Genomic DNA, 55580 nt, shown 5'->3' with positions numbered 1-55580 from the left:
GAGAACCACCTGGAGCGGCGCGCGGTGTCCCGGGACGTGGCGCCGCACCTGGCCAATCCGCTGACCTTCTACCTGCCGGTCTACAAGGGCGGCCCGCACGGCGCCGCCAAGCTCGGCGCGGGGGTGTTCGCGTACTCGGCGCTGTCCGCCTTCAGGGACGGCGTCGGCCATGTGATCAGCCCCTCGAAGGCCGCCCGCGACGTACCCGAGCTGCGCACGGAGGACCTGCGGGCGGTCGCGGTCTACGAGGACGGGCAGATGAACGACGCCCGGATGGCCCTGATGACGGTCAGGGCAGCGGTGGAGGCGGGCGCGACCGTGCTCAACCACGCCGAGGTCACCGGGCTGCGCTTCACCCGCGGCCGGGTCACCGGGGCCGAGGTGCGGGACCGGACCGACGGCACGGAATTCGGGGTCGACGCCCGGCTGGTGCTCAACGCCACCGGGCCCTGGGTGGACCGGCTGCGGCGGATGGAGGACCAGGCGGCCGACCCGTCGATCCGGCTGTCCAAGGGCGCCCACCTGGTGCTGCGCCGCACCGCGCCCTGGCGGGCGGCGCTGGCCACCCCGATCGACAAGTACCGCATCACCTTCGCCCTGCCGTGGGAGGACATGCTGCTGCTGGGCACCACCGACGAGGTGTACGAGGGCGACCCGGCCGACGTGCGGGTCACCGAGGCGGACACCGCGCAGATCCTGGACGAGGCCGCCTTCTCGGTCCGCGACCAGCAGCTGTCCAGGGACCTGATCACGTACGCCTTCGCCGGGCTGCGGGTGCTGCCCGGCGGCCCCGGCGACACCGCGAAGGCCAAGCGCGAGACGGTGGTCACCGAGGGCCGCGGCGGGATGCTGTCGGTCGCGGGCGGCAAGTGGACGACCTTCCGGCACATCGGCCGCACGGTGATGAACAAGCTGGCGGAGCTGCCGGGACGGCCGCTGGCCGACGACATGGAGCCGATGTCGTCGCTGCCGCGCCGGGCACCGCTGCCCGGTTTCGCCAGCCGGGGCGCGGTCGCCCACCGCCTGCAGGCCGACGCCGGCGTGCCGGGCCCGCGGATGGCGCCCGACACCGCCAGGCACCTGGCGGGGCACTACGGCTCGCTGGCCTTCGACATCGCCCGGCTGGCCGCCGAGGACCCGGAGCTGGCCGGCCGTATCCACCCGGACGCGCCGGAGATCTGGGCGCAGGTCGTCTACGCGCGCGACCACGAGTGGGCGCAGGACGTGGACGACGTCCTGCGGCGCCGTACGACGCTCACGATCCGCGGCCTGGACACCCCGGAGATACGGGCGCGGGTCGAGCGGCTGCTGGCCGTACGCGACTGACGGCCCGCGGGCTACGCCGTCAGCCGGTCCAGCTCGGCGAAGAGCGCGGCCGGCGGTTCGCCGCCGGTCGCGGCCAGCAGGGCCAGCCAGCGCTCGCGGCCCTCGCGCCACAGCGCCGCCGGGGAGGACTCGGCCACGGCCGCGACCGTACGGGCCGGCAGTTCGGCCTCGGCGCCGCGGGACGGAGTCAGCCAGTGGGCGGTGCTCCGCTCGGCGAGCCTGGCCATCCACAACAGGTGGCGGGCGGCGTGCCCCAGGGCGTCCTGCGCCCGCAGGCGCTCGCCGCGGGCCGTCACGTGCAGGGCGAGCACCAGCCAGTTGGCGAACCTGCCGCACAGGTCGGCGATCTCCTCCGGGTCGCCGGGGACCGCCGCGTGCTCGGGCAGCGCGGCGAGCACCGGGGTGAGGCGGCCGTCCCTGTCGACCACCACCATCGCCTCGACGGCGGCGCCGCGGGCCGGCCAGCCGGCGACCGAGCCGATGTCGTCGGTGGTGGCGAAGTGGAACTCGCCGCGCACCGGGCCGGGGAAGAAGGCGACATGGGTCCCGAACTCGTTGCGCACCACCAGGTTCACCGGGGCGACCTTCGCGCACCAGGCGGCCGGGGCGAGCGCGGCACGGGCCGCCGGGTCGAAGAACAGCCAGAACTCGACGTCGCTGTGCTCGTCGCCCTGCCCGGCCGCGAACGAGCCGTACATCAGGGCCGCGCGGACCCCGGGGTCCGCGCGGCACACCTCCCGCACCCGGGAGATGAGACGGTGTTGGATCATCCGGCCCAGTATGGGTCGCGGCCCGACAGGGCGACAGCGGTTTCCAGGTCGCCCGCGCCCGCTGGCACCTCCACCGGCTCGCCGAAGCCCTTGTAGTCGCGGTACATCTGCGCGTTCTCGCGCACCGCGGCCAGCAGCCGCCGCGCGGTGGCGTCGGCGACGCGGTAGTCCTGCCCGGTGGCCTTGGCCAGGTCCCAGCCGTGCAGGCACAGTTCGAGGAACAGCATGGCGGCCATGCCCTCGGCCGGCACGGAGTTGATCTCGCCCTCCCAGACGGCCGGGTCCGCCCAGGCGGCCACCGACCGGTCCAGCTGTTCGGCATAGTGCGCCGCCCACTGCGGATCCGCGGTGAAGTCCCGGGTGGCGAGGTCGTCGGGGTGCGGCTCGCGCCTGGCCCGCAGCTCCATGCCGATACCGGTGTAGGCGACCAGGTGGTTGACCAGGGCGCGGACGTCGTAGTCGGGGCACGGGGTGGGCCCGGTGAGCCGGTCCGGGCCGACCCCGGCGGTGATACGGGCCGCCTCCCGCGCGCTGTCGGCGATCTCTGCGTGGAAGTTCATGCCCGCGACGTTACGCAGCGCCTCGCGGGCCCGTCTTGAACAAACGCGACACCGCATAGGCTGGGCCCATGAGCAGGCACGGCTTGGGCCGCGGGGTGCTGCGGCCGGACCGGGCGGCGGGATTCCTCGACGTACGGCAGCACGCCCCGGCGCCAGGCCTCGCCGCCCTGGTCGACTACTACTGGAACCCCCGCTGGGACCTGCGCGGCCGCGACCCGTACGAGCAGAAGGTGCTCGCGCACCCGAACGTGCACCTGGTCTTCGAGCCACCGGAACCGCTGGTCTACGGGGTGCAGCGCGAGGTGTTCGTGCGGCGCCTGGAAGGTGCCGGGCAGGTCCTCGGGGTGAAATTCCGGCCCGGGGCCTTCCGGCCCTTCGCGCACGGCCCGGTCGCCGCCCTGGCCGACCGCGCGGTGCCCGCCGCTGACGTCTTCGGGCCCGCGGTCGCCGAGGCGGGCCGGCGGATCCTGGCGCTGGACGACCTGCCGGAGATGGCCGCGCACGCCGACCGCTTCCTGCTCGCTCTGCTGCCCGGCCTGCCCCCCGACCCGCAGGTCGCCGAGGTCGCCGAACTGGTCGAGACGATCACCGCCCGCCCGCAGCTCTTCAGGGTCGACGAGCTGGCCCGCGAGCTGGGCATGCCGGTACGCCGGCTCCAGCGGCTCTTCGCCGAATACGTCGGCGCCTCGCCCAAGTGGGTGCTGCGGCGGGCGCGGCTGCACGAGGCCGCCGCCCGGGCCGACGAGGGGGCCGGCGTCGACTGGGCCGTCCTCGCCGCGGACCTCGGCTACGCCGATCAGGCGCATCTGACACGGGACTTCACCGCCGCGGTCGGGTCGCCACCCGGCAGGTACGCCGGCCGCTGAATTCCCGTTTCGTTAGGTGATCGGGCTCCCCGGGCACATAATGAGGCTATACATCGGAGGTCTGGCGGCGCTGCGGGACCGGAGCAAGGGGAGGGCGCGATGGCGGTCACCGACGAGGCCATTGAGAAGATCAAGGAGATGATCGTCTCCGGAGCCCTGCGGCCGGGCGACCGGCTCCCCAAGGAGAGCGAGCTGGCGGCCGAACTCGGCCTGTCCCGCAACTCGCTGCGCGAGGCCGTGCGCGCCCTGTCGCTGATCCGGATCCTCGACGTCCGCCAGGGCGACGGCACGTACGTCACCAGCCTCGACCCGCAGCTGCTGCTCGAAGCGCTCAGCTTCGTGGTGGACTTCCACCGCGACGACACGGTGCTGGAATTCCTGGCGGTGCGGCGCATCCTGGAACCTGCCGCCACCGCGATGGCGGCGCTGCGCATCCCCGCGGAGGAGCTCGACGTCCTGCAGGGCAAGCTCGACGCGCTGGGGCCGGAGCCGTCCGTGGAGGAGCTGGTCGCCTCCGACCTGGAATTCCACCGCGGCATCGTCCAGGGCTCGGGCAACTCCGTCCTGTGCTCCCTCCTCGACGGCCTCTCCGGCCCCACCACCCGCGCCCGCGTCTGGCGCGGCCTCACCCAGGAGGACGCGGTGTCGCGGACGCTCCATGAGCATCGGGCGATTCTGGGCGCGCTCCGGGACCGCGACGCCGAGGCGGCCCGCTCCTGGGCCACGGTCCACGTCGCGAGCGTGGAGCAGTGGCTCCGCTCGACCCTGTAGCCCCCGCCCCCTGGGCTGCGCGCCCAGCGCCCCTGAGGGGTCGCCCTTGCGGTGGGCGGCCCCCTTTCCGACCGTCCTGGCTTGTCGCGCAGTTCCCCGCGCCCCCGAGAACCTGCCCCTTCCGGCAGGCGATGGCCTTTCCCACCGCCGTGGTTGCGGGAAGCAGCGCACCGCAAGGGGCCGGGCCTCGGGTGTGAGGGGTCAGGTCAAGGCGTAGATGCGGGCGGCGGTGTCGCCGAAGACGGCGGCGGACTCGGCCGGGGAGAGGCCGGCGGCGGCTTCCTCCGCGAGAGCGACCACGGCGTCGTAGGACGCGGCCAACGTGCAGACGGGCCAGTCGGAGCCGAACAGCGTCCGGGCCGGCCCGAAGGCATCGAGCACGTGTCGCGCGTAAGGCAGAAGGTCGGCCGGCTCCCAGCCGGCCCACACGGCCTCGGTCACCAGCCCGGACAGCTTGCAGCTGACATTGGGCAGGGCCGCCAGCCGCGAGAGCTGCGCGGCCCACGGCTCCCACTCGCCGGAGGCGATCCGCGGCTTGGCCGCGTGGTCGAGCACGAAGCGCAGTTCGGGCAGCGCCGCCGCCGTCTCCAGCGCCGCGGGCAGCTCGCGCGGGGTGACCAGCAGGTCGTAGGCGAGGCCGGCGGCGGCGACCGTGGCCAGGCCGCGGCGGACAGCGGCGCGGGCCAGCCACCACGGGTCGGGCTCGTCCTGGACCTGGTGGCGTATGCCGACCAGCGGGCCGCTCAGCGAGGCCAGCACGTCGGCCAGGGCGGGGTCGGTGAGGTCGGCCCAGCCGACGACGCCGGCGACGCGGCCGCCGGACCCGGCCGCGATGGCGAGCAGCTCTCGGGTCTCGTCCAGCGACGAGCTGGACTGCACGAGCACGGTCGCGTCGATGCCGTGCGCGTCGAGCAGCGGTTCCAGCTCGGCGAGTGCGAAGGTGCGGGCGATGGCGTCGAGCGCGGCGCCGGTCAGCCAGGGCTGCGGGCGCCGCGCGAGGTCCCACAGGTGGTGGTGCGCGTCGATCCGCATGGGCTACTCGCCCGCCGGGAGGGTCGCCGCGAGCGGCAGCGGTACGTCCTTGTCGAGCAGTCCGCGCTCGACCAGCGCGTGCCACATCGCGTCCGGGATGTCGTGGTGGAACATCGCGGTGTTGTCGCGCACCTCGTCCGGGTTCGCGGCGCCGACGACCGCGGAGACCACGCTGGGGTGGGCGAAGGGGTAGCGCAGGGCGGCGGCCCGCAGCGGGACGCCGAACTCGCCGCACACCGCGGCCATCCGCAGCGCCCGGTCGAGCAGTTCCTGCGGCGCGGCGGCGTAGTCGTAGTGAGCCCCGGGTTTGGGGTCGGCCAGCAGCCCGGAGTTGTAGACGCCGCCGACGACGACCTTGGTGCCGCGGCGCTCGCACACCGGCAGCAGGTCGTCGTAGGCGGTGCGTTCCAGCAGCGTCCAGCGGCCCGCGCACAGCACCACGTCGACGTCGAGGTCGGCGACGAGCCGGGCCAGGACGTCGCTGTGGTTCATGCCGAAGCCGATGGCCTTGACCATTCCCTGGTCGCGCAGGTCGGCGAGCGCGGGGAAGCCGGTGGCGTAGACGTCCGGCAGATGGTTCTCGACGTCGTGCAGGTAGACGATGTCGACGGCGTCCACGCCGAGCCGCTCCAGGGAGCCCTCCAGGGTGGCCCGTATGCCGTCGGCGGTGAAGTCCCAGACCCTGGCGCGGTCGGGGACGTCGGCGAAGCCCTGGCCGTCCGGCAGTTCCCCGGGGCCGAGGTCGCGCAGCCGGCGTCCGACCTTGGTGGACAGCACGTAGGACGCGCGGTCCCGGCCGGCCAGCGCCCGGCCGAGCCGCTCCTCGGAGCGGCCCAGGCCGTAGTGCGGGGCGGTGTCGAGGTACGTGAGGGGCCGCCCCGCCTCGAAGGCGGCGGCCACTGTGGCCTCCGCCTCCTCGTCGGTGATGGCGCGGTAGAGATTGGCCAGCGGCGCGCAGCCGAGGCCGAGCCGGGGCAGTGCCGGTACGGGCATACGGGATGTCTTTCTGCTGGGCTGGGCCGGCTGCGCTGCGGTCGGACCGGGTGAAGTCGGTACGGGTCAGGTCGGGTCGGGTCGGGTACGGATCGGGGCTCGGGTCAGTCCTGCTTCTCGCCGCTGGCGAAGCGGGAGATGATCAGGGCGACGATGATGATGGCACCGTAGAGGAACTTGTCCCACAGCGGCGGCACCCCGCCAAGGGTCGTGACGTTCACGACCAGTTGCAGGCTGACCACACCGGTGAGGGCGCCGAAGAGCGTGCCGCGGCCGCCGTTGAGGCTGACCCCGCCGATGACGGTGGCGGCGAAGACCTGGAAGATCCAGCCGTCGCCCTGGGTGGCGGAGATGGCGCCGTAGTGGCCCGCGTAGAGCACGCCGGCGAAGGCGGCGATCAGGCCGCCGAGCGCCAGCACGATCCAGGTGATCCGGTCGACCCGGATGCCGGCCGCCCTGGCCGCCTCGGTGTTGCCGCCGATCGCGTAGAGGGCCCGGCCGTGCCGCAGGTAGCCGAGCGCCAGGCCGCCGATGACGAAGAGCAGCAGGCAGATCCACACCGCGGCGGGCGCGCCCATCCACTCGGTCTTGCCGAGGTAGGAGAAGGACGCCGGCACCGCGACGATGGACTTGCCCTGCGCGACGCCGTCCTGCAGGCCGCGCAGCATGGTCAGCATGCCCAGCGTGGCGATGAAGCCGTTGACCCGCAGCTTGAGGATCAGGAAGCCGTTGACCGCGCCGATGACCAGGCCGACGGCCAGGCAGACCGGGATCGAGGACCAGGTCGGGAAGAGCCCGATGCCGTGGAAGGTGGCGGGGCCGCTGCTGGGCAGCACCAGCCACATCGCGATGACCGGCGCGACACCGATGGTGGACTCCAGGGAGAGGTCCATCCGGCCGCATATCAGGATCATCGCCTCGGCGAGCACCAGCAGGCTCAGCTCGCTGCTCTGCTGGAGCACGCCGATCAGGTTGTCGGAGGTCAGGAACACCGGCGACACGATGAAGCCGATGACGCCCAGCACGAAGATCACCGGGATCAGCGACAGGTCGCGGTAGCGGCTGAGCTGGAAGCGCGGTGCCGCGGCACGGGCCTTGCCCGGCACGGCCAGGTCGGGGGTCAACTCGGTGGTCTCACTCATTCCTCGGCTCCCTTGTCGCCGCCCGCGCCCGCGGGCAGCCCTTCCATCGCCGAGACCAGGTCCCGGTCGTTCCATCCGCTGCCGAACTCGGCGATCACCCGTCCGTGGAAAAGCGCGATCACCCGGTCGCAGACCCGCAGGTCGTCCAGCTCGTCGGAGACGATGACGGCCGCGTCCCCCCGGTCGGCGACCCCGCGGACCACGCCGAGCAGCGCGTCCTTGGACTTCACGTCGACACCCGCGGTGGGCCTGATGGCCACCAGCACCCGCGGGTCGCGGGCCAGCGCCCGCGCGATGACGACCTTCTGCTGGTTGCCGCCCGACAGGTCGGAGACCGGCTGGGCGGGTCCTGAGGTCTTGATGTCCAGCGAGTCGATCATCCGCTGGGCGAACGCGCGGGTCCGCGACGGCAGCACGGTGCCGTAGGGCCCGAGCTGGTCGGTCACGGTGAGCGTGGCGTTCTCCGCCACGCTGCGGCCGAGCACCAGGCCCTGCCGGTGCCGGTCCTCGGGGACGTAGCCGATGCCGGCGTTCAGGGCGTGCGGCACGCTGCCGGGCCGTACGTCCTTGCCGTCGACCGACGCCCGGCCGCCGGTGGCCCTGCGCAGGCCGACCAGCGTCTCGCCCAGCGCGGTGTTGCCGCTGGCGGTGGCGCCGGCCAGTCCGAGGACCTCGCCGGCGCGTACCGCGAAGTCGATCGGCTGGAAGGCGCCCTCCAGGGCGAGCGCCTCGGCCCGCAGCACGGCGGCGTCCGAAGGCTCGGCGGACGCCTCCGCCGCATTCCCGGCCACCGCGGCCCTGGCGTGCCAGGTCGTGGCGGACTGCGCCGTCTCGCCGGTCATGGCCGCCACGAGGTCCGCCTTGCCCAGATCCGCGACGGGCGCGGTGAGGATGTGGCGGGCGTCGCGGTAGACCGTGACGGTGCTGCAGAGGTCGTAGACCTCCTGGAGGTGGTGCGAGATGAACAGGAACGCGACGCCCTGCTGCTGCAGTTCGCGCAGCTTGGTGAACAGCCGCTCGATGCCTGCCGCGTCGAGCTGCGCGGTGGGCTCGTCCAGGATGATGAACCGGGCGCCGAAGGAGAGCGCTCGCGCGATCTCCACGAACTGGCCCTGCTCCACGGTGAGGTCGGCGGCCCGGGTGGCGGGGTCGACGTCGACGCCGTATTCGGCGAGCAGGCGGGCCGCGTCGGCCCGCAGTCTTGACCAGCGGATCCGGCCGCGCTCGAATCTGTTGAGGAACAGGTTCTCGGCGACCGTCAGGTCCGGCACGACCATGGACTTCTGGTAGACGCAGGCGACCCTGGCCTGCCAGGCGGCGGTGTCACCCGGGGCGGGCGCGGGTTCGCCGAGGAAGGCGACCCGGCCCGCGTCGGGTGCGTGCAGCCCGGTCAGCACCGACACCAGGGTGGACTTGCCCGCACCGTTGCGGCCGACCAGCGCGTGCGAGTCGCCGACCGCCACGGTGATGCCCACCCGGTCCAGCGCGACGGTGGGACCGAAGCGCTTGACGACGCCCTCGGCGTGCACCGCCGCGGGAGGAGGGGTTGAGGCCTGACCGTTGCTCATGTGCGCTCAGCTCTTTCCGAGCTGGTTGGCCCACAGGCTCGGGTCGTCCACGTTGTCCTTGGTCACCAGCGGCGCCGGCAGCTGGTCCTCCAGGCCGTTGGGGATGCTCACGATGGTGGAGTGGTGGTCGGTCGGACCGGGCTTGAAGGTCTGCCCGGCGAGCGCGGCCTTGGCGTAGTAGAGCGCGTACTTGGCGTAGAGGTCGGCCGGCTGGGAGATCGTCGCGTCGATCTGGCCCGCCTTGATCGCCTTGAACTCGTCCGGGATGCCGTCGTTGGAGATGATGGTGATGTGGCCGGGGGCGCCGGGCGGCTTGAGCAGGTGCTTCTGCTCCAGCAGGGCCAGCGTCGGCTGCAGGAAGACGCCGCCGGCCTGCATGTAGATGCCGTTGACGTCCGGGTCGGAGGCGAGCGTGGTCTGCAGCTTCGCCGACGCGACGTCGCCCTTCCAGTCGGTGGCCAGCGCGATCACCTTGATGGCCGGGAACTTGGTCTTCATGCAGGACGCGAAGGCCTCGGAGCGGTCCCGGCCGTTGATCGAGTCCAGGGCGCCCTCGAACTCCACGACCTTGCCCTTGCCGCCGAGCTGCTTGCCCAGGTAGTCGCAGGCGTTGGTGCCGTACGCCTTGTTGTCGGCGCGCACCACCATGTAGACCTTGCCCTTGTCGGGGCGGGTGTCGACGCTGATCACCGGGATGTTCTTGCCGGCCAGCTTGTCCAGGGTGGAGGCGATGGCGCCGGTGTCCTGCGGTGCCATCACGATCGCCTTGGCACCCTGGTCGGTGAAGGTCTGCACGTTGGCGACCAGCTTGCCGATGTCGTTCTGCGAGTTGGTGCGGGGCAGCGCGGAGACCTCGCCGGCCTTGACGCCCTTCTCGATGTAGCTGTTGTAGGAGTTCCAGAAGTCGCTGTCGGAACGCGGCAGGTCGATGCCCACCTTGCCGGACGTGCCGGCCTTGTCGTCGCTGCCTCTGTTGCAGCCCGCGAGCGCGGTGACCGCGAGGAGGGCCGCGATGGCGGCGACGGTCGTCTTGCGCAGTCTCATCGTCGAGTTCTGCCCTTCGGAAGTGTGTCGGCTCTTGGCGGTGCGGCTGGATGTGGTTGTTGCGGTGGGTGCGGTGCTCGTGCGGTGGTGCGGGTCGTTCAGCCGGCGGGGCGCAGGCGCAGGCCCTGCATTCCGCCGTCCACGGCGAGCGCGGTGCCGGTGACGCTCGCCGCGGCCGGGGAGGCCAGGTAGGCGATCGCCGCGGCGACCTCGTCGGCGGACACCAGCCGGCCCAGCGGCTGGCGGGCGTCGAGTGCCGCGCGCTCGGCGGCCGGGTCCTCGGCCTGGTCGAGCAGCCGGCCGATCCACGGGGTGTCGGCGGTCCCGGGATTGACGCAGTTGACCCGTACGCCCTCGCGTACGTGGTCGGCGGCCATCGCCAGGGTCAGCGAGAGAACCGCGCCCTTGCTCGCGCTGTACAGGGCGCGCTGCGGCAGCCCCGCGGTGGCGGCGATGGAGCAGGTGTGGGTGATCGAGGCGCAGCCGGGCCGGTCGGCGGCCGCCTCCCGCAGGTGCGGCAGCGCGGCGCGGGCGGCACGGACCATGCCGAGGACGTTGACGTCGAGCACCCTGGCCCACTCCTCGTCGGCGTTGTCCTCGACGGTGCCGATGGAACCGATGCCGGCGTTGCTCACCAGGATGTGCAGGCCGCCCAGTTCGCGTACGACCGCGCCGACGGCGTCACGGACCTGGCTGTCCGAGGTGACGTCCGCGGCGACCGGGAAGGTGCCCTCGGGAGCGCCGGAGGGGTCGCGGTCCAGCACGGCGACGCGGGCGCCGCGGGCGGTGAGCAGGGCCGCGGTGGCGGCGCCGATCCCGGAGGCGCCGCCGGTGACCAGGGCGGTCAGGCCGGCGAAGTCCCGCGGGGACTGCGGTGCTTCGGTAGGGGTGGTCGTGCCGGTCATCGGGTCAGCTCCTGTCGCTCCTGCCACACCGGGCCGTCGGGGTAGCGGTAGTCGGCCAGCGTTTCCGGCACCATACGGGCGGAGAAGCCGGGCGCCGAAGGGGCCCGGTAACGCCCGTTCTCCACCACGACGGGGTCGGTGAAGTGCTCGTGCAGGTGCGGCACGTACTCGATGACCCGGTCGTCGAGGCTGCCGGAGACCGCGACGTAGTCGAACATCGCCAGGTGCTGGACCAGTTCGCACAGCCCCACCCCGCCGGCGTGCGGGCAGACCGGGACGCCGAACTTGGCGGCCAGCAGCAGGATCGCGATGTTCTCGTTGACCCCGGCGACCCGGGCGGCGTCGATCTGGACGAAGTCCACGGCGCCGGCCTGGAGCAGCTGCTTGAAGACCACCCGGTTGGCGACGTGCTCGCCGGTGGCGACCCTGACCGGCTGCCCGGCGCGGACGGCGGCGTGCGCGAGCACGTCGTCGGGGCTGGTGGGCTCCTCGATCCAGTACGGCTCGTGCGGTGCGAGGGCCCGCATCCACTCCAGGGCCTCCGAGACGTCCCAGCGCTGGTTGGCGTCCACCGCGATGCGGATGTCAGGGCCGACGGCGGCGCGGGCCAGCCGCATCCGGCGCAGGTCGTCCTGGAGGTCGGCGCCGACCTTGAGCTTGATCTGGGAGAAGCCGGCGGCGACCGCCTCCTTGGCCAGCCGGGTCAGCTTCTCGTCGGAGTAGCCGAGCCAGCCGGGCTCCGTGGTGTAGGCGGGGTAGCCCTCCTTGCGCAGCTTCTCGGCGCGGGCGGCCCGGCCGGGTTCCGCGCGGCGCAGGATGTCCAGCGCCTCGTCGCGGGTCAGCGCGTCGCTGAGGTAGCGGAAGTCGACCAGGTCGACGATCTGGTCCGGGCTCAGGGACGCCAGCAGGTCCCAGACGGGGCGGCCCGCCTGCCGGGCGGCCAGGTCCCAGGCGGCGTTGATCACCGCCCCGGCCGCCATGTGCATCACGCCCTTCTCCGGGCCCAGCCAGCGGAGTTGGGAGTCATGGGTGAGCAGCCGGTAGAAGGCGCCGAGGTCGCCGGTGACACTGTCCACCGAGCGGCCGACGACATAAGGTCGCAGTGAGCTGATCGCCGCCGCGACGACGTCGTTGCCGCGGCCGATCGTGAAGCACAGGCCGTAGCCCGCGAGACCGCCGGGGGAATCCGTACGGAGCACGACATAGGCGGCGGAGTAGTCGGGGTCGGGGTTCATGGCGTCCGAGCCGTCGAGCTGCTCCGAGGTCGGAAAGCGGATGTCGTACACGTCGACCTCGGTAATGGTCGGACTCATGCACACTCCCGTCGCGAGACATCGGATCTTTTCTTGATGATCCGATGTATAGCGGCGCGCACGGGTGCCCGTCCAGGGGGAGGCCGGAATTTCTGATAACAGATCGGATGTCTCGACGTCTCACGTCGCTGTGCAGCCTGAGGTGCCCGGCACGGCTGTGACGTGCGGTGATGGCTGTGGCGCCGGTGGCGGCGCCCGCCGCGCCAGCCGGGACGGTGGCCGCGGCGTCATCGGTCCCGCTCCCCCGGCCCGTCCGCGGCCGGCGGGCCCGCGGACTGGCGCTCTGCGTGGACTTCTCCGCCACCGAGAGCGACTGCGCCGCCTTCCGCGACGGTCGGGGCACGTAGGCTTGGTGGCGCACGCAGGTAGAGCAGCACAGCAGCAGCCGGTCAGGGGACGGCACGCCCCCGCCGGCCGGAAGGAGGCGCCGGGTGATCGAGCTTGAGGGGGTACCCGAGCTGATCGATCCGGTCATGGTCGCCGCGTTCGAGGGCTGGAACGACGCCGGGGACGCAGCCTCCACCGCGGTCGGGCACATGGACCGGGAGTTCAAGGGCGAGGTCTTCGCTGCCCTGGACGCGGAGGACTACTACGACTTCCAGGTCAACCGGCCCACGGTGTGGATGGAGGACGGCGTCCGCAAGGTCACCTGGCCCACCACGAGGCTGTCGGTGGTCAGGATCCAGACGCCCAAGCCCCGCGACCTGGTGCTGGTCCGCGGCATCGAGCCCAGCATGCGCTGGCGCTCGTTCTGCAACGAGATCCTGGGCTTCGCGCACGAGCTGGGCGTCGAGATGGTGGTGGTGCTCGGCGCGCTGCTCGGCGACACCCCGCACACCCGCCCGGTCCCGGTCACCGGCGTCACCTCGGACGCGGACCTGGCGACCGCGCTGAATCTGGAGGAGTCCCGCTACGAAGGACCCACCGGCATCGTCGGCATCCTCCAGGAGGCCTGCACCCACGCCGGCATCCCGGCGGTCAGCCTGTGGGCCGCGGTGCCGCACTACGTGTCGCAGCCGCCCAACCCCAAGGCGACCCTGGCACTGCTCAACCGGCTGGAGGACCTGCTCGACCTGCGCATCCCGCAGGGCGAGCTGCCCGAGGACGCGCGCGCCTGGCAGGTCGGCGTCGACCAGCTGGCGGCCGAGGACAGCGAGGTCGCCGAATACGTCCAGACGCTCGAGGAGGCGCGGGACACCGCGGAATTGCCCGAGGCGTCGGGCGAGGCGATCGCCAAGGAATTCGAGCGTTATCTGCGGCGCCGCGATCCGCAGCCGGGCGGTTATGCCAGCGAGGGCGGCGACGGCGTACCCCAATTCCGCGATCTCGGCAGGCAGCCGCGGCCGGACGACAAGGATGCGGCGGACGGCGCGGAAAGCGGCGAGGACGGCACCGAGCACGGGGGCGCCGACGACGGGACGTCCTGACCGGGCGCGAGCGGGCGGGCCCCCTCCGGCCCGCCCACCGGCTCGCACCCGGGCGCCGGCGCTCCCGGGCCGGCGGCCCCGGCACCCGGAGACGGATCGTCAAGGTCTCGTGCACGCAGTGCCAAAGCCATCCCGCGCAGGCCTGCCACTCTCTAGGGGTCGGCCGGTAGCGGATATTCCGGCCGCGCAGACCGGGCAGGAGGGAACAGATGTGACGATTACGCCTCGCGCGTCGGGACCGCCGTGCCCCTTCCGTCACATCGACCGCCCGTTCTCGCTGTCGCAACGCCACTGCTGCGCGTTACCATAAGACGGTTCATTCCTTTGGAACGTTTTCCCCGGGGGGGGATTATGGCAATCGACGAACATTGGGACGACGTGGATTTCCGCATTCTTGCTCTCATGCGCGACGGTCTTTCCGACGCCACGATAGGAAGAAAACTGTCACGCGGACATCGGACGATCCAGCGGCGTATCTGCCACATGATGGCCAGCCTCGGCGTCTCAGGACGCTTCGCGCTCGGGCTCAAGGTGGCGGAACTCAATTTACTGGCCGGCCAGGACGCGACCGGGCATGCCAGGGAACTGACCGGCCTGCGGCAGTGAGCGGGTAGCAGGCCGAGGTATTCCTCGGGAGCGGGGGAATTCCGGCGGACCGGGGGGGAATATACCCGGGGCCTTCCGGGATCGATCCCGAGGAGGGGGAACGGAAGGGCGGCCACCGCTTGCTCAGCGGTGGCCGCCCTTCCGACGTGCCCGGCGCCTTTAGAGCGCCACGCCCAGCAGCGCGTCCACCGCGCGCGAGACCAGCCCAGGCGCCCCGGTGTCCGTACCGCCGTCCGCCTGCTGCGCCGCCGCCCAGGCGTCCACCGCCGCCAGGGCACGGGGCGCGTCCAGGTCGTCGGCCAGCGCCTCGCGGATCTCCTCGATCAGCGCCTCGGCCGGCGGTCCGTCCGGCCGGGACACCGCTGCCTGCCAGCGGCCGAGCCGGGCCAGCGCCTCGTCCAGTACGGCGTCGGTCCACTCCCAGTTCGCCCGGTAGTGGTGGGCGAGCAGCGCCAGCCGGATGGCGGCCGGCGCGACGCCCTCGCGGCGCAGGGTGGAGACGAAGACCAGGTTGCCCCGGGACTTCGACATCTTCTCGCCGTGCAGCGCCACCATCCCGGCGTGCACGTACGCCTTGGCGTACGGGTGCTCGCCGGTGAGCACCTGGGCGTGCGAGGCGCCCATCTCGTGGTGCGGGAAGGCCAGGTCGGAGCCGCCGCCCTGGACGTCGAAGCCCATGCCGAGGTGGTCCAGCGCGATGGCGACGCACTCGATGTGCCAGCCGGGGCGCCCGGCGCCCAGCGAGGCGCCGTCCCAGCTGGGCTCGCCGGGGCGGGCGGCCATCCACAGCATCGGGTCGAGCGGGTTCTTCTTGCCCGGGCGGTCCGGGTCGCCGCCGCGCTCGGCGGACAGCAGGCGCATCGCGGCGGCGTCGAGACGGGAGACGCCGCCGAAGTGCGGGTCGGACTCGACGGAGAAGTAGGTGTCGCCGTCCAGCTCGTAGGCGGCGCCGGCCTCCCTGAGCCGTTCGACCAGCGGCACGATGCCGGGGACGGCCTCGACGGCGCCGATGTAGTGGGTGGGCGGCAGCATTCGCAGCGCGGTCATGTCCTCGCGGAACAGCGCGGTCTCGCGCTCGGCGAGCGCGGTCCAGTCCTCGCCGGTGGCGTTGGCGCGCTCGATCAGCGGATCGTCGACGTCCGTCACGTTCTGCACGTAGTGGACCTGGTGCTTCGTGTCGAGCCACACGCGCTGTACGAGGTCGAACGCGTTGTAGGTGGCCGCGTGCCCCAGGTGGGTGGCGTCGTAGGGAGTGATCCCGCAGACGTAGAGGCGGGCGACCGGTCCGGGGTCGACGGCCACCAGGCCGTCGGTCGCCGAGTCGTGGAGACGGAGTGCGCGTCCAGTGCCGGGAAGGGCAGGGACGTCGGAAGCGGGCCAGGCATGCATGTCATGAGATTAACCGGGCGGCTCCGGGTCAAACGACAGGGAGCAGCACGTTTGCGCCGACCCCGCGGTCGACGCTGCCCGCGAAGCGCCGCCCGCAGGTCAGACGGGCGGCCATGGTATGGGCGGCCAGAGCCCGCTCGGCTCCGGGTGCAGCCCGGTCTCCAGCAGCCGGCCGACCCTGGCCCTGACCGCGTCGGTCTCGGCCAGGGTGATCAGCGAGGTCAGCCGCTCGCCCAACCCGCCGTCCAGGGCGGCGCCGAGGGCGGTCAGCACGGTGACGGCCTCGGCGGGCAGCGGTTCGCCGGCCCAGCCCCACAGCAGGGTGCGCAGCTTGTCCTCGGTGTGGAAGGTCACCCCGTGGTCGATGCCGTAGAGCCGGCCGTCGGCGGCGGGCAGCAGATGGCCGCCCTTGCGGTCGGCGTTGTTGATGACCGCGTCGAGCACCGCGAGCCGGCGCAGCCGCTGGTCGTCGGCGTGCACCAGCAGGGCGGTACGGCCCTGCGCCACCTGCGCCTCGCCCACCGCCTTCCAGCCGGCCGCCGGCTCGTCGTCGTCGGTGAGGGCCAGCAACTCCGCGTCGGCGTCGGCGGACTCGATCCACAGCTGGACCATGCCCTCGCCGTACGGCCCGTCGCGCAGCACGGTCGGCGGCACCAGGCCCCAGCCGGTGGCCTCGGATACCAGGTAGGCGGCGACCTCCCGCTGCGCCAGGGTGCCGTCGGGGAAGTCCCACAGCGGTCGCTCCCCCGCGACGGGCTTGTAGACGCACGGCACGGTGCGGCCCTCGTGCGCGATCTCGCAGTAGAGCACGGCGTTCGACGCGCCCTGCACCCGGCCCCGTACGGTCAGCTCGCCGTCGGCCAGTGCCGCGGTGGCGGCGCTCAGGCCGACCTCCGGTACCCGTTCTGACGCGGGCATACGTGTCCTTCCGGATCCAGGGGGAGGCTGCACAGCGGGCACGGCGGCCGGCCGGCCGACACCACGTCGAGGGCGCGCTTGGCGAAGGAGCGGGCCTGGGCGCCGGTCAGCAGCACCCGCAGCAGCGGCGGGCCGTTCTCGTCGTCCTGGAGCATCTCCTCCTCGGCCGCCTCCACGTCGTCGTCGTCCTCACCTGCCAGCTCGACCAGCGCCTGCGCCTCGATGACCATCCGGTCGTGGGCGCCGTCCCAGGCCAGAGCCATCGTGCCGACCCGGAACTCCTCCTCGACGGGCACTTCGAGCGGGCCGGTGTCGTGCATCTCGGTGGGGGCGACGGCGGGCACCGGGGCATTGCCGCCGCTGCGCCGCACGACCTCGTCGAGCAGCTCGTCGATACGCTCGGCCAGCGCGGCCACCTGCGTCTTCTCCAGGGCCACGCTGGTGGTCCTGCCGGACGCGGTGGCCTGCAGGAAGAACGAGCGCTGGCCCGGCTGTCCGACCGTCCCGGCCACGAAGCGGTCCGGGTGCTCGTAGAAGAAGACCTGGCGGGGCACGTCCTGCTCCGTTTGCTCGGCTGCGTGTCTGTGGTGCGCGATCCGCGGTGCGCTGCGGACGGCTGTGGTGCGGGCGGTGCGGTGTCGCCTGTGCGGTGTCGCCGTCACCGTCGAAGCGGTGTGGCCACCACCCTACTGCGGAAGCTGATCACGGGGCGCCGGTGGAACCGCCGACCACCGCGTCTTCCGCGGCGCCCTCGGCCGGCGCCGGCGGCGGCACGAGGCCGCCCAGATCGCCGGTGTCGCCGAGACGCAGCAGGAACGGGCGGTGCGGGGTGTAGCGGATGACGGTCACCGAGCACGGTTCGGTGCTGATCCGCTGGAAGAGGTCCAGGTGCATGCCGAGCGCGTCGGCGGCCAGCGACTTGATGATGTCGCCGTGGGAGCACAGCACGTACAGCGCCTCGGGGCCGTGCTCGGCCTCGATCCGCGCGTTCCAGTCGCGGACCGCGTCGACCGCGCGGGCCTGCATGGCGCGCAGCGACTCGCCGCCCTCGCCGGGGAAGACCGCCGCGGAGGGGTGCCGCTGCACGGTGGCCCACAGCGGCTCGTCGGACAGTTCGGCCAGCTTGCGGCCGGTCCAGTCGCCGTAGTGGCACTCGCCGATCCGGTCGTCGGTGTGCAGCGGCAGCCCGGTGCGGGTGTCGAGCAGCGGAGCCACGGTCTCCTGGCAGCGTTGCAGCGGGCTGCTGACGACGGCGGCGAGCGGCACGGCGGCCAGCCGGGCGGCCAGCGCCGTGGCCTGCGCGCGGCCGGCTTCGTCCAGGGCGACGCCCGGACTCCAGCCGGCCAGCACTCCCTCGGCGTTGGCGGTGGACCGGCCGTGCCGGACAAGGATCGCGGTGGGCATGTCCGCCACCGTAACCCTTCCGCGCGCGGTCCGTTGTGCTGGGTGACGGCCGTGGCGGGGATGATCCCCCCGAGCCCCCACCACGGCCGCTGATTTCCCGCGGCGCCGCCGCGATATTCCTGCGATCCGCTGTCCCCGGCATAGGTCCCGCCGTACCGCCCCCTGGGTAAGGTGCAGCAGGGGTCGAGCGGGCCTCGGAAGTCGGCATCGCGAAGCGGGTGGAGATGTTCAGCAAGGCGACGAGGAGCCGCCCGGCTGCGAGCGGGGCGCGCCCCGCCGGCACCGACTGGGCTCCGTACGGTCGGCTGGAGGACGCCGCGGAGGTGTACTTCCTGCACGCGGACGTCGCGCTGGACGCCATCGGCGGGGTGCTGGGCCGGCGCCGGGTGCGCGGTTTCACCCTGGAGCGGGTGGTGGACCTGACCGAGGCGGGGGCCTCGGTGTGGCAGGAGGCCGCGGTGTGCGACGGCCGGCGGCTGATCCTGTGGCACAGCGAGGAGCTGGCCGACGCCAAGGCGCCCGGCGGTACGGTCCTGGACTCGTCGGTTCAGGTGCTGCCGCTGGACTCGATCGGCCACGTCGGGATGCGCACCCTGGTCGGGCACGACGAGCTGGGCCGGCGCATCGACCGGGGCGTCTACGTGGTGCTGGCCACCGCGATGCCGCACGAGCTGAGCGCGGTGCAGGCCGACCCGGACTCGCCGCTGCCGGTGGCCTCGGCGAAATTCCGGCCGGAGGCCTTCCGGTTCAGCAAGTCGCTGGACGACGGGGGCGCCGGGCAGATAGCCCGGCTGATCGACTTCGGCCGGCTGCTCGGCCGCCTCGTCCCCAGCTGAGCCGCCCCCGCCACCTCGCCCCATGCCGGTGCGAACCCCGTCCTACGCCAGTCCGGCCAGCTCCAGCGCCTCGACGCCGGCCCGCAGCCCCGCGACGCGCTCCTGGAGCGTGAAGCCCGCAGGGGCCAGGGTGAGCGTGGTGACCCCGGCCTCCGCGTAGGCGCGCATCCCGTCGGCGATGCGGGCGACCGGGCCGAGCAGGCAGGTGGAGTCGATGAGTTCCTGCGGTACGGCGGCGGCGGCGCCGTCCTTGTCGCCCGCCAGGTACTTGTCCTGGATCTCGGCGGCCTGCTTCTCGTATCCCATGCGCTGCGCGAGCTGGTTGTAGAAGTTCTGCTTGCGGCTGCCCATGCCGCCGACGTAGAGCGCGGTGTACGGGCGGAAGACGTCGGCGAGTGCCGCGACGTCGTCGCCGACCGCGAGCGGCAGGGTGGGGCAGACGTCGAAGCCGTCCAGCGTCAGTCCGGCCTTCTCGCGGCCCGCGCGCAGGTGCCGCAGCGCGGTGTCCTCCAGGTGCGCGGCGGACGGGAAGATCAGCAGGGCGCCGTCGGCGATCTCGCCGGTCTGCTCCAGGTTCTTCGGGCCGATCGCGGCGATGTAGAGCGGAATGTGCTCGCGCTCGGGGTGCACGGTCAGCTTGATCGGCTTGCCGGGGCCGCCGGGCAGCGGCAGCGTCCAGTGCTCGCCCTGGTAGCTCAGCCGCTCGCGGGCCATCGCCTTGCGGACGATCTCCACGTACTCGCGGGTGCGCGACAGCGGCTTGTCGAACTTCACGCCGTACCAGCCCTCGGAGACCTGCGGTCCCGACACGCCGAGGCCGAGGCGGAAGCGGCCGCCCGACAGGGAGTCCAGGGTCGCGGCGGTCATCGCGGTCATGGCCGGGGTGCGGGCCGGGATCTGGAAGATGGCGGAGCCGACGTCGATGCGCTCGGTCTGCGCGGCCACCCAGGACAGCACGGTGGGGCCGTCGGAACCGTAGGCCTCGGCGGCCCAGCAGACGCTGTAGCCGAGGCGGTCCGCCTCCTGCGCGACGGCGAGGTTGTCCGAATCCATACCGGCGCCCCAGTAGCCGAGGTTGATCCCGAGCTTCATCGCACTCCCCTTGTACTGGTCAGTAACGTCGTTGTCCCCCCGGACTGTAGCGCGCGGCGGCGCCACCGGGGCCTGTCGGGTACGTCACTGCCGCCCATCAGGGCGGTGCGGGCAGTAATCTCAGCGCCCATGGAGCATAGGCACCTCGGCCGTACCGGGTTGCGCGTGTCCCGGCTCGGGCTCGGCACGCTCACCTGGGGGCGCAACACCGGCGAACGCGACGCCGCCGACCAGCTCAAGACCTTCTGGAACGCCGGGGGTTCGCTGGTCGACACCGCGGACGTCTACGCGGACGGCGGCGCCGAGTACCTGCTCGGGCGCCTCATCGAGGACCTGGTGCCGCGCTCCGACCTGGTCATCGCCACGAAGGCGGGCAGCGTGCCCGACCCGGACCGGCGCTTCGACACCTCCCGCGGCCACCTGCTGTCCGCACTGGACGCGTCCTTGCAGCGGCTCGGCACGGACTACGTCGACCTGTGGCAGGTGCACGCCTTCGACCCGGGCACACCGCTGGACGAGACGCTGCAGGCGCTCGACATCGCCGTCAGCTCCGGCCGGGCCCGCTACGTCGGGGTGTCCAACTTCTGCGGCTGGCAGCTCGCCAAGGCCGCGACCTGGCAGCTCGCCGGGTCCGGGCGGACCGCGCTGGCCAGCACGCAGATGGAGTACTCGCTGCTCCAGCGCGGTGTCGAACGGGAGGTGCTGCCGGCCGCCCTCGACCTCGGGATCGGGCTGCTGCCCTCCTCGCCGCTGGGGCGCGGCGTCCTCACCGGCAAATACCGCGGCGGCACCCCGCAGGACTCCCGCGGCGGCTCGGAGGACATGGCGCCCTTCGTCGCGCCCTATCTCGACGACACCGCCGCGCTGATCGTGGACGCGCTGGCCATAGCGGCGGACGGCCTGGCCGTCGCCCCTCTGCACGTGGCCCTCGCCTGGGTACGCGACCGCCCCGGCGTGGCCGCCCCGCTGCTCGGCGCGCGCAACGCCCAGCAGCTCGCCGCCGCGCTGTCAGTGGAGGCCCTTACGCTTCCCGATGAGATCCGCCAGGCGCTGGACGACGTGTCGGCGCCGCTGCACCGCTACCCGGACCACGACTGGAGCACGCTCTGAACCCGCGCCCCGCTCCCCCGACGGAGGCCGCAATGCCCCCCACCACCCCGCCACCGCCTTCGGCCCCGGCCGCCCCCTCCGGGCGCCCCCCGGTGAACCTCGCCGACCTCGCGGCGGCCATGCGCTCCATCGAACGCGGCGAGAGCCCGGCGGCCCCGGCCCCCCGCGGCGACGCGGCGGAAGCCCGCCGCAAGCGCCGCGAGGCGATGGCGGCGGAAGCGGCCGCCCTGCAGGCGGCCGAGGCGGCCGCGGACGGGCCCACCGGCAGCCCCGCGGCCGGGTCCTCGGCGGCCGAGGCCCGGGAGGATGAGACGGGCGCCGACGCCCCGGCGGCCGAGCCGGCCCGAGCCGGAGACGCGGCCGACGAAGCGAGCGACTCCCCCGGAAGCCCGGCCACCGGAGCGCCGGACGCCGACGCGGACGGCTCGCAGCCGCAGGGCGGCACCGGAGCAGCAGACGGGGGCGCGGGCGACGCCCGGCCCCAGAGCGGCCCGGCAGACGACTTCCCCGGACAGCCCGGCACCGGAGCAGCACCCTCAGGTCGCCCGCAGGGCACCGCACCCGGGCGACCCGGCACGGGGGCGACGGCACCGGAGGCGGGCGACTCGCGGCCGCAGGGCGCACCGGCGGCAGCCGCCGCGGGCGGCTCGCAGTCGCAGAGCGGCCCGGCAGACGACTTCCCCGGGCACCTTGGTACCGGGGCGGCAGCCGCCGCGGGCGGCTCGCAGCCGCAGGGCGCACCGGCTGAGGGCGCCGCAGGTGGCTCGCAGCCGCTGGGCGGCCAGGCAGACGACTCCCCCGGGCACCCCGGCAGGGAAACGGCACCCTCAGGTCGCCCGCAGGGCACCGCACCCGGGCGACCCGGCACGGGGGCGACGGCACCGGACGCGGACGACTCCCAGCCGCTGGGCGGCCAGGCAGATGACTCCCCCAGGCACCTCGGTACAGGGGCGGCACCGGACGCGGGCGGCTCGCAGCCGCAGGGCGCACCGGCTGAGGGCGCCGCAGGTGGCTCGCAGCCGCTGGGCGGCCCGGCAGACGACTCCCCCGGGCACCCCGGCAGGGGAACGGCACCCTCAGGTCGCCCGCAGGGCACCGCACCCGGCACCGGGGCGGCGGCGCCCGCCGCAGGCGGCTCGGCGCTGGGGGGTGGGGGGCGGCGTGTTGGGCTGGATGGCGGGGCCGTTGCCGCGGCTGCTGCCGTGTTGGTGGAAGGTGGGGCGCCCGGGGAGTTGGCCGGGGAAGTGGTGCGGGTGCTCGGGGAGGGGGCCGCTGGGGAGCTGCGGGAAGACCCCTGGCTGGTGCTCGGGATCGGCGGGGTGCGGGTGGAGCAGGGGGACGCGTTCGCCCGGGGGCTGCTCGGCGGGGCCGTCGGGCCCGGGGACGAGCGGCGGGGGCGGGCGCTGGTCGCCCGGGTGCTGGAGGACGCCGCCCTGCGCGGCCACACCGCGCTGGCGCCCGCCGACCTGCACGCCGCGCTGAGCGGATACGCCGTGCCCGACCCGGAGGCCGCGGTCGCCGCGGCCGTCGCGGACGGCCAGGTGCTGGTCTTCCAGGAGGGCGAGGACGACGCGGCGGACGCCGCGGACGTCTCGCTGCTGCTCGGCCTCGACCGCTACGCGATGGCCGAGGAGAGCCTCGCCGAGGGCTTCTTCCGCCTGCTGCGGTCCCTGGATGACGACGGCGCGGGCTGGGCGCAGGCCGCCGCCCCGACGCCGTCCGCCGCCGAGCTGATCAGGGCCGCGGCGGGCAGCGGCCTGGTCGTGCACTCCGGCGGCGAAGCGGCCCGCGCGGAGCCCGCCGCCCTGGTGGCCGCCGCACGGACCGCCGGCCTGCGGGCGTACGCCGCCGCGTACACGGAGAACGGCCGCCGCAGGCTCGCCGCCGCGGTGGGCGAGGACGCGGCCGTGACCGTGGACGGCCTGCTCTCGGGCACCGAGGGCCCTGGCCGGGCCGCGGACGGCAGCCTGGACCTGGACCTGCTGGCCGTGGTGGACGCACCGCAGCTGTCCGTCGAGGAGGCCACGACCCTGGTGGAGTCGGTTCCCGACGGCGCCCGGCTGGTGCTCAGCGGCGACCCGCACGCCCTGTGGTCGGCCGGCGCCGGCCGGGTCTTCGCGGACCTGCTGGCGGCCCGCGTCTGCCCGCGGGTGGTGTCCCGCACGCCGGACCCGGGGCCGATCGGCGAGCTGGTGTCCTGCGTCGGCGAGGGCGAGCTGACCGCGGTGGAGGCGCCCGGCAAGGAGGTCGTGGTGGTGCCGGTGCGCGACCCGCGCGAGGCCGTGCACCGTACGGTCCAGCTGGTCGCCGACTCCGTCCCGCGGGCCTTCGGCGTCGAGGGGGCGCAGGTCCAGGTGGTCACCACCGGCCACGGCGGCCCGGTCGGCACCCGGGCGCTCAACTCCGCGCTGAAGGAGCGCCTCAACCCCGGCCCGGGCCGTTTCGGCGGCTTCGACCCGGGCGACCGGGTCGTGTACGTGCCCGTGCCCGGTCGTACGCTGCCCGGCACGGTGACCGGGGCGGAGCAGGACGGCCTGCGGCTGGAGTGCGAGCGGGGACCGGTCGTCGTCCCCCGCGATGACGTGGCGGCCACCGTGCGCCACGGCTGGGCGGTGACCGGCCACCAGGCCGCCGGTATGCGCTGGGCCGCCGCGGTGGTGGTCGTACCGGGCGACGCGGGGCCGCTGCTGACCCGCTCCTGGGTCTATACGGCGTTCGGCCGCGGCGAGCGCCACCTCTCGGTGGTGCAGGGCGCGGAGCAGCAGCTGGCGCAGGCGGTGGCGGGCCCGCCGGCCACCGAGCGCACCACCCGGCTGGTCTCCGTCCTGCGCGAGCTGACCGCGCAGGGCTGAGCGCGCGGCCCCGGGGGCGCGACCCCCGGGGCCCGGCGCCGGTCAGTCGCGGCCGAGCACGCCCAGCTCGTCGTCGAAGACCGCGCTGACGTCGAAGCGGCACACCACCACGTGCGGGTCGGCCTGGTCGAAGGGGGCCTCGAGCCACTCCCCCGGCTCGGCCGGCTCCACGGCGGAGACCCACACCGTGGAGTCGCCCTCCTCGAAGCCGAAGTCCTTGTGCCGCTGGGCGATCTCGTCGGGTTCGTACTCCCCGAAGATCACTCCGAGCGCCGCGTTGACGGTCGCCGTGGCCGATCCGTCGGTGTCCTCGCTCGCATGTCTGGCCTGCGAGAAGAGCCGGTCGGGCGCCACGATCGTGTAGTCGCGGCGGATCAGCACGCTGATCGCCTCGGGCTCCAGGGGACCCTCGTACTCCGGCATCGAGCCGCCGGCGGGCACTTCGAGCGGGGTCACCTCGTCGTAGGCCTCGTACAGCAACTCGTCGTACGACTCGGCGGCCGAGGCCAGCGCCTCGAACGCCTCGTGAACGGCGGGGTCGTCCTCGCCGCTGCGCTTCTCGATCGCGTCGAGATGCCGGTCGAGCGCGGCCTTGACCGCCTCGACTGCGGCACGGACCTCGGCCGCCGTGGGCTGCACGTCATCAGACATGAGGGAGACGCTATCCGCACCGGGGCGTTGCTTGCACAATAGATGCGATGCCGGAATACGAATTCAGAGAGATGTACGTGCCGCGTGGGGTCTCCCGCAAGGACGCGACACGGTTGCTGACCGACGAGGCGGAGTACGGGCACTGGGAGGTCGACCGGCTCCGCCTCTATCCCGACGGGAGCAGACGCGTACGGCTCAGGCGCCGGATCATCCGTCAGGTGCGGGCCACCTGGTGAGGTGACCCGCTCGGGCCGGTCCCGCTGCGGGCCGGCCGGGTGGCCGCGCCCTAACGGGCTCAGCCCCGGGCTCCGCGTCCGCGGCGGTAGAGCAGGGCGCCGCCGAGGAGCAGCGCGCCGGCGGCGAAGGAGCTGATGGCCATGCCGTCGGCGCCGGTGTGCGCGAGGGTGCCGCCGCCGGTGCCCGTGCCGGGCACCGCGGGGGTGCGGTGGGTCACCGGGGTGGCCGGGGAGCCGGGCGTACCGGGGGTGCCCGGGGTGCTCGGGGTGCCGGGGATCCCCGGAGTGCCGGGCGTACCCGGATTCCCCGGGTGTCCGGGGTGTCCGGGATGACCGGGATGACCCGGGCCGGGCATGCCCGGGGTGCCGGGATGGCTGGGCGGCGTGGAGACGTTGGCGCAGTCGTTGCCGAACGTCGGGTTCAGCGCCCCGATGACCGTCACGCCGTTGCCGCACAGGTTGACCGGGACGTCCACCGGTGCCTGGACGGAGTTGCCCGAGCCGACGCCCGGCGAGCCGTGGGCGACGCCGTGGGCGACGGAACCGCCGGAGCCGCCCGGGCCGCCCCGGTGGGCGGAGACGTTGGCGCAGTGGTTGCCGAACACCGGGTTCAGCAGGCCCACCACGTTGAGGGTGTTGCCGCACGCGTTGACCGGGACGTGCACCGGGACCTGGACCTGGTTGCCGGACAGCACGCCCGGCGAGTCCGCGGCCGCACCGAACGCGCCCGCGTCGGCGTGTGCCAGACCGCCGGTCGCGGCGATCACGCCGCCGGTGGCGACCACGGTGAGCAGGCCCTTTGTGGAGACCTGTCGCATTTGTTACCCCTAACCTTCCCCCGTGTTCGGGGACGTGCCTGGAAATGGCGAGTGGCCCCGGAACGCAGGTGGGTGCGCCCGGGGCCGATCCGGCGTCGGCCGCGCAGAGGGCGCGGCCGCGGCGGAATCAGTCGTTGACGCAGGTGTTGTCGAAGGCGGGGTTGAGCAGCCCGATCACGGAGACCGTGTTTCCGCAGAGGTTCACCGGGATGTGGACGGGGATCTGGACGACGTTGCCCGACAGCACACCAGGGGACTGCACCGCGGCGCCCTGGGCGCCGGAGTCGGCGGCAGCCATGCCCGCACCCGCGAGCACGAGACCGCCGGTGGCGACCGCAGCGGCGACGACCTTCTTGATCATTCTCATTCCTCCTCATGGACAAGTGCGGCCCCAGCCTGCTGACCACACCGTCGTAACGACCTCCTGAGGAATAGAGCTACGAATGGATCGGGCCTTTCACCCGTACCGGCGAAGGAGGTCACCGGAACGGGTACACATGACCGACGGGTCAGCTGTGTTCGATGAAGCGGTCGAGCACCCGGACGCCGAAGCGCAGTCCGTCGACCGGCACCCGCTCGTCCACCCCGTGGAACATCCCGGCGAAGTCCAGCTCGGGCGGCAGCCGCAGCGGTGCGAAGCCGAAGCAGCGGATGCCCAGGTCGTCGAAGGACTTGGCGTCGGTGCCGCCGGAGAGCATGTACGGCACCGCCCGCGCCCCCGGGTCCTCGGCGACCAGCGCGGCCTGCATCGCGTCGACCAGGGCGCCGTCGAAGTCGGTCTCGACCGCCTTGTCGCTGTGTACGGACTCGCGCTTGACGCGCGGGCCGAGGATACGGTCGAGGTCGGCCAGGAACTCGTCCTCGTAGCCGGGCAGGAAGCGCCCGTCGACGTGGGCGGTGGCCTGGCCGGGGATGACGTTGACCTTGTAGCCCGCGCCGAGCATCGTCGGGGCGGCGGAATTGCGCAGCGTGGTGCCGATCATCTTGGCGATGCCGCCGAGCTTGGCGAGCGTCGACTCCATGTCCTCCGGATCGAGTTCGGTGCCGAGCGCGTCGGACAGCTCGTCGAGGAAGCCGCGGACGGACTTGGTGACGCGGACCGGGAATTCGTGCCGGCCGAGCCGCCCGACCGCCTCGCACAGCTCGGTGATCGCGTTGTCCTTGTTGGTCATCGACCCGTGGCCGGCCGTGCCGTCCACAGTGAGCCGCATCCAGTGCATGCCCTTCTCCGCGGTCTCGATCAGGTAGAGCCGCAGGTCGTCGTTGACGGTGAAGGAGAAGCCGCCGACCTCGCCGATCGCCTCGGTCACGCCTTCGAAGAGGTCCGGGTGCTCGGCGACCAGGTGCTTGGCGCCGTAGGTGCCGCCGGCCTCCTCGTCGGCGAGGAAGGCCAGCACGATGTCCCGCGGCGGCTTGCGTCCCGAGCGCAGCCGGTCGCGGATCACCGCCAGCGTCATCGCGTCCATGTCCTTCATGTCGACCGCGCCCCGGCCCCACACGCACCCGTCGGCGACCTCGCCCGAGAAGGGGTGCACGGTCCAGTCGTCGGCGTTGGCCGGTACGACGTCGGTGTGCCCGTGGATGAGCAGCGCGGGCCGCGACCGGTCCACGCCCTCGACCCTGGCGACCACGGAGGCCCGGCCCGGGTGCGACTCGAAGATCTGCGGGTCGAGCCCGACCTCGGCGAGCTTCGCCGCGACGTATTCAGCCGCGGCCCGCTCCCCGGGCCCGGAGTGGTCGCCGTAGTTGCTGCTGTCGATCCTGATCAGCTCACTGCACAGGTCGACGACCTCGTCCTCACCGGTGACTGTTCCGCTGTCCGTACTGCCAGGCCTGGACTCGCTCACGCTGTCTCTCCTCCTCGTCACCCACCCGCCCGCCGCGCGCGACGGATGCCTCCCCCATCCTGCCCCGCACCCCCCGCGACCCCCAAGGCTCACCCCTCGCGCGCGCCCCCGCCTGCGGTGATTCGGCCCTCCCGATCTTTGCTATGGTTTACCCCGTCGCCACGGCCGCGAGGCCGTGTCGTCACACCCGTCCGGGTGGCGGAATGGCAGACGCGCTAGCTTGAGGTGCTAGTGCCCTTTATCGGGCGTGGGGGTTCAAGTCCCCCCTCGGACACCAGCGGAGACCGGCGAAAGCCGTCCGGTCACACCGACGAAACGGTCGGCATCACCTTCGTGATGCCGACCGTTTCGTCGTGCCGACGCCCGCCAGGGCCGGAGCCTAGGGCCTGTCCGGCGGATCTTGGCGGATCAGCCTGCGGCGTCCGGTGCCGTACATCGCAAGGCGGAGAATCGTCCTCGTACCGGGTCGTACAAGGACGATTCGACAACGCTGGGACCACCTCCCGCCGAAGGCAGGGGGAGGGGTGCGGTGCCGGGCGTCGCGGGCCCGGCAAGATCCGCCGGACAGGCCCTAGCTAGGACCAGGGGGTCGTCTCGATCAGCCTGAACGGCAGCGTTGCCGACCGGGGCGGCACCGGCATTCCCGCGGCGATGGTGCGCCAGAGGTCGGATTCGGCGATCGACGTCAGTTGCGCGACGGTCAGCGGCGCGACGGTCGTCGGGAGACCGCTGGAGTGCGCGCCCGGCTTCGGCAACCACAGCTGGTTGACGGCGACCTGGTAGTCGCCGGTCTCGTAGGTCGACGCGAGCCAGTCGTCGGGGGCCTCGACGACGACCTGGCTGACGATCGTCCGGCCGTCCTTGTACGTGAAGACGTGACACGGGCCGTCGGAGGCGCCCACGCGGGCGGGGGGGCACACGCCCATGGGCTGGGCACCGGCGGGCTTGCGGGTCACGAAGACCGACACCACCGCGGTGCCGCGGCTGTCGGTGAACTTGGCCGCCACACCGGCCGCGGGCGCCTGTCCCTCCTTCGCCTCGCTCGCCGCGCTGTCCTCGGTGCGTATACCGGTGAGGGTGCCGGGGGTCAGCAGCGTGGTCAGGGCGTCGTGCATCCGCGCGTCCCGCTCCCGCTGGCCGGACGGCGGTGTCGGACGGCCCGCGGCGATCGCGTCGGTGCGGTGGCCGCCGGACAGTGACGTGGCGACGACCGTGCCGCCGACCGCGACAGCGGCGGCGACGGCGGCGGCCGTCGTCACGATCGCGGCCTTGCGCCGCCGTCGTATCCTGCGGCCCTGGGCGTGGGCCTCGGACACCAGCCGCAGCGGGCTGTCGGGCAGGACGGCTTCCGCGGCCTGCCGGAGGGCGGTGCTGAGTGCGTCCTCGAATTCGGGCATGGGCGATCCTCGTCTGGTGGGCACGCGCGCGCTGGGCGTGCGGACGGGCGGTGGGTGGTGCCGGCGAGCGGGGGCGGATTGGGCGTGCGCCTCATCGCGGGACGAGATCGGCGGCCTGCTCCCCGAGTTCGGCCCGCAGCCGTTCCAGGGCGCGGACGGTACGGGTGCGTATCGCGCCCGACGACGCCTGCAGGGCCTCCGCGGTGTCCTCGACGCTGCGGTCCTCCCAGTAGCGCAGCACGAGCACCGCGCGGTCCTTCGGGCTGAGCCGGGTGAGCGCGTCGAGCAGCGTCATCCGCAGCGCCACGTCACCGGCGCCGCCCGCGGCCGGCTGCCGTCCGTACTCCGGGGGCTCGGCGGTCAGCCGTTCTGTGGTGGTGGCGCGGCGGCGCCGGTGCATCAGGAAGTTCCGCACCAGGACGGTCTGGGCGTACGCGGCCGGATTGCCGAGCTTGTCCGATCGACGCCCCCAGACGACGTACATCCGGCTCAGCGTCTCCTGGACCAGGTCCTCGGCGAGGTGGCTGTCACCACCGGTCAGCAACCATGCGGAGCGGTACAACGGCCGTGTTCTGGCCTGGGCGAACTCGATGTACGCCTTGGTCTGTGCTTGTCGCACTGCGGGCGACTCCCTCCGGACGGCGTGTCTTACCCGTAGTCGATGCACGGGACCGCCGGCGTGTTACAGCCGCTCTCCGTACGACGCGATGGCGGGCCCGGCGCGGGAGGGCTGGGTGGCGGGTGCGGGAGGGGTCTTCCGCGTCTGAGGGTGGCGCCGCCGGCTCAGCCGAGAACCGGCCCCACCTCGTACTCGTTGCCCTCGGGGTCGGCGAGGAAGGCGGGGGCGTCGCCTGCGACCAGGAAGCGCAGCCGGTTGCGGCCGGTCTTCGCGGTGGCGGGCGGGCCCATCACCAGGGCGGGGCCGGTACGGGCCGGGTCGCGCAGGCACACCCCCCACGCGGCGCGCTCCACCACCGTCCAGCCGGTCGCCGCGGCCCAGAAGGGACCCTGGGTGGCGGGGTCGTCCGCGTCGAGGCACAGCTGGGCGAGCCGGGCGTCCGCGGGTCCGCGGTGCTCGGGCAGCACGCAGAATTCGTTGCCCTCGGGGTCGGCGAGGACCTCCCACGGCACCTCGCCCTGCCCGATGTCGACCCGCACCGCGCCGAGCCCCAGCAGCCGCGCCACCTCGGCCGGCCCGCCGGCGAGATCCAGGTGCAGCCGGTTCTTCCCCTGCTTGGGCCGCCCGTCCGCCCTGAACCGCAGCTCCACACCCCCGTCCGGCGGCCGTACGACGCTGCCACCCGCGTCCGTCCGCCACCCGAGCGCCGCCGCCCAGAAGCCCGCCAGCGCCTCCGCGTCGACCGCGTCGAAAACCACCCCGGTCAGCTCTGCCATCCGCTCCCCGCCTCCGCGTCACGTCCACCCGCCGCACCGGCACGCCCGGTTCGGCCCTTGTGGGATATCACGGCGGCAGCGCGGCCGCTCCGTCGGCCGGGTGCGGGCCGGGCGGCCCGGCTCAGCCCGCGACGCGGTAGCGGGCCATCATGCAGTCGTCCTCGTGGTCGAGGATGTGGCAGTGCCACACGTAGCCCTGGAGCCGCGTGCCGCTCATCGCGGTGAAGGGCGCGTCGGGGTCGAAGCCCACGTCGACGGCCGCGGGGAAGCGGACCAGCACCCGGGTCACCATCCCGGGCGGGCAGCCGACCGTGTCCTTGGCGCCCGCCTCCCACACCCCCGGCGGCAGCACGGACCCCAGCAGATGCGCGTCGGGGGACGGCGTCCACATGGTGCCGGGCGCGGGGCGGGGGTTGGCCTCGCGGTAGGCCGCCACGTCGAAGCGCTGCCGGCCGAGGATCCGCATGTGCACCAGGTGCAGATGCATCGGGTGCGCCTCGGAGGAGGTGTTCACGAACTCCCACACCTCGGCCGTGCCCTGCCGCGGGGCGAGCACCGGCCCGTCGTCGTACCGCAGGTTGTTCAGCGTCATCCCGGCGAACGGCCAGCCGGCGGACATCGCGGGGGTCAGCGTCACGATCCGGCGCGGGACGCTGCCGGACGCGGGCAGGGCCGGCAGCGCCGCCGGCAGGCCGGCGGCGCCGCGCAGCCGAACGGGCGGCGGGCCGGTGAATCCGCGTACGCCGGTGCCGACGAAGCGCATGATGTCAGCGGGCGGCACCACGCCGGTGGCGGCCACCACCTCCGGTGACTCCTGCTGGTCGTTGGTCAGGTCCACGTGGTCGCCGGCGGCCAGCGTGCCGAAGTCCACGACGAGGTCGAGGCGTTCGCCGGGCGCCAGGCGCACCGAGGTGGTGCGGGCGGTCGTGTCCAGCAGCCCCCCGTCGGTGCCGACCACCCAGAAGGGCATCGCGTTGCTGAAGAAGAGGCGGTAGCTGCGGGCGTTGGAGGCGTTGAGCACCCGGAGGCGGTAGAAGCCGCGGGCCACCTTGAGATAGGGCGACACGACGCCGTTGACCGTCATCAGGTCGCCGAACGTCCCACCCTCCCAGTGCCCCTGCGGCACCGCGCGGGTGGTGCGGAAGTTCAGCGACCCGTCGTCCTGGAAACGGCGGTCGGCGAGCGTCAGCGGCACCTCGAACTCGCCGCTGGGCAACCCGAGCCGGTTGTCGGCGGCGCCGGTGTCGTACGCGTCCCGCAGCAGGTACATGCCGGCCAGGCCGGCCACCGCGTTGAGCCGGGTGATGCCCATCGCGTGGTCGTGGTACCAGAGGTGGGCCGCGTCCTGCCCGTTCGGATGGCGGTACGTCATGCTGCCGCCGGGCCGGAAGGTGTTCTCCGGATGCCCGTCCGCTTCCGGCGGGGTGACCGCGCCGTGCACGTGCACCGACGTACGCGGCTGCGTCCGGTCCAGCTCCGAAGCGCCCTCCAGCGTCGGATCGACGTCGGCGGCGAACAGGTGCCCGCCGGTGAAGCCGTTGCCGAACGTCAGGGAGAGCGGTACGCCCTGGCGGGCTTCGATCGTCGGCCCGAGGTACGGCTGCCCGCCGTACGACCAGGTCTTCGCCAGGCCGAGGTCCCGGTGGAAGCGGTGCGTGGACTCCGCCATGGCGATGGTGCGGTCGCCCGCCAGCACGGGCGGCACGGGCAGCTCGTCGACATACGGCGTCAGGCGGGGAGAGGCGAAGGTCAGCGCGGCCCCGGCCGTCGCCGCTCCCGCGGTGAGGATGTGCGGTGCGCCGATTGCGCCGGCGGCGGTCAGGCCTCCGGCGGTGAGCAGCGAGCGACGGGACGGGCCTTTCGGCATGCGGGCTCCTCTGGGGGTGGGCGCGCTCGACGATAAGTATCCATATGACTCATCGTCAACCATTTCCGGGCGTGTCGGGCCGGGCGGGTCCCCCGGGGTTCCCCATGGCCGCGGCCACCGTCGCGGCTGGGCGCGCCGTCCCCCCGCCCCGGGGGTCCCGCCCCTTGCGGTGGGCGGCCACCTTTCCCGCCGTCGCGGTTACGCGCGCCGTGCCCCGCGTCCCTGGGGTGGGAGCCCCGTTCTGCTGCGTTCACAGTCGCGGTTCGTCGTGGCTGGTCGCGCAGTTCCCCGCGCCCCTTCCGGCCTGCGTCCTCCTACGACCAGGCGTTGGCCCCTGGTAAGGGGTGCCTCTGCCGCGGAGGGCACGCGTTTTCAGGGGCGCGGGGCCGGTGCGGTCAGGCCGGTGTCGGGGGGAGGTGGAAGACCTCCCACAGGTGGCCGTCGAGGTCGCGGAAGGCCCGGGTGTACATCGGCGAAGCCTCCTGCGTGTGCTTCGCCGCCTCGCCGCCCGCGGCGGACGCGGCGGCGCCCATGCGGTCGACCGCTTCCGCCGTGTCCTGCGACACCGCGACGATCACCTCGGTGGACGCCGCGGTGTCGGAGACCGGGCGGCCGGTGAAGGACGTGAAGTAGGCCTCGGTCAGCAGCATCACGAAATTGCTCTCGCCGACGACCATGCAGGCCGCCTTCTCGTCGGTGAAATCCGGGTCGAAAGTGAAGCCGAGGGCCTCGAAGAAGGCCTTGGACGCCGGCAGGTCCTGCACCGGGAGGTTCACGAACATCTTGCTCGCCATGCTGCCGCCTCTGCTCGGGCCGGGGACTGGTGGTGTGCTCGTACGGGTGGACCGGTCGGTGGCACGAAATTCATCGGTGTTCCCGGTGCCGAATCGTCAGCCGGCCAGCAGGGTGTCCACGACCCGGGCGAAGACCCGGCGTCCGGCGCCGCGGGTGAGGCCGTCGAAGGCCCTGGGCAGCCAGGGCAGCTCCAGATCCTCCTCCCAGCGGACGGCCGAGCCCGCGCCGTCCGCGCGCACCTCGATCTCGGCCCAGCCGGTGACGACCCGTCCGGTCTTCACCAGCCGGCAGCGCCCGGGGCCGCCGTCCTCGGTGGGCGGCTGCCACACGGCGACCCGCATCGGGTCGGCGAAGGAGGCGCGGCCAGGGCCGGTGCGGGCGACGAAGACCGTGCCGGCGCCGGATGGGGGCGGGGTCAGCACGGTGACCCGGGTCAGCGGCACGGTGGCGGTGTGGTTCTCCCACGTGGTCAGCCGGCGCCACGCCTCGGCCGGCGGCAGCGCCGTACGGCGTTCGACCGTGAAGCTCGGCACGGAACCGAGCGTACCGGCGCCGGCCGGGATGTCCCGGCCGGACACCCCGGTCGTACGGGCGCGGGTCGGACGGAGCGTGCCGCCGTCCTGCGGGCGCCCGATCTCAGGCGCCGAGGCGGTCGCGCAGCCAGGCCAGGGCGGCCCGGCCCTGGGCGGCCTGGAAGGCGCGGAGGGTGGGGAGGCCGGGTGGGGACGGGCGGCGGGCGCCGGCGAGCAGGAAGCCGGTGAAGGCGGCGAGGACCGCGGTGACGGCCTCGGGTGCGGCACCCGCGGCGACCTCGTGCCGGTCGAAGAGCCGGTGCGGGGGCGGGCCGCCCTGCATGGCGACGCTGGGCAGCATCAGCAGCAGGTCGTACCAGGGGGCCGCCCGGCACGCCCAGGGCCAGTCGACGACGCACACCCGGCCGTCCGCGGTGAGCAGCAGGTTGTCGGCGCGCAGGTCGCTGTGGGCGAGGGTGTTCCCGGTGGCGCCCGCCACCCAGCCGGCCTCCAGCCGCGCGAGCGTGCCGAGGTGGCGTGCCGCCCAGGGGTCGAGTCCGGCCAGGTCGTCGGTGCCCGCCGCGTGGTCCGCGGCGATCGTGCGCCAGGCGTGGAAGGCCGTGGCCTGCCTCTCGGCAACGGGCGGCACGTCGATCGGGCAGGGGGTGAGGAGGGCGGCGAGGTCGCCGACCGCGGCCAGGACCCGGGACAACTCCGCGGGTTGCCAGGGCTGCGCGGGGGTGCGGCCCTCGACGTCCTCGAAGAGCAGCGCCACCCAGCCGTCCTGGTCGAAGGACGCGAGCAGCCGCGGGGCGGGCGCCCGCGCGGGAAGCGCGCCGGCGACGCGGGCCTCAGTGCGGTGGATGCCGGGGCTCTCCGGATTCTGCGCCTCGCTGACAGCCTTGACGAAGGCGCGCCGCCCGTCGGCGAGCCGCAGCCGTGCGGCGACTCCGGGCGAGAAGCCGCCGTGCTGCGTCTCGGCGGCGGCGACGCGCGCCCCGAGGTGCTCCTCGACGGCCGCCCGCAGCCGGCGGGGCACCGCCGTCCAGTCCGCGCGGACCCCCGTCGCGGCCGGGGCCGGCGCCCGGTCGCCCTCCTTCGTGTCCGCCCCGCCCGCCGCCCGTGTCGCGTCGTCCATCGGGTCATACTCACCGACCGCGGACCGGCGGGCCACGGGTTATCCGGGCCGCGACCCCGGCGAGGTCACCAGGCCGCGGGGGCGTAGTCCTTCAGGAAGCAGCCGTAGAGGTCCTCGCCCTGCTCGCCGCGCACGATCGGGTCGTAGACGCGTGCGGCGCCGTCGACGAGGTCGAGGGGGGCGTGGAAGCCCTCGGCGGCGAGGCGGATCTTGTCGGGGTGGGGGCGCTCGTCGGTGATCCAGCCGGTGTCGACTGCGGTCATCAGGATGCCGTCGGTGTCCAGCATCTCCTGCGCGCTGGTGCGGGTGAGCATGTTCAGCGCGGCCTTGGCCATGTTGGTGTGCGGGTGGCCGGCGCCCTTGTAGCCGCGGGAGAACTGGCCCTCCATGGCGGAGACGTTGACCACGTACTTGCGGCGGGCCGCCGCCGCGGCCATGGCCGGGCGCAGCCGGCTGACCAGGACGAAGGGCGCGGTGACATTGCACAGCTGGACTTCGAGCAGCTCGACCGGGTCGACCTCGCTGACGGTCTGCACCCAGGTGTTGGTCGCGTCCAGGTCGGGCACCAGGCCGCCCGCGTCGATGGCGGTGCCGGCCTCGATCCTGGCGAGTGAGGCCGATCCGCTGACCAGCGCGAGGTCGGTGACGTCCTGCGCGGTGAGCGACTCGCGGCGGGGGGCGGGCAGTGCCGCGGCGGTGCGGGCGCCGCTGCCGAAGGCGCCGAAGACCTCGGTGGCGGGCAGTTCGCCGGCCGGCAGCGGCGCGGCCTCGGCGGCGACCAGTTCGCGGTAGGCGGCCGGGGAGCGGCGCACGGTCTGGGCGGCGTTGTTGATCAGGATGTCCAGCGGGCCGTCGTCGGCGACGGAGTCGGCGAGGGCCACCACCTGGGCGGGGTCGCGCAGGTCGATGCCGACGATCTTGAGCCGGTGTATCCACTGGTCGCTGTCGGGCATGGCCTTGAAGCGGCGGACGGCGTCGCCGGGGAAGCGGGTGGTGACGGTGGTGTGGGCGCCGTCCCGCAGCAGCCGCAGCGCGATGTACATGCCGATCTTGGCGCGGCCGCCGGTGAGCAGCGCGCGCCGCCCGGTCAGGTCGGTGCGGGCGTCGCGCCGTGCCCGGTTCTGGCGGGCGCAGTCCTGGCAGAGCTGGTGGTAGAAGGCGTCGACCTCGACGTAGCGGGTCTTGCAGACGTAGCAGGAGCGGGGGCGCTCCAGGATGCCGGCGATCTCGGTGCTGACCGAGGCGGTCAGCTGGATGCCGAGGGTCTCGTCGTCGATGCGGTCGGCGGCGCCGGTGGCGGTGGCCTCGGTCACGGCCTTGTCGTTGGCGGTCTTGGCGGCCCTGCGCTCCTGGCGGCGGCGCTGCTTGACCATGCGGTAGACGCCGGCGGTGGCGCGGCGGACGGCGACGGCGTCGGGGTGGTCGACGGGCAGCCCGTCGAGTTCGGCGAGCACGGCCAGGCAGACCTCGAGGCGTGCCGGGTCGATGCCGGGCTCGTCCTCCTGGTGTCCGAGGTCGTGGAAGTCCTGGGTCGTCGCCGTCATCCCGCCGCTGCTCTCCGTGTCCCGCCCGGGTCCTGTGGGGTCCCGGGGCAGCCCGGGTACGCTCCCGGGTCTCCGGTGAACTTTACGTTTGACCTGCGGGCAGCTCCAAACGCGGCGGCGGAGGCCCGGCCGGTAGTGTCGGGGCGGCCGCGCCGCCCCGCACTGGAGGTCCGTTGAGCACCGAGAGCCCGTTCACCGTGCCGCACGACGATCCTTTCGGGCCGCACAACCTGCCCTACGGGGTCTTCCGCACCGCCGCCGACCCGCGGCCGCGCATCGGGGTCCGCTACGGCTACCGGGTGCTGGACGCGGGCGCCGCGGCACGGGCGACGGGGGCGCCGCCGGACCTCGCGGAGCTGCTGGCCGCCCCGGTGCTGAACCCGCTGCTGGCCGCGGGGCGCCCGGCCTGGACCCGGGTGCGGACGGCGCTCACCGCGTGGCTGACCGGTGAGGCCCACCGGGAGGCGGTCGGGCCGCTGCTGGTGCCGCTGGCCGAGGCGGAGCTCCTGCTGCCCTTCGAGGTCGCCGACTATGTCGACTTCTACGCCTCGGAGCACCACGCGGTGAATGTCGGCCGGATCTTCCGGGCCGGGGCGGACCCGCTGACCCCGAACTGGAAGCACCTGCCGATCGGCTACCACGGCAGGGCCGGCACCGTCGTGGTGTCGGGCTCCCCCGTGGTGCGGCCGTGCGGGCAGCGCAGGGCCGCGGGCGAGGCCGCGCCGTCGTACGGGCCCTCGCTGCGGCTGGACGTCGAGGCGGAGCTGGGCTTCGTGGTGGGCGGCGCCTCCGAGCGCGGTTCGCGGGTGGCGATGGCCGAGGCGGACGACCACGTCTTCGGGGTGTGCCTGCTCAACGACTGGTCGGCGCGCGACGTGCAGGCCTGGGAGTACGTGCCGCTCGGGCCCTTCCTCGGGAAGTCCTTCGCGACGTCGGTCTCCCCGTGGGTGGTCCCGCTGGAGGCGCTGGCCCATGCCAGGACGGCCCCGCCGGCGCGTGACACCCCGCTGCTCCCCTACCTCGACGACAGCGCCGCGCAGCCGCCCTGCGGCCTGGACATCGCGATGGAGCTGCGGCTCAACGGGCACACGGTCTCCCGGCCGCCCTTCGCCGCGATGTACTGGACGTACGCGCAGATGGTGGCGCATCTGACGGTGAACGGGGCGAGCCTGCGCCCCGGCGACCTCTTCGCGTCGGGCACGGTCAGCGGGCCTGCCGCGGACAGCGTGGGCGCGCTGATCGAGCTGACCCACGGCGGTGAGCGGCCGGTGGAGCTGCCGGACGGCAGCAGCCGGGCCTTCCTGGAGGACGGGGACGAGGTCGTCATCACGGCGACGGCGCCCGGGCCGGGCGGCGTACGCATCGGCCTCGGCGAGGTCGCGGGCCGGGTCGAGCCCGCCCGCTGACCACCGGAGGGTGGCGGCACCGCCCGGCCGGCGGGGCCGTCCCGGGGTCACCTGGAGGGCGACAGCCCCGTCTCGTCCAGGTCCGCGCGACTGCGGACGGCCACCACCTCGACCAGCCAGGTCAGCGTGCCGTCGGCGACCGGGGCGCCGTCGTAGGAGATGTCGGCGACGGCCTGGTAGGTCCCGGGTGCGGTGCCGGGCGGGACGGTCACCTTGAAGGCGCCCTGGGCGGGCGGTTCGGCGGCGATGAGCTGCCTGCCCGGGAAGGTGAGGGTGCCGGGGGCGCCGGCGGCCGGGGCGAGCGGCGGCAGCGGCCGGAAGACGACGGTCGCCTTCTCGCCGTGCGCGGGGGCGGCGGTGCGGTTGCCGACGGCGAAGGTCAGCGTGACCGTCTCGCCCGGCTCGGCTCCCACCGGGCTGCCGGTCACCGTGCCGAACAGGGCCGGCGGCGGCGTACGGCCGTCGCCGGCGGTCAGGGCGAGGCCGGTGATCAGCGGCGACAGGGCCCCCCGGAGACCGGCGCCGAACTCGACGGTCACGTTCGCGCCCGTCGGGGTGAAGTCGACCGAGCGGCGGACCCAGGCGGGCCCCGCGCTCCCGGCGGGTGCGAAGACCTCCTTCGTCCGGCCCGGGCCCCTGGGCGTCTCGACCGGGCGGATCAGCACCGTGTAGTCCTGCTCGCGGGCGCCCGGCTCGGCCGGCCCGGCGAGGTCGGGCGACTCCATCCAGCTGATGGTCGTCTTGCGGCCCGGCGTGGTCGGCACCGTCTGGCTGACCGCTCCGACGTGCTCGGGGACCTCGCCCTTGAGCCGCAGCGCCTGGCCGCCGCCGGACTCGGCGGGGCGCGCGCCGGGTGCCAGCGCGACGAGCTGGACGGCGTCCTGGGTGACCTCCCAGCCGGGGATGCCGTCGGCGTTCTTGACGGTGAACAGCTTGTGCTTGGGTGCGGCCCCGATGCCGGGCTCCGCGAAGTCGGGGTTGGTGATGTCGCCGGCCATGGCGGTCCTTCCGTAGGTGGCCGTGCCCCCGGCACGGCGGTGCGGCGTCGCCAGAACGCGGAGAGTGGTCATGTGGCTACCCCGAGATTCCACCAACGGAGGCGGCCGCCCGCAACACGACGGCGCCGAGCGGCCGGGCGCCGCCGCCGTCAGCCGGCTCGGCCAGACCGTACCCGGCAGGGGCACCGGCGGATCGGAACCAGCCACGCCGTACGCGCCGCGCTCCACCGCCCGGGAGCCCGGCGCCCCCCACGGGTGCCGGGCCCCTGCTCATGCCCCGATGGCCGCTCTCAGCGCCCGCGCACCCCGTGCGACCCGTAGCCGGGCGCGGGTACGTCCCGTACGGGGACGCCGCCCGCGACGGCCCCGAGCAGGGTCAGGGCGGGCGCCGGCAGGCCGGCGGGGGTGGTGCCGTCGGTGAGGACGGCCAGCGCCAGGGAGTTGGTACCGCTGGTGCGCAGGATGCCGCCCGGCAGCACGAAGGTGTGCTGCGGGCCGACGTCGTTGGCGTACTGGCCCAGATTCCAGCCGTTGAGGAAGATCTGCACGCGGTAGGCGCGGGCCGGGTCGTCGGTGAGGGTCAGGCCGATCGAGGCGTCGGTGCCGCGGTCGATCCGCAGGGTGAAGTCGGTGCGGTACCAGGCGACGCCCTGCCGGGAGTCGGTGTGCGGCAGGGCGACCGGCGACCAGTGCCGGTCGGGGAAGCCGGGCAGGTGCCAGCCGGCGCGTTCGCCGTACAGGCCGCCGGTGTTGAGGGGGCCGCGTACCGGATCCTCGGTGCCGGTCGCGCCCTGGATGCGCCAGGTCGGCGCGGTGCCGTCGAGAGTGGCGGCGAGCAGGCCGCGGGCGGCCTTGAAGGCGTCGTTGGCGCCGCCGTCCTCCGCGTGGGCCATCGGCCTGACCAGGACCGCCACCGTGTGCGGCCCCTCACCGCGCAGGTCGGCGGGCACGGCGAATTCCGCGCTGCCGGTCCAGCTGGCCACCGTGTCCTGTGCCTTGGTGGGCGTCGGCAGCCGGTGGGTGCCCAGCGGTCGGCCGTCCCACCAGGCCATGAGCAGGCCCAGCGTGCCGCCCTGGTAGGTCAGCGCCAGGGTCTGCGCGTCGGCAGCGCCGTCGATGGTCGCGCGGTACCAGACGTCGCCGTAGTGGAAGCCGTAGTCGTCGGCGAAGAGGACGGCGGGCTGTCCGGCGGGCACGGCGGTGGAACTGTGGGAGGTGGTCAGGTCGCACACCCGCCAGGCGCGGTCGTCGAAGCCGGCCTCGGCCTCGGGGCTCTCCGCGGCATACCGCCACCCGGTGAGCGCGGGCAGGTGCACGTCGGCGGGGCCGGGCAGCAGGCGGTCGGCGGCGAGGCTGCCGTCCGGGGTGGCGCGGACCGAGGTGCGCCGGCCGTTCCAGTCGACGTGCTCCACCCCGTGCGGTGCCCACACTTCCAGCGGGGCGGGCGCGGCGGTGTCGCCGGTCAGTTCCAGTTCCCTGCCGTGGACTTCGGCGGTGCGCAGCAGCGCGGGGCCGCGGACGAGCACCGGGCCGCCGGGGGTGTCGCGGGGCCACAGGGTGGCAGCCGCGGTGTCGTCGGCGAGCAGGAGCAGCAGCGGGACGGCGCTGCTGCCGCCCTCGACCCGGACGCGGGTGAGGCCGTCCAGGACCGCGTTGACGCGCAGGGTGCCCGCGGCCTCGTCGTAGACGGCCTCGGCGCTGCCCGCGGTGACCGTGACGGTGGGCCGGCTGCGGCAGACCAGCACCGTCTCGACCGGGTCGCCGGGCCTGCCGCTGAGCAGGGCGACGTCCTGGGTGTCGCCGGCGGCCCGCCACATCGGCTGGGCGGTGGTGTAAAGCACGGCGCGGCGGCCCAGCGACAGGTTGGCGGCGACGACCTTCATGTCCTTGCCGGCGACCCGCATCCCGCCGGGCGCGGCGGGCACGGTGACGGTGCCGGTCGCGGTGGTCACCGGCAGCGTGACGGTGGCGCCCTGGGTGCTGTCGTTGCGCAGGAAGTACAGGTGCGAGCCGCGTTCGGGGTTGGCCAGGTGGTAGACGCGGACGGCGCCGCCGGCGGCCGCGGTGTCCTCGGCGCGGTCCAGCTGCGCCAGGTCGGGGAAGGCGGCGAGCATGGAGCCGATCTGCCGCATCGGCAGCAGCTTGGGCGTCTGGTTGCGTGCCTCGTCGATGGCGGCGCCGTAGTCGTAGGAGGTGTAGACGACCGGCGCGGGCAGCCAGCCCCAGGAGGTGCCGCCGAAGGTCATGTAGACGTTGTGGACCTTGATGCCGTTGGCGAGGTTGGTGAGGTAGAAGCGCCGTTCGTACGCCGCGTCGCGGGTCCTGCGGGATTCGGCGTAGCCCAGGCCGCCGAATTCGGCGCCGCCCCACGGGTCGAACCAGCCGCCGCCGAACTCGGCGGTGAAGCCGGGGGTCGCGGGGCTGGCGGTGGAGCCGCCCTTGGCGCCCCCGGTGCCGAAGTAGCCCCAGTCGGGCGGGGTGCTCGACGGCGACGGGTAGCCGTCGAAGGCGTAGAGGTAGCGGTCCTGCTCGCCACCGGTGTCGAAGCTGCCGGGGACCCAGTAGCCGTTGCGGCCCTTGTCGTTGTGGAAGAGCGGTACGTCGATGCCGTCGGCGCGCACCTTCGCGTACAGGTGGGCCATGTAGTCGGTGCCGGTGGAGCTGGTGACGAAGGAGGCGTACTCGTTCTCCAACTGGTAGAGCACGACGGTGCCTTCGCCCCTGGTGTACAGGTGGCGGCCGATGATCCGGTTGACCTCGGTGAGCCACTCGTCGGCGTGCGCGAGGTAGGCGGGGTCGCTGGTGCGGGCCCGGCCGGGGGTGGTGGCCAGCCAGCCCGGGTAACCTCCGGCGTCCACCTCGGCGTTGATGTACGGGCCGGGTCTGGCGATGACGTACAGCCCGGCCTCGGCGGCCAGGTCCAGGAAGCGGTCCAGGTCGCGGACGCCGGTGAAGTCGTAGCTGCCGGGGGCCGGGGAGTGGTAGTTCCAGGCCACGTAGATGCTGACCGCGTTGTAGCCGTTGGCCTTCATCTTGTGCAGGACGTCCAGCCACAGCGAGGGGCTGGGCAGCCGGAAGGGGTGGACCTCGCCGGACCAGATCGGCACCCGCTGCCCGTCGATGAGCAGGGCGTAGCGGTCGAAGGCCACGGTGTGCGCCGCGCCCTGCCCGGGATGTCCCGGGGCGGGGGTGGGCGCGGGCCCGCCGGGGGTCGCGGGCGCGGCCGCGTGCGCGGCGGCCGGCAGGGCCAGTGCGGCGGCGGCGGAGCCGGTCAGGGTGGAGAAGACGCGGCGGGATATGTCCACGGGGGTCCCTTCGACAGCGTTTGCGGTGGGAAGTACGCCGCCACTGCCGGCGCCGGCGGTGGGCTTGAATCGTCTTAACGCGCTGGAAAGGTAGACCCGGGCCGGTCGGCGCGCAAGACTTCGCACACAAACGCTCACGCCGGGAGGCCCGCCCGAGGGACCCGCAAGGCGGGTCAGAGTGGCGCCGGGAGGCGTCCACCTTGGTGAAAGGCCAGGCTGGGACGGGGATTACGGACGACGGATGCCTGATCGCGGGAAGCTCCGCAGCCCATCAGGTTCCGACACGTTCCATCAGGTGTCACCAGCACGAGTCGTGATTGAACGCTTTCAAGGAGTCATTCGGCCAGCAGGAGCACGACCTCGTCGATCTCCTCGCCCCTGGCGTTCGCGAAGCCCCGGTCGTGCCCCGTCACCACGAAGCCGCACCGTTCGAGCACCCGGATCGAGGCGGCGTTGTCCGCGGCCGCGCGGGCGTGCTGGGGGCGTTCCGGGACGAGGGCGAGCAGCCCGCGCAGGGCGGCGGTGGCCGCGCCGCGGTCCCAGTGCTCCCGGCCGATCCAGTAGGTGACCTCGCGCTCCCCCGGCGGGCCGAAGACCGCCGCGTTGCCGATGATCTCGCCGCCCGCGCCGACGACCGTGCGCGCCACGATGTCCGGGTCCTGGCGGATCCGCGCCCAGTGGGCCGCGAAGCGGTCGCGGTCGGCGGGGTCCTTCGCGGTGAAGGCCGCCATCGCGATCGCCTCGGGGTCGTTCGTCTGGGCGTAGAAGACGGGCAGGTCCCCGTCCCGTATCTCGCGCAGCGTTGTCTCCATCGGACCTCCCGCCTGTGGTTCTCCGCCGAGCCGGATGGTACGTCAGGCGGGGCGGCTGCGCGGGGAATCGGTGTCAGCGAGGTCGAGGCGGTGGTGCGGGTCGGACCTGAGCCTGGCGTCCTCCCACACCTTGCGCAGGACCAGCGGGTCCGCGCCGCAGGCCTGGGCGAAGCGCTCGGTGAGGGACCAGCCGGGAAAGCGCTCCCCCGACAGGATCGCGGCGGTGTCCGCGGCCGGTATGCCCAGCCGGGCCGCGAGTGCCCGCAGCGGCATGCCGCGGGCCCGGTGGAGCTGGCGGAGCACCGGCGCGAGGTGGGAGCGGGCTGTCATCTGTCGTCCCCTCCTCGGAGTACGGGGCCGTGGGCTTCCAGCGTGCCCCACACCGGGTGCGGTCCGCCGCCGGACCTGGCGGGCGCCGGCTGCAGCCGGGCGGCCCGGTGTCCGCGTCCGCGGCCGCACCGGGCCGTCCGAAGCCCCCGGTGGTACGGGCTGTCGCGCCGTCTCGCGCGGCGGGTACGCGCTGGTGGGCGGTACGGCGAGGGGTCCGTGCACGGGACTTCGCGCCGGGATGGGGCAACGCGGCAGGTGTTGCCACCGGGGCTTCCCGGCGCTCGGGCGCGGAGCGGGGAAACACGTTGCCCCGGGCGCGCATTTGCAGATCCACCTGCTTGCGGCGGAGCACCGTTGTATCCGTTGGGTCCGCGGGCCGCGCATGAAGCCGGTGGCGGCCGGTCATCCTTTCCATGGGGCCGCGTCGTCTGCATTTGCAGACCGCGGGCCTGATCATCGGTCCCGGCACGAGAAGAGGACACATGACCGGTCACGACCACCGCGAAGACCAGGGAAAACCCCTGATGGGAACCGGCGGTCCGGGCGGCTTAGCCGTCGCCTGGCGGAAAAGCTCCTACAGCAACCACCAGAGCGCCTGCGTGGAAGTGAGCGAAATCGGTCGCGAGTCGATCGGTTTCCGCGACTCGAAGGATCCGGAAGGCGCGGTTCTGACCTTCGAACGGACCGCGGCAGCGGCATTCGTTGCCGCCGTGGCCGCGGGCGAGTTCACTGAAGGGCGGTAACCGGCCGTCCTTTTCGGCAACTTCCGATCTCATATGACTGAGGCAGGATGAGAGGGTCGAGAAAGCCGCCCGCTCAGCGCGAGGGAGAGTCCGCCCGTGCCTGCCCAGCCGTCCCGCGCCCCGCGCGGAGTTCGCCATGTACGCCCGCTGTCCGGCCGGGCGCCGACCGCGCAGCGCATGATCTTCGGTGAGACGCTGCGAAAACACCGGGAGGCGCTCGGCCTGACGGAGAAGGAGGTCGCGCGCGGGATCGGCGGGTGCTCGGCCTCCAAGATCAGCCGCCTGGAGAGCGGCGAGCACGACTTCAAGGAGAAGGACGTGCTGTGCCTGCTCGACGTCTACCAGGTCGTGGACCCCGCCGAGCGCACCCGGCTGCTCGAACTGTCCCAGCAGGCCAACGAGAAGGGCTGGTGGGAGGCCTGGCGTGACGTCGCGCCCAAGGAACTCCAGACCTACGTCAGCCTGGAGGACATCGCCGCGCGCATCCGCAGTTACGAGAGCGGGCAGTTGCTGGGCCTGCTCCAGATCCCCGACTACACCCGGGCCCTGGTCAAGGCGAACTCGCTGGAGCCCGGCGTGCGGACCGCCGAGCGGATCATGGAGCTGCGGGCCATACGGGCGCAGCGCTTCCTCAACGAGTCCGCGGCCCAGCTGATCTGCGTCGTGGACGAGGTCACCCTCTCCCGCGGCTACGGCACGAACCCGATCATGCGCCGGCAGATCGAGCACCTGATAGAGCTGGCGGGGCACGAGCGGATCAGCTTCCGGCTGGCCCCGTCCGCCCGGCTCAACCTGCCGGTCCAGATCGGCACGACCACGGTCTTCGACTTCGCCGCCGACCAGTTGCCGGCGATCGTCTACGTCGAGCGCTGCAACGGCGGCCTGTACCTCCAGGACCGCCAGGAGGTCGACGCCTACGAACGCGGCTTCGACCGCCTGATGGTCAACTCGCTGGGCTCCGCGGCCTGCCTGCAGAAGCTCAAGGACTACTGCCAGAAGTACCGCTGAGCCCGCGCCCCCGGCGGCTCAGGGCTTGCGCGCCACACCCACGTAGAGGGACGCGTCCGCGTCCGAGATCAGGCTCGGCCCGCTGGCCGGCTCCGGATTCCAGCGGTGGGCCACCTCCACGCCCGGATCGAGCAGGTCGAGACCGGTGAAGAAGTCCCGCACCTCGCTGCGGCTGCGGACCTGGAGCGGCGTGCCGCCCTGGGTGTAGACGTCCACGATCTGCGCCCACACCTCGGGCGCGAAGTCCGGGGTGCAGTGCGAGATCGTCAGGTACGAGCCGGGCGCCAGCGCCGCGACCAGGGTGTCCACCACCCCGTAGGCGTCCTGGTCGTCGGGGACGAAGTGCAGCAGCGCGTTCAGGCTCAGCCCCAGCGGCTGCGCCAGGTCCACGCAGCCCTCCCGCCGTACGACGTCCAGCAGGCGGGCGGGGTCGGTCACATCGGCCTCGACGTAGCCGGTGGCGCCCTCCGGGGAACTGCGCAGCAGGCTGTCGGCGTAGACGAGCACGATCGGGTCGTTGTCGACGTAGGTGACGCGGGCGGCGGGCTGCTCACGCTGGACGACCTCGTGCAGGTTGGGCGCGGTCGGGATGCCGGTACCGATGTCGAGGAACTGCCGGACGCCGTGGTCGCGGGCCAGCAGGCGCGCCGAGCGGTGCACGAAGGCGCGGTTCACGCGGGCGGCGGTCCTCACCGCGGGGAAGGACACGATGACCTTCTCGGCCGCGTCCCGGTCGACCGCGTAGTTGGTGTTGCCGCCGAGGTAGTAGTCGTACATCCGGGCGCTGTGCGGCAGATCCTGCCGCAGCCGGTCTTCCGTGCCCTGCGGTAATTCGTCGCTCACGCCACTGCCCCCATCGGTCGCGCCCTCGGGCCGCGCCGGGCGCCGGGAGCGGAAATGAGCCGGATCTGCGCATCCGCTGAGATCACCTTATGCACGGGCGGCCGGATCCTGAACACCGCCGGGTGTCAGGCCTGTTCAGCTGCCGATGACCTTCGGACAGTTCTCCATGAGGACGAAGACGCGGAGCCGGTCGCTGCGCATCGGCCGCAGCGCGACGATCCGCACCGCGACCTCCCTGCCCTGGTGGAAGGGCAGCCGCAGCCTGCGCAGGCTGCCGTCGCCGCTCTCGCGGGACTCCTTGCGGTGCCACATCTCCCGCGCCCCCGGGGTGTTCGCGAGGACCTCGCGCTGCAGGCGGCGCAGCGCTTCGTTCCGCCGGTCGCGGGAGCGTGCGAAGCGGATCTGGCCGACGTACGAACGCGCCCAGTCCTCGCGCCAGTTGACCAACTGCTCGCGGGCGTCCTGGCTGAGCAGCGCCCAGCGGAGCATGTTCCCCTGGTGGGCCGTCCACGGGAACCAGTCGCGCATCGGCTGGTTGTGCCCGATCACGTTCCACGCCGCGTCCGCGACGCAGGCGGGGTGCGACTGGTTGTCGATGAAGCACTGGAAGAGGTCGTCCATCTCCACCGCCGCCGACGCCTGCGGGATGGCGGCGGAGCTGGGTGGCCGCCCGAGTGCCCGCTCGTAGAGCGTGCCGCGCTCGGTCAGGCTCAGCCCGAGGGCGGTGGAGAGCCGGTCGAGGAAGTCCTCGGTGCAGTCGGCCGCCTCGCCGTCCTCCAGCGAGCCGTACCACTCCTCGGTCACCCCGGTCAGCCGGGCGATGTCGGCGCGGGACAGACCGGGACCGCCGGTCTCGTTCCCGGCCGTGAGCCCGTACCGCTCGGTACGCCGCCGCCAGGCGGGCAGCAGCTTCGACAGCGGCTCGCCCTCGGGCCGTTCGTGCTCGCCTCGACCGCTCCAGGACTCCACAGGCCGACCCTAGGCACCGTCTGCCGCCCGCCCCGGCCCGCGACACCCCCGCGGCGCGCGATCACCGGCCAGGAACCGTCGTTCAGCGTAGCCGGGAGGGGAGCACCCGCCGTTCGGTCTCCCGCCGCCGGCGCGCGGGCCGCTCCGGGGCGGCGGGGGGGTCAGCACGCCGCGTGCCCTACGGCACCTCGCCGTCGGGGCCGGCGACCAGCCGGGGCAGGCCCGCGTGGTCGCAGCCGGCCTTGAGGTAGATGTCGGACAGCAGACGGGTCACGACCGCGTCGGTGGCGCCGAGCGCCTCGGCTATTCGGGCGTTGGACCAGCCGCCCGCGGCCCATTCCGCGACCGTGCGCTCCTGGACGGTGAGGGAGTCGGCGTCGGCGGTACGGGGCTGCAGCGGCCACAGGCCGGTGGCGTCCAGCTCGGCGCGGGCCCGGGCGGCGAGCGCGTCGGCGCCGCACTGCACGGCGCCCTCCATGCCCCGGTGCAGCTGCTCGGCCGCGTGCTGCGGGAGCCCGGTACGGCGCAGGGCGACGCCGTGGTCGACCAGGGCGCGCGCCAGGTCGTAACCGGACGGCGACCTTTCGAGGTGGGCGACGGCCTCGGCGAGGACGCCGGCTCTGCGCGTCACCGGGGTGACCGCGGCCAGGGCGTGCAGCGCCTGGCCGATCGCGGACTGCGTACCGAACCTGCGGGCCCTGCGGACGCCTTCCTCGGCGACCTCCGCGGCCCGCTCCGGGTCGGTGACCTCCAGGGCCAGGGCCAGGTGCAGCGGCCAGGGGCACCAGGCGGGATTGCGCATGCCGCGGGCGTCGAGGCGCTCGCCGACCCGGACGAGCTGCGCTTCCGCCTCGCGGTGCCGGCCCAGCGCGAGCAGCAGCTCGCCGTGCACGGTCTGCGCGTCGGGGTAGACCACTGCGCTGGGCGTGATGTCGCCGTAGCGGTAGGAGGCGGCCAGCTCCTGCGCCTCCTCGGTGCGGCCCCTGGCGAGCAGGATCTCGATGAGGATGCCGACCGCGAAGTACTGCGCGGGCACCTGGTGGCCGACCCGGTCGGCGATCCGCAGGCCGTCGCGGACCATGGACTCGGCGGAGCCGAGCCGCCCGCGGCGGAAGCGGATGTAACCGAGCAGCGTGTAGCCGAACGACAGGTGCGCGCCGCGCCAGCCCCTGTCCTGGCATTCCACGATGCCCCGGGTGAACAGCTCCTCGGCCCGGCCGGGCCGGTCGGCGTACATGAAGGTGAGGGCCACCAGGACCGGCACCTCGAAGCCCCACTGCTCGTCGGTCCAGGACAGGCCGTCGCCGAGTGCCTGCTCCGCCCAGTGCAGCGCGGTCGCGGCGGGCTCGCCCCGTACCATCGCGTCCCAGGCGCGCAGGCCCAGGATGTAGCGCTCGGCGGTGCCGCGCCCGGTCAGGTGGTCCGCGAGGCGGGCGAGTTTGCGGGAGCGGGCGGTGGAGTCCTGCTCGTCGGCGCGGAAGGCGTTCCACATGAACTGCTCGGCCTGGAGGTGCAGCCGGGTCCTGACGTCGGTGGCCCAGCGGGTCGCGTCGGCGACGGTCTGGGCGGCCTCCGCCATCCGGTCGGAGTGGCCGAGGGCCTGTGCCAGCCGGTAGACGATCGCCTCGCGCAGGTCCGGGGTCAGGACGGGTTCGTCCAGTGCGGCCCGCAGGTGGTTGACGGTGATCGCGGGTTCGGTCAGCAGGGCGGAGCAGCCCAGTTCGTACAGCACCTGCGCGCGGTCCTCCATCGCCGGGGGCTCGCGCAGCGCCCGCGCGAGGCAGCGCCTGGCGGCGTCGGGGGCGCCGGCCCGCTGGTACTCGCGGGCCGCGTCGGACAGTTGCTGCACCACCCACGGGTCGCTCTCGGGGTGGGTCTCCAGCAGGTGGCGGGCGGCCGCGGTGGCGCCGAGGCCGGCCTGCGAGACGACCGCGGCGGCCTGGCCGTGCATGGCGACCCGGAAGGCCGCGGGAATCGCCCGGTAGACGGCCGTGGAGACCAGCGGATGGAAGAACTCCAGCCGGCTGTCCGCCGCTTCGAGCCGGTCATGGGTCGGCGCCGCGAGGATGCGGGCCTCGCGCAGCCGGACGACCGCGTCGGCGGATTCGGCCTCCCCCAGCCCGCCGACACTCGCCGCCCGGCTGCGGGACGCCTCGGCGCCCAGCACCGCGACGCTCCAGGCGAAGCGGACCGCGGAGGTGCCGAGCCGCTCCAGGCGCTCGACCAGGCCGCCGCCCTTGACCGCGGAGGCCAGCTCCCGCAGCTCCGGCAGGTTGACGGCCTGCGGTTTGAGCCCGCGGTCGGCGACCCGCGCGGCGAGTTCGACGGCCTCGAAGGGATTGCCGCCGGTGACCGCCCAGGTCTCCCGGCAGAAGGCCTCGTCGGCGTCCTCGCCCAGGGTGTCGCGGACGATACGGCTGACCGCGCCGGGGGTGAGCGGCGCCAGGTCCAGGGTGCGCGAGCCGTGCCGCTCGGCGAGCCGGCCGAACGCCATGGCGTCGCGCGGCAGTTCGTCGGGCCGGTAGGCGACGACGAGCAGCATCGGCAGTTCGTCGACGCGCGGCGCGAAGCCGGTGAGCCAGGCCAGCGACTCGGCGTCGGCCCAGTGGGCGTCGTCCAGCATGACCACCAGCGGGGCGCGCTGCACGGCGAAGCGGGTGACGATCCAGTCCAGGCCGTCCCGTACGCCCTGCGGGTCGGGTGAGCCGTTCGCGGCGCCGGCGACCAGGCCCACGGCGGGCGCGACGATGTCGTACCAATTCCCCAGCGTCTCGCGGTGCTCCGCCTCGGTGCCGGTCGCGAGCAGCGGCTGCACGAGGTGGCGTACGACCTGGAAGGCGACGCCCTGCTCCTGCTCGCCGCCGCGCGCGGACAGCACGGTGCAGCCGCGGGCCATCGCCCTTCTGCGTACTTCGCCCAGCAGCGTGGTCTTGCCGAGTCCGGCGGGCCCCGCGAAGACCAGCAGACCGCCGGTGCCGAGGGCGGCCGCGCCCTGGGAGGGGCCGCTCAGATCGGCCAGCAGGGCTTCCAGCGCGGCCGTCTCCGTCTCGCGCTCCAGCAGCAGTCGCTTCCGCCGAGGCGGTCGGTCCGCGGTGTACGCCATGTCAGATCCCTCGAACGCGTGGTGTCCCCGATCACCCGTCCCCCGGGTACGCACAGCGTACGCACGTACGCACGATATGAAGTCGGCCGCGCGCCTTCTTCGGCCGGGTTCCGCGGAGTTGGTCCGCCGCCGGGCCAGGGCTACTACTCTCCCCTCCGACCGTGTGCCGTCCGGGGGCGCACGAGGCGGGGCGTGCGCCGGTCGCGCACCCTGCCGCACCCGCCTACCGCGGTCCTCCGGCGCACGCTGCGCCTACGCTCTCTGCACGGCGATCCGAACAGCACTCCGAACGGCACTCCGAACAGCACTCGGCACACCCCGGGCCCGTACCGCGGCAGGCGGCCGGGCGATCCGCGGCATCCTGGAGGGCTCATGTCAGACGAGACCGCGTCCGGCCCGGCTCTGCCCAGCGGGCCGCCGGACCCCACCCGGCGTGCCGCGGCGATCAGGATCCCCTTCCCGGCCCGGCTGAACCTGCACGCCGAGCGGGCCAGGCAGCACACCCTGCAGTGGGTGCAGGGCATGGGCCTGCTCACCGGGGACGTCGCCACGGCCGAATACGACGCGCTGCGCCTTGAGCGGCTGATGGCGTATTTCTACCCCGACGCGAGCGCGCCCGACCTGGAGCTGGCCGCGGACTTCAACGCCTGGTTCTTCATCTTCGACGACCAGTTCGACGGCGGTCTGGGCACCCGGCCCGACGAGATACGGCAGGTGGTCGACGCCCTCGTCGGCGCGATGGCCGTGGACGGTGCGGAGCCCGCGGTCACCGGGGAGACCCCGCTGGTACGCGGCTTCCGGGACATCTGGCTGCGGTCCACGGCCGGGACGCCGCTCGCCTGGCGGCTGCGCTTCCGGGAGCACTGGCGGGCGTATCTGGCGGCGCACGAAGGCGAGGCCCGGCACCGCACCGCCGACCGGCTGCCCTCCCTCGACCGCTTCCTCGACGTCCGGCGGGAGACGATCGGGGTGCGGCCGTGCCTGGACTTCGCCGAGCGGTGCGGCGGTTACGCGCTGCCCGACGAGCTGCACGACTCGTCGGCGCTGCGGGAGATGCGGGAGATCACCGGCGACGTGGTGATCTTCGTCAACGACATCGTGTCGCTGACCAAGGAACTGGCGGCCGGCGACGTCAACAACAGCGTGGTCGTCCACCGCGCGCGCACGGGCTGCACGATCGAGGAGTCCGTCGAGCACGTCAGCGCGCTCGCCAACGCCCGCACGGCCCGCTTCGCCAGGCTCGCCGCCGCCCTGCCCGGCACGCTCGACCTGCGCGGTGTCCGCCGCGGGACGCGCGAGCACGTCGACCACTACGTGGACGCTATGCGCCATCTGATGGCGGGCAACCTGACCTGGTCGCTGGCGACCTCCCGTTACGACGAGACCGGCATCGCAGCGGTGAGCGACGGCCGGCGACGCCCCTGGGTCCTGCTCACCGCGGCCCGGGAGACGGCGCCGCCGCCGTATCGCAGCGACGTCTGACCGGCCCCGGCGCATTCTGGGAGGCCGCCGTGGAGGCCGCCGCCCGGTCGGGTCGGGTCGGGTCGGGTCGGGCCGGGCCGGGTGGGAAAGTCAGGCGATTCCCGTCACCTGAAGAGATGTCACACGCGAGGCCTAGCGACGCCGTTGCGCGGCCGTCCGGAGGAGGCGGCCGACGCTCAACACGGTGGTCGGATCGCCCGCAGCGCCCCCACATCACCCGAGTTGGTACGCCCGCATCACCCGAGTTGGTACGCCCGCCGGCAGTGAGGCGCCAGGGGCACGCGGGAGGTGCCGTGCGGTACCGGGAGGCATGACGGGCCCCGCACCGGTAAGGCGCGGGTGGTGATGAGAACCGGCGCGGTGTTCCTGGCCCTGCTCCTGGCCGCGGCGGCGGCCGCCGCGGCGATCGCGGCCGGCCTGTGGTGGTGGGCGGCCGCGATTCCCCTGGGGCTGCTGGGACTGCTCGGCCTGTGGGATCTGGTGCAGCGCCGCCATTCCGTGCTGCGCAACTACCCGGTGATCGGCCACGCCCGTTTTCTGCTTGAGGGCATCCGCCCCGCGATCCAGACTCGCGGCGCGCCCGCGCCCTCGACGTCGGCGACAAGTCCGCCCGGGTGCAGGGGCCGCAGGCCGCCACCGTCACCGGCGCGCTGCAGATCATGGCGTCCATGGGGGTGACCGAACCGTCCCAGCTGCGCCCGCACATGGTGTGCCGGCGGATCGACCCGTACACCGTCCGCTCGCACGAGGAGCTGTACGAGTGGCTGTCGCCGGGGCATTTGCAGGCGGAGCCGCCCGCCTCGTGGGCCGCCGACTGGGCGGCCGCCGACCCGGACCGCTTCACCGTCTGATCCGGGGGCCGCGGCCCGAGCCGTCGCGCGGGCCGTGGGGGACGCGCCGGCCGGATCGGGCGTACGCCAGGTCTTCGGCGCCGTCCGGGGGGACCGGCTCAGGCCCGGTCGGCAGCCGCGTCGGACGCTACGCGCAACGCCCAGAGCACGAGCGGGATCTGGACCGGCAGCCGGCCGTACGCCGCGGCCTTCAGGGCGGGGCGGCGGTGGCGCCAGTCGTAGGCCATCTTCACGTTCGCCGGGAAGACGGCCACGAAGAGGCCGGCGGCCAGCAGCGCGGCGGGCCGCCGGGTGGCGGGGACCACCAGGGCGGCGGCGAGGGCGATCTCGGCCGCGCCGCTGACCTGGGTCCAGGTGCGGGGCCGGCCGGGAAGGAACTCGGGGACCAGCGCGTCGTACGGCTTCGGCGCGGCGAAATGCGTGACGCCGGCGCTCGCGAGCAGTCCGGCGAGCAGGTGGGCGGAGCGAGCGGACACCGTGGGCCTCCGGCGTGGACGGCGCCGGCCCGAGCGGCCGGCTACCCGTCGGTAATATCACAACACCGCGCCGGTCCCCCACATCGAGGTGCGGTCCACCCGGCCGGTCCCGGGCGGCCGGCGCGGTGCGCGCCGCCCGTCGGCGCCGGCGGGCAGGTGGCGGGCGGCCGGACGGGGGAATCCGTCGCGGCGCGGGCGTGCCACCGCCGGGAAGGGGAACGCGCAGAGCATGCCGAACGATGACGTACTGCCCGGTGTCGACGAGTCGTACTGGATGAGCAGCAGCGACTCCACGCGCTTCGCTCCCCTGACCGCCGACGTCGAGGTGGACGTGGCCGTGGTCGGAGGTGGTGTCGCGGGTCTGAGCGCCGCGTGGGAGCTGGCCGAGTCGGGGCGCTCGGTCGCCGTCGTGGAGGCCGACCGGATCGCCGCCGGCGTCAGCGGCTACACCACCGCGAAAGTGACGGCCCAGCACGGCCTGGTCTACGACCGGCTGCGCCGCACCCGCGGCCAGGAGGGCGCCCGGCTCTACGCACGCTCGCAGCAGGAGGCGGTCGAGCGGGTCGCGGAAGTGGCCGGCGCCCTGGGGATCGACTGCGCCTTCGAGCGGACCGCCGCCTACGCCTACACCCTGGACAGCGACGCCCGTGACACGGTCAGGGCCGAAGCGGTCGCGGCTCGCGAGGCGGGCCTGGCTGCGGAGTACGTCGAGCAGACCGACCTGCCCTACGCCGTCGCCGGCGCGGTGCGGATCGACGGCCAGGCGCAGTTCCACCCCCGCGCCTACCTGCTGGGCCTCGCCGCCGCCCTGACCGCCCGCGGCGGGACCATCTACGAGCGGTCCAGGGTCACCGGACTCACCGAGGGCGAGCCCTGCCGCCTGACCACCGAGTCCGGCGCCACCGTGACCGCGCGGGACGTCGTCGTCGCCACCGGCTACCCGGTCTTCGACCGCGCCCTGCTCTTCGCCCGCCTCTCCCCCCGCCGCGAACTCGTCGTCGCCGCCCCGATCGACGCCGACGCGGCACCGCGGGGGATGTACATCACCGACGACGAGGGCAAGCGCTCGGTACGCACCGCTCCGCTGGCGGACGGGCGGCGCCTGCTCATCGTCACCGGGGAGAGCTACCCGCCCGGCGCCGGCCACGTCGGCGAGCGCTTCCGGCGGCTGGACGCCTGGATGCACGAGCGCTTCCCCGCCGCGGAGACCGCCTACCGCTGGTCGGCGCAGGACAACGACCCCACCGACACCGTCGCACTGGTCGGACCGCTGCACCCGGGAGCACGGCACACCTACGTCGCCACCGGGTTCGGCGGCTGGGGCATGAGCGGCGGCGTCATGGCCGGACGGCTGCTCAGCGAACTGGTCAACGGACGCCGGCCCGCCTGGGCCGACCTCTACGACCCGCGCAGGATCATGCCGGTCCTCAAGGAGGCGCCCGCGCTGCTGCGCCAGCAGGCCGACGTGGCCCGCCACTTCATCGGCGACCGCCTCCGCCCCACGCACGTGGACTCCGTCGCCGAGGTCGCGCCCGGCGAGGGCGCGGTCGTCCGGGTGCACGGCAGCCGGTGCGCGGTCTACCGCGACAAGGACGGCACCGTCCACGCCGTCTCCGCCCGCTGCTCCCACCTCGGCTGCCTGGTCGCCTTCAACGCCGCCGAGACCACCTGGGAGTGCCCCTGCCACGGCTCCCGCTTCGACGTGGACGGCGCCGTCCTGCAAGGCCCGGCCGTCAATCCGCTGGAACCGCGCACCCTGGACTCCTGAGACCGCGCCGGGGCCGGGCCGGCGGCCTGCCGGCCCGCTGTCGACTCGGTCACCGGCCGATTCCGCGTGTGAGCTGCCCTCGCGGGGAAGGTGCAAGAAGCGGCCGCTGTTGCGCGCTCGACCCACCGGGGTCGGCGGGAGCCGGGCGGCCCCATGTCAGTTGCCGTCCAGGGACAGGCGCCGGTTGAGGGTGGTGTGGTGCGCGCAGGCGAGGTCTACAAGGGTCTACCAGGGGATATAGCCGCGGCTCGGCGCCTTGCCGGGGAGCTGCTCGACCGCCTGGGGAGCGCCGGGACACCCGCGCCCGCCGATGCCGTCGCCAACCTCCAGCTGGTGGTCAGCGAGCTGGTCACCAACGCGGTGAAGTACGCCACAGGCCCGTGCGGGGTGGATCTGCGGGTGCTCGGGGACGCCGTCGAGGTCTCGGTGTGGGATACCTCGGAGCAGCCCGTGGCCGAGATGGGCCCGGATCCCGGCCGGGTGGGCCGGCACGGCTTGGAGATCGTGACCATGATCTGCGGCGGCTTCGACGTGACGGCCACGCCGACGGGGAAGCGGATCACCGCACGGGTGCCTTTCCGGCGCCCGTAGCGCGGCCGCGACCGGTAGCCGCCGGCCGCCTGCCCGTGCCGTCGCCGCCGACGGCACCGGCCGTCACCGGTCACACGGGGTGACCGATCACCTGTCGGTGAGCATCCCGGCACGCAGCTTGGCCAGCAGGCGGTTGAGCAGCCGGGAGACGTGCATCTGGGAGTAGCCCAGCTCGGCGCCGATGTCGGCCTGGGTCATCTCCTGGCCGAAGCGCATCCGCAGGATCGCCCGCTCGCGATCGTTCAGCTCCTCCAGCATCGGCGCCAGTGCCTGGAAGTCCTCCACCAGCTCCATCGCCGGATCCCAGTCGCCGACGGTCTCGGCGTAGGAGCGGCCGGCGTCCTCGTTCTCCGTGCCGGTGGGCAGGTCGAGGGAGCCCGCGGTGTAGCCGTTGGAGGCCACCAGGCCCTCGATGACCTCTTCCTCGGTGATCTCCAGGTACGCGGCCAGTTCCGCCACGCTCGGCGGCGCGTCCAGCACGGCCGTCAGGTGGTCGCGGGCCTTGGCCAGCTCCACCCGCAACTCCTGCAGGCGGCGCGGCACATGCACCGCCCAGGAGGTGTCGCGGAAGAACCGCTTCATCTCCCCCACGATGTACGGCACCGCGAAGGTGGTGAACTCCACCTCGCGCGACAGGTCGAACCGGTCGATCGCCTTGATCAGCCCGATCGTGCCGACCTGCAGGATGTCCTCCCACTCCTCCGGACCGCGGCTGCGGAACCGCCGCGCGGAGAAGTGCACCAGGGACATGTTCATCTCGATCAGCGTGTT

The 55580-nt window shown here is 73.7% G+C and carries 51 protein-coding genes, 1 tRNA gene and 1 pseudogene (1 of these 53 running past the window's edge); 18 read left to right on the top strand and 35 right to left on the bottom strand.

The features are described 5' to 3' along the window. Nucleotides 1-1326 carry the 3' portion of a glycerol-3-phosphate dehydrogenase/oxidase gene (locus tag BUE44_RS17945; protein ID WP_073499576.1) on the top strand. Its footprint begins 285 nt before the window's first position, so only the last 1326 of its 1611 coding nucleotides appear in the window; its start codon lies off the left edge, out of view; it ends in the stop codon at nt 1324-1326. Nucleotides 1327-1337: 11 nt separating this feature from the next. On the opposite strand, the gene BUE44_RS17940 is transcribed toward BUE44_RS17945, so the two are convergent. Together BUE44_RS17940 and BUE44_RS17935 are read right to left on the bottom strand one after the other, a co-directional pair. Then, a complete protein-coding gene (locus BUE44_RS17940) occupies nt 1338-2096 on the bottom strand; it encodes a nucleotidyltransferase family protein (RefSeq protein ID WP_143172525.1) in 759 nt (252 codons plus the stop codon). Further along, nucleotides 2093-2656 carry a TIGR03086 family metal-binding protein gene (locus BUE44_RS17935; RefSeq protein WP_073499571.1) on the bottom strand — a complete coding sequence of 188 codons (564 nt, stop codon included), beginning with the start codon at nt 2654-2656 and terminating at the stop codon, nt 2093-2095. Before BUE44_RS17935 ends, BUE44_RS17940 begins: the two co-directional genes overlap by 4 nt. 68 nt (nt 2657-2724) lie before the next feature. Here BUE44_RS17935 and BUE44_RS17930 point away from each other — a divergent pair, with 68 nt between their 5' ends. Beyond that, nucleotides 2725-3522 (top strand): AraC family transcriptional regulator, encoded by a 798-nt coding sequence (locus BUE44_RS17930; protein WP_073499569.1) that lies wholly within the window; start codon nt 2725-2727, stop codon nt 3520-3522. Between the two features lie 99 nt (nt 3523-3621). Next, nucleotides 3622-4293 (top strand): FadR/GntR family transcriptional regulator, encoded by a 672-nt coding sequence (locus BUE44_RS17925; protein ID WP_073499567.1) that lies wholly within the window; start codon nt 3622-3624, stop codon nt 4291-4293. 201 nt (nt 4294-4494) lie between these two features. Here the strand turns inward: BUE44_RS17925 and BUE44_RS17920 are convergent, their stop codons facing one another. The 7 genes from BUE44_RS17920 to BUE44_RS17890 form a co-directional block, all read right to left on the bottom strand. Continuing rightward, on the bottom strand, nt 4495-5325 hold the full coding sequence (locus BUE44_RS17920; protein WP_073499565.1) for an amidohydrolase family protein: 831 nt from the start codon (nt 5323-5325) through the stop codon (nt 4495-4497). 3 nt (nt 5326-5328) lie between these two features. Beyond that, complete coding sequence (locus tag BUE44_RS17915) at nt 5329-6318, bottom strand: aldo/keto reductase (protein ID WP_073499563.1); 990 nt, start codon at nt 6316-6318, stop codon at nt 5329-5331. A gap of 104 nt (nt 6319-6422) precedes the next feature. Next, nucleotides 6423-7460 carry an ABC transporter permease gene (locus tag BUE44_RS17910; protein WP_079189847.1) on the bottom strand — a complete coding sequence of 346 codons (1038 nt, stop codon included), beginning with the start codon at nt 7458-7460 and terminating at the stop codon, nt 6423-6425. After that, nucleotides 7457-9028 carry a sugar ABC transporter ATP-binding protein gene (locus BUE44_RS17905; protein ID WP_073499561.1) on the bottom strand — a complete coding sequence of 524 codons (1572 nt, stop codon included), beginning with the start codon at nt 9026-9028 and terminating at the stop codon, nt 7457-7459. Before BUE44_RS17905 ends, BUE44_RS17910 begins: the two co-directional genes overlap by 4 nt. Nucleotides 9029-9034: 6 nt before the next feature. Further along, a complete protein-coding gene (locus BUE44_RS17900) occupies nt 9035-10072 on the bottom strand; it encodes a sugar ABC transporter substrate-binding protein (protein ID WP_073499559.1) in 1038 nt (345 codons plus the stop codon). 98 nt (nt 10073-10170) lie between these two features. Continuing rightward, complete coding sequence (locus BUE44_RS17895; protein WP_073499557.1) at nt 10171-10977, bottom strand: SDR family NAD(P)-dependent oxidoreductase; 807 nt, start codon at nt 10975-10977, stop codon at nt 10171-10173. Continuing rightward, a complete protein-coding gene (locus BUE44_RS17890; protein WP_073499555.1) occupies nt 10974-12290 on the bottom strand; it encodes an L-fuconate dehydratase in 1317 nt (438 codons plus the stop codon). Before BUE44_RS17890 ends, BUE44_RS17895 begins: the two co-directional genes overlap by 4 nt. A 431-nt stretch (nt 12291-12721) precedes the next feature. On the opposite strand from BUE44_RS17890, the gene BUE44_RS17885 reads away from it, so the two are divergent. Continuing rightward, nucleotides 12722-13717 carry a PAC2 family protein gene (locus tag BUE44_RS17885; protein ID WP_073499553.1) on the top strand — a complete coding sequence of 332 codons (996 nt, stop codon included), beginning with the start codon at nt 12722-12724 and terminating at the stop codon, nt 13715-13717. Between the two features lie 351 nt (nt 13718-14068). Beyond that, a complete protein-coding gene (locus BUE44_RS37075; protein ID WP_073499551.1) occupies nt 14069-14323 on the top strand; it encodes a helix-turn-helix domain-containing protein in 255 nt (84 codons plus the stop codon). A gap of 159 nt (nt 14324-14482) precedes the next feature. Here BUE44_RS37075 and mshC read toward each other — a convergent pair whose 3' ends face one another. The 4 genes from mshC to BUE44_RS17860 form a co-directional block, all read right to left on the bottom strand. Further along, nucleotides 14483-15712 (bottom strand): cysteine--1-D-myo-inosityl 2-amino-2-deoxy-alpha-D-glucopyranoside ligase, encoded by a 1230-nt coding sequence (gene mshC / locus BUE44_RS17875; RefSeq protein WP_073499549.1) that lies wholly within the window; start codon nt 15710-15712, stop codon nt 14483-14485. A gap of 99 nt (nt 15713-15811) precedes the next feature. After that, a complete protein-coding gene (locus BUE44_RS17870) occupies nt 15812-16630 on the bottom strand; it encodes an SCO1664 family protein (RefSeq protein ID WP_073499547.1) in 819 nt (272 codons plus the stop codon). Next, a complete protein-coding gene (locus BUE44_RS17865) occupies nt 16594-17184 on the bottom strand; it encodes a DUF3090 domain-containing protein (RefSeq protein WP_073499545.1) in 591 nt (196 codons plus the stop codon). The genes BUE44_RS17870 and BUE44_RS17865 overlap by 37 nt, the downstream gene beginning before the upstream one ends. Before the next feature lie 148 nt (nt 17185-17332). Then, nucleotides 17333-18034: a histidine phosphatase family protein gene (locus tag BUE44_RS17860; protein ID WP_073499907.1), complete on the bottom strand. Its 702-nt coding sequence runs from the start codon at nt 18032-18034 to the stop codon at nt 17333-17335. A gap of 224 nt (nt 18035-18258) precedes the next feature. Between BUE44_RS17860 and BUE44_RS17855 the strand changes: the two genes are divergently transcribed. Further along, nucleotides 18259-18870: a hypothetical protein gene (locus BUE44_RS17855; RefSeq protein WP_073499543.1), complete on the top strand. Its 612-nt coding sequence runs from the start codon at nt 18259-18261 to the stop codon at nt 18868-18870. Nucleotides 18871-18912: 42 nt separating this feature from the next. Here BUE44_RS17855 and BUE44_RS17850 read toward each other — a convergent pair whose 3' ends face one another. Continuing rightward, nucleotides 18913-19962, bottom strand: coding sequence for an LLM class F420-dependent oxidoreductase (locus BUE44_RS17850; protein WP_073499541.1), 1050 nt, complete (start codon nt 19960-19962; stop codon nt 18913-18915). Nucleotides 19963-20091: 129 nt separating this feature from the next. Here BUE44_RS17850 and BUE44_RS17845 point away from each other — a divergent pair, with 129 nt between their 5' ends. Both BUE44_RS17845 and BUE44_RS17840 read left to right on the top strand, forming a co-directional pair. After that, nucleotides 20092-21072, top strand: a complete 981-nt coding sequence (locus tag BUE44_RS17845; RefSeq protein WP_073499538.1) for an aldo/keto reductase — start codon at nt 20092-20094, stop codon at nt 21070-21072. 32 nt (nt 21073-21104) lie between these two features. After that, a complete protein-coding gene (locus BUE44_RS17840) occupies nt 21105-23924 on the top strand; it encodes an AAA family ATPase (RefSeq protein WP_235002234.1) in 2820 nt (939 codons plus the stop codon). 42 nt (nt 23925-23966) lie between these two features. Here the strand turns inward: BUE44_RS17840 and BUE44_RS17835 are convergent, their stop codons facing one another. Further along, a complete protein-coding gene (locus BUE44_RS17835; protein WP_073499536.1) occupies nt 23967-24575 on the bottom strand; it encodes a hypothetical protein in 609 nt (202 codons plus the stop codon). 47 nt (nt 24576-24622) lie between these two features. On the opposite strand from BUE44_RS17835, the gene BUE44_RS17830 reads away from it, so the two are divergent. Further along, complete coding sequence (locus tag BUE44_RS17830; protein WP_073499534.1) at nt 24623-24811, top strand: DUF5703 family protein; 189 nt, start codon at nt 24623-24625, stop codon at nt 24809-24811. Nucleotides 24812-24870: 59 nt separating this feature from the next. Here the strand turns inward: BUE44_RS17830 and BUE44_RS39575 are convergent, their stop codons facing one another. The 3 genes from BUE44_RS39575 to BUE44_RS17815 form a co-directional block, all read right to left on the bottom strand. Further along, a complete protein-coding gene (locus tag BUE44_RS39575) occupies nt 24871-25629 on the bottom strand; it encodes a chaplin (protein ID WP_073499532.1) in 759 nt (252 codons plus the stop codon). Between the two features lie 127 nt (nt 25630-25756). Beyond that, nucleotides 25757-25990 carry a chaplin ChpH gene (chpH, locus tag BUE44_RS17820; RefSeq protein ID WP_073499530.1) on the bottom strand — a complete coding sequence of 78 codons (234 nt, stop codon included), beginning with the start codon at nt 25988-25990 and terminating at the stop codon, nt 25757-25759. A 148-nt stretch (nt 25991-26138) separates the two neighbouring features. Further along, nucleotides 26139-27476: a M20/M25/M40 family metallo-hydrolase gene (locus BUE44_RS17815; protein WP_073499528.1), complete on the bottom strand. Its 1338-nt coding sequence runs from the start codon at nt 27474-27476 to the stop codon at nt 26139-26141. 189 nt (nt 27477-27665) lie between these two features. On the opposite strand from BUE44_RS17815, the gene BUE44_RS17810 reads away from it, so the two are divergent. Beyond that, nucleotides 27666-27753: transfer RNA gene (locus tag BUE44_RS17810), tRNA-Leu, on the top strand. A 298-nt stretch (nt 27754-28051) separates the two neighbouring features. Here BUE44_RS17810 and BUE44_RS17805 read toward each other — a convergent pair. The 8 genes from BUE44_RS17805 to BUE44_RS17770 form a co-directional block, all read right to left on the bottom strand. Next, the gene (locus BUE44_RS17805) at nt 28052-28873 is read right to left on the bottom strand and encodes a hypothetical protein (protein ID WP_073499525.1); all 822 of its coding nucleotides are present in this window, start codon (nt 28871-28873) and stop codon (nt 28052-28054) included. A gap of 91 nt (nt 28874-28964) precedes the next feature. Beyond that, on the bottom strand, nt 28965-29492 hold the full coding sequence (locus BUE44_RS17800) for a SigE family RNA polymerase sigma factor (RefSeq protein WP_073499523.1): 528 nt from the start codon (nt 29490-29492) through the stop codon (nt 28965-28967). A 164-nt stretch (nt 29493-29656) separates the two neighbouring features. Further along, complete coding sequence (locus BUE44_RS37070; RefSeq protein WP_073499521.1) at nt 29657-30268, bottom strand: VOC family protein; 612 nt, start codon at nt 30266-30268, stop codon at nt 29657-29659. Nucleotides 30269-30389: 121 nt separating this feature from the next. Continuing rightward, nucleotides 30390-32135 carry a multicopper oxidase family protein gene (locus BUE44_RS17790; RefSeq protein WP_073499519.1) on the bottom strand — a complete coding sequence of 582 codons (1746 nt, stop codon included), beginning with the start codon at nt 32133-32135 and terminating at the stop codon, nt 30390-30392. Between the two features lie 395 nt (nt 32136-32530). Then, a complete protein-coding gene (locus BUE44_RS17785) occupies nt 32531-32929 on the bottom strand; it encodes a VOC family protein (RefSeq protein WP_073499517.1) in 399 nt (132 codons plus the stop codon). A 96-nt stretch (nt 32930-33025) separates the two neighbouring features. Continuing rightward, nucleotides 33026-33463 carry an SRPBCC family protein gene (locus tag BUE44_RS17780; protein WP_073499905.1) on the bottom strand — a complete coding sequence of 146 codons (438 nt, stop codon included), beginning with the start codon at nt 33461-33463 and terminating at the stop codon, nt 33026-33028. Between the two features lie 103 nt (nt 33464-33566). After that, complete coding sequence (locus BUE44_RS17775; RefSeq protein ID WP_073499903.1) at nt 33567-34580, bottom strand: aminoglycoside phosphotransferase family protein; 1014 nt, start codon at nt 34578-34580, stop codon at nt 33567-33569. Nucleotides 34581-34645: 65 nt separating this feature from the next. Beyond that, nucleotides 34646-36124, bottom strand: a complete 1479-nt coding sequence (locus BUE44_RS17770) for an SDR family NAD(P)-dependent oxidoreductase (RefSeq protein WP_073499515.1) — start codon at nt 36122-36124, stop codon at nt 34646-34648. A 173-nt stretch (nt 36125-36297) separates the two neighbouring features. On the opposite strand from BUE44_RS17770, the gene fahA reads away from it, so the two are divergent. Beyond that, nucleotides 36298-37530, top strand: coding sequence for a fumarylacetoacetase (fahA, locus tag BUE44_RS17765; protein ID WP_073499513.1), 1233 nt, complete (start codon nt 36298-36300; stop codon nt 37528-37530). Nucleotides 37531-37577: 47 nt separating this feature from the next. On the opposite strand, the gene BUE44_RS17760 is transcribed toward fahA, so the two are convergent. The 4 genes from BUE44_RS17760 to BUE44_RS37510 form a co-directional block, all read right to left on the bottom strand. Next, complete coding sequence (locus BUE44_RS17760) at nt 37578-38600, bottom strand: DUF642 domain-containing protein (protein WP_143172524.1); 1023 nt, start codon at nt 38598-38600, stop codon at nt 37578-37580. A gap of 218 nt (nt 38601-38818) precedes the next feature. Then, complete coding sequence (locus BUE44_RS17755; protein WP_073499509.1) at nt 38819-41833, bottom strand: glycoside hydrolase family 35 protein; 3015 nt, start codon at nt 41831-41833, stop codon at nt 38819-38821. A gap of 335 nt (nt 41834-42168) precedes the next feature. Continuing rightward, on the bottom strand, nt 42169-42645 hold the full coding sequence (locus tag BUE44_RS17750) for a GNAT family N-acetyltransferase (RefSeq protein ID WP_073499507.1): 477 nt from the start codon (nt 42643-42645) through the stop codon (nt 42169-42171). 42 nt (nt 42646-42687) lie between these two features. Next, nucleotides 42688-42975, bottom strand: a complete 288-nt coding sequence (locus tag BUE44_RS37510; protein ID WP_073499505.1) for a helix-turn-helix domain-containing protein — start codon at nt 42973-42975, stop codon at nt 42688-42690. A 482-nt stretch (nt 42976-43457) separates the two neighbouring features. Here BUE44_RS37510 and BUE44_RS17740 point away from each other — a divergent pair, with 482 nt between their 5' ends. Further along, the gene (locus tag BUE44_RS17740) at nt 43458-43718 is read left to right on the top strand and encodes a DUF397 domain-containing protein (RefSeq protein ID WP_235002233.1); all 261 of its coding nucleotides are present in this window, start codon (nt 43458-43460) and stop codon (nt 43716-43718) included. A gap of 96 nt (nt 43719-43814) precedes the next feature. Further along, nucleotides 43815-44726 carry a helix-turn-helix domain-containing protein gene (locus BUE44_RS17735; RefSeq protein WP_143172523.1) on the top strand — a complete coding sequence of 304 codons (912 nt, stop codon included), beginning with the start codon at nt 43815-43817 and terminating at the stop codon, nt 44724-44726. Nucleotides 44727-44744: 18 nt separating this feature from the next. Here BUE44_RS17735 and BUE44_RS17730 read toward each other — a convergent pair whose 3' ends face one another. From BUE44_RS17730 to BUE44_RS17720, 3 genes are all read right to left on the bottom strand, one after another. Further along, the gene (locus tag BUE44_RS17730) at nt 44745-45569 is read right to left on the bottom strand and encodes an SAM-dependent methyltransferase (protein ID WP_073499501.1); all 825 of its coding nucleotides are present in this window, start codon (nt 45567-45569) and stop codon (nt 44745-44747) included. 135 nt (nt 45570-45704) lie between these two features. Beyond that, nucleotides 45705-46538 (bottom strand): helix-turn-helix transcriptional regulator, encoded by an 834-nt coding sequence (locus BUE44_RS17725; protein WP_079189846.1) that lies wholly within the window; start codon nt 46536-46538, stop codon nt 45705-45707. Nucleotides 46539-46716: 178 nt separating this feature from the next. After that, nucleotides 46717-49641 carry an ATP-binding protein gene (locus tag BUE44_RS17720; RefSeq protein WP_073499499.1) on the bottom strand — a complete coding sequence of 975 codons (2925 nt, stop codon included), beginning with the start codon at nt 49639-49641 and terminating at the stop codon, nt 46717-46719. Between the two features lie 372 nt (nt 49642-50013). On the opposite strand from BUE44_RS17720, the gene BUE44_RS17715 reads away from it, so the two are divergent. The 3 genes and pseudogenes from BUE44_RS17715 to BUE44_RS17710 all read left to right on the top strand — a co-directional run. Continuing rightward, nucleotides 50014-51123: an isoafricanol synthase gene (locus BUE44_RS17715; protein WP_073499497.1), complete on the top strand. Its 1110-nt coding sequence runs from the start codon at nt 50014-50016 to the stop codon at nt 51121-51123. 345 nt (nt 51124-51468) lie between these two features. Then, nucleotides 51469-51801 carry a hypothetical protein gene (locus BUE44_RS39780; protein WP_407640033.1) on the top strand — a complete coding sequence of 111 codons (333 nt, stop codon included), beginning with the start codon at nt 51469-51471 and terminating at the stop codon, nt 51799-51801. Then, nucleotides 51690-51974, top strand: a pseudogene (locus tag BUE44_RS17710) (FMN-binding glutamate synthase family protein); the annotation flags it as partial. The gene BUE44_RS39780 and the pseudogene BUE44_RS17710, both read left to right, overlap by 112 nt. A 98-nt stretch (nt 51975-52072) precedes the next feature. On the opposite strand, the gene BUE44_RS17705 reads toward BUE44_RS17710, so the two are convergent. Then, nucleotides 52073-52450 (bottom strand): DoxX family protein, encoded by a 378-nt coding sequence (locus BUE44_RS17705; RefSeq protein ID WP_073499495.1) that lies wholly within the window; start codon nt 52448-52450, stop codon nt 52073-52075. A gap of 229 nt (nt 52451-52679) precedes the next feature. Here BUE44_RS17705 and BUE44_RS17700 point away from each other — a divergent pair, with 229 nt between their 5' ends. Both BUE44_RS17700 and BUE44_RS17695 read left to right on the top strand, forming a co-directional pair. Then, nucleotides 52680-54218 (top strand): FAD-dependent oxidoreductase, encoded by a 1539-nt coding sequence (locus BUE44_RS17700; protein WP_073499493.1) that lies wholly within the window; start codon nt 52680-52682, stop codon nt 54216-54218. Between the two features lie 198 nt (nt 54219-54416). Further along, a complete protein-coding gene (locus BUE44_RS17695) occupies nt 54417-54809 on the top strand; it encodes an ATP-binding protein (protein ID WP_235002231.1) in 393 nt (130 codons plus the stop codon). Between the two features lie 87 nt (nt 54810-54896). Here BUE44_RS17695 and BUE44_RS17690 read toward each other — a convergent pair. Next, nucleotides 54897-55580 (bottom strand): SigB/SigF/SigG family RNA polymerase sigma factor (locus BUE44_RS17690; protein ID WP_073499488.1); only part of this gene is annotated, 684 nt, incomplete at its 5' end.

The organism is Actinacidiphila paucisporea, assembly GCF_900142575.1.
Taxonomy (GTDB): Bacteria; Actinomycetota; Actinomycetes; order Streptomycetales; family Streptomycetaceae; genus Actinacidiphila; species Actinacidiphila paucisporea.
This window is presented reverse-complemented; position numbering and strand designations above follow the sequence as displayed.

What these genes read in the sequence shown, in the direction of transcription:
- BUE44_RS17740 (WP_235002233.1), top strand. Translation starts at nt 43,458, where the DNA reads ATGACCGGTCACGACCACCGCGAAGACCAGGGAAAACCCCTGATGGGA.
- BUE44_RS17940 (WP_143172525.1), bottom strand. Translation starts at nt 2,096, where the DNA reads ATGATCCAACACCGTCTCATCTCCCGGGTGCGGGAGGTGTGCCGCGCG.
- BUE44_RS17935 (WP_073499571.1), bottom strand. Translation starts at nt 2,656, where the DNA reads ATGAACTTCCACGCAGAGATCGCCGACAGCGCGCGGGAGGCGGCCCGT.
- BUE44_RS17930 (WP_073499569.1), top strand. Translation starts at nt 2,725, where the DNA reads ATGAGCAGGCACGGCTTGGGCCGCGGGGTGCTGCGGCCGGACCGGGCG.
- BUE44_RS17715 (WP_073499497.1), top strand. Translation starts at nt 50,014, where the DNA reads ATGTCAGACGAGACCGCGTCCGGCCCGGCTCTGCCCAGCGGGCCGCCG.
- BUE44_RS17830 (WP_073499534.1), top strand. Translation starts at nt 24,623, where the DNA reads ATGCCGGAATACGAATTCAGAGAGATGTACGTGCCGCGTGGGGTCTCC.
- BUE44_RS17750 (WP_073499507.1), bottom strand. Translation starts at nt 42,645, where the DNA reads ATGGAGACAACGCTGCGCGAGATACGGGACGGGGACCTGCCCGTCTTC.
- BUE44_RS17835 (WP_073499536.1), bottom strand. Translation starts at nt 24,575, where the DNA reads ATGTCTGATGACGTGCAGCCCACGGCGGCCGAGGTCCGTGCCGCAGTC.
- BUE44_RS17895 (WP_073499557.1), bottom strand. Translation starts at nt 10,977, where the DNA reads ATGACCGGCACGACCACCCCTACCGAAGCACCGCAGTCCCCGCGGGAC.
- BUE44_RS17805 (WP_073499525.1), bottom strand. Translation starts at nt 28,873, where the DNA reads ATGCCCGAATTCGAGGACGCACTCAGCACCGCCCTCCGGCAGGCCGCG.
- chpH (WP_073499530.1), bottom strand. Translation starts at nt 25,990, where the DNA reads ATGATCAAGAAGGTCGTCGCCGCTGCGGTCGCCACCGGCGGTCTCGTG.
- mshC (WP_073499549.1), bottom strand. Translation starts at nt 15,712, where the DNA reads ATGCATGCCTGGCCCGCTTCCGACGTCCCTGCCCTTCCCGGCACTGGA.
- BUE44_RS37075 (WP_073499551.1), top strand. Translation starts at nt 14,069, where the DNA reads ATGGCAATCGACGAACATTGGGACGACGTGGATTTCCGCATTCTTGCT.
- BUE44_RS17775 (WP_073499903.1), bottom strand. Translation starts at nt 34,580, where the DNA reads ATGGACGACGCGACACGGGCGGCGGGCGGGGCGGACACGAAGGAGGGC.
- BUE44_RS39780 (WP_407640033.1), top strand. Translation starts at nt 51,469, where the DNA reads ATGAGAACCGGCGCGGTGTTCCTGGCCCTGCTCCTGGCCGCGGCGGCG.
- BUE44_RS17915 (WP_073499563.1), bottom strand. Translation starts at nt 6,318, where the DNA reads ATGCCCGTACCGGCACTGCCCCGGCTCGGCCTCGGCTGCGCGCCGCTG.
- BUE44_RS17905 (WP_073499561.1), bottom strand. Translation starts at nt 9,028, where the DNA reads ATGAGCAACGGTCAGGCCTCAACCCCTCCTCCCGCGGCGGTGCACGCC.
- BUE44_RS17870 (WP_073499547.1), bottom strand. Translation starts at nt 16,630, where the DNA reads ATGCCCGCGTCAGAACGGGTACCGGAGGTCGGCCTGAGCGCCGCCACC.
- BUE44_RS17720 (WP_073499499.1), bottom strand. Translation starts at nt 49,641, where the DNA reads ATGGCGTACACCGCGGACCGACCGCCTCGGCGGAAGCGACTGCTGCTG.
- BUE44_RS17925 (WP_073499567.1), top strand. Translation starts at nt 3,622, where the DNA reads ATGGCGGTCACCGACGAGGCCATTGAGAAGATCAAGGAGATGATCGTC.
- BUE44_RS17850 (WP_073499541.1), bottom strand. Translation starts at nt 19,962, where the DNA reads ATGAAGCTCGGGATCAACCTCGGCTACTGGGGCGCCGGTATGGATTCG.
- BUE44_RS17700 (WP_073499493.1), top strand. Translation starts at nt 52,680, where the DNA reads ATGCCGAACGATGACGTACTGCCCGGTGTCGACGAGTCGTACTGGATG.
- BUE44_RS17760 (WP_143172524.1), bottom strand. Translation starts at nt 38,600, where the DNA reads ATGACCACTCTCCGCGTTCTGGCGACGCCGCACCGCCGTGCCGGGGGC.
- BUE44_RS17845 (WP_073499538.1), top strand. Translation starts at nt 20,092, where the DNA reads ATGGAGCATAGGCACCTCGGCCGTACCGGGTTGCGCGTGTCCCGGCTC.
- BUE44_RS17785 (WP_073499517.1), bottom strand. Translation starts at nt 32,929, where the DNA reads ATGGCGAGCAAGATGTTCGTGAACCTCCCGGTGCAGGACCTGCCGGCG.
- BUE44_RS17910 (WP_079189847.1), bottom strand. Translation starts at nt 7,460, where the DNA reads ATGAGTGAGACCACCGAGTTGACCCCCGACCTGGCCGTGCCGGGCAAG.
- BUE44_RS17900 (WP_073499559.1), bottom strand. Translation starts at nt 10,072, where the DNA reads ATGAGACTGCGCAAGACGACCGTCGCCGCCATCGCGGCCCTCCTCGCG.
- BUE44_RS17890 (WP_073499555.1), bottom strand. Translation starts at nt 12,290, where the DNA reads ATGAGTCCGACCATTACCGAGGTCGACGTGTACGACATCCGCTTTCCG.
- BUE44_RS37510 (WP_073499505.1), bottom strand. Translation starts at nt 42,975, where the DNA reads ATGACAGCCCGCTCCCACCTCGCGCCGGTGCTCCGCCAGCTCCACCGG.
- BUE44_RS17840 (WP_235002234.1), top strand. Translation starts at nt 21,105, where the DNA reads ATGCCCCCCACCACCCCGCCACCGCCTTCGGCCCCGGCCGCCCCCTCC.
- BUE44_RS17920 (WP_073499565.1), bottom strand. Translation starts at nt 5,325, where the DNA reads ATGCGGATCGACGCGCACCACCACCTGTGGGACCTCGCGCGGCGCCCG.
- BUE44_RS17770 (WP_073499515.1), bottom strand. Translation starts at nt 36,124, where the DNA reads ATGACGGCGACGACCCAGGACTTCCACGACCTCGGACACCAGGAGGAC.
- BUE44_RS17855 (WP_073499543.1), top strand. Translation starts at nt 18,259, where the DNA reads ATGTTCAGCAAGGCGACGAGGAGCCGCCCGGCTGCGAGCGGGGCGCGC.
- BUE44_RS39575 (WP_073499532.1), bottom strand. Translation starts at nt 25,629, where the DNA reads ATGCGACAGGTCTCCACAAAGGGCCTGCTCACCGTGGTCGCCACCGGC.
- BUE44_RS37070 (WP_073499521.1), bottom strand. Translation starts at nt 30,268, where the DNA reads ATGGCAGAGCTGACCGGGGTGGTTTTCGACGCGGTCGACGCGGAGGCG.
- BUE44_RS17790 (WP_073499519.1), bottom strand. Translation starts at nt 32,135, where the DNA reads ATGCCGAAAGGCCCGTCCCGTCGCTCGCTGCTCACCGCCGGAGGCCTG.
- BUE44_RS17860 (WP_073499907.1), bottom strand. Translation starts at nt 18,034, where the DNA reads ATGCCCACCGCGATCCTTGTCCGGCACGGCCGGTCCACCGCCAACGCC.